Here is a 56,545-nt window from a genome sequence, read left to right as displayed (position 1 = left end):
GACACCGAGCACATCAATTCGCCGACGGTGCGCGCCGGCGTGGTGGGTCGCCTGAAGGGCAACTACTTCACGGTCGATCTCGACGCCGCGCGGCAGGCGTTCGAGCAGATGCCGTGGGTGCGTCACGCGAGCGTGCGGCGCGTGTGGCCGAATGCACTGGCTGTCACGCTCGAGGAGTACAAGCCGCTAGGGACGTGGGGCAGCGATCAGCTGGTGAGCGTGGACGGCGAACTGTTCACCGCGAACCAGGGCGAGCTCGACGGGGAACTGCCCGCGTTCGACGGCCCGGACGGTACGGCGAAGGAAGTCGTCGCGCGGTATCACGACTTTCAGAAGTGGTTCGCGGCGATCAACGCGACGCCCGAGGAAGTGACGCTGTCGCCGCGCTATGCGTGGACGGTGAAGCTGTCGAACGGCACGCAGGTGGAGCTGGGCCGCGAACGCAATCAGGACACGCTTGCCGATCGCAGCAAACGCCTGACCGCGGCATGGGGCGCGGTGACGCAACGTTGGGGAAAGGATATCGAGAATGCGGACTTGCGCTATCCGAACGGTTTCGCGATTCGTGCCGCTGGCATGCGCTTCATCAGCGAACCCGACAAGGGCAAGAAGTAAACGGACATCACACGCACTGAGCACGCTATGAGTAAAGACTATAAGGATCTGCTGGTCGCCCTCGACATCGGGACGTCGAAGGTGGTGGCCATCGTCGCCGAGTTGAAGGGCGAGGGTCACTACGAGGTGATCGGTCTCGGCCAGAGCGAATCGAAGGGGCTCAAGAAGGGCGTGGTGGTGAATATCGAAGCCACCGTGCAGTCGATTCAGCGCGCGCTCGAAGAAGCCGAGCTGATGGCCGACTGCAAGATCACGAACGTGTTCACCGGGATCGCCGGCAGCCATATCCGCAGCTTCAATTCGAGCGGCATGGTCGCGATCAAGGAGAAGGAAGTCACGCAGGCCGACGTCGCGCGCGTGATCGAAACGGCCAAGGCGATCAACATCCCGACCGATCAGCAGGTGCTGCATATCCTCACGCAGGAATTCATCATCGACGGTCAGGAAGATGTGCGCGAGCCGATCGGCATGAGCGGCATCCGCCTCGAAGTGAAGGTGCATATCGTCACCGGCGCGGTCAGCGCGGCGCAGAACATCGTCAAGTGCGTGCGCCGCTGCGGCCTCGAAGTGAACGACCTGATCCTGCAGCCGCTCGCGTCGTCGCTCGCGGTGCTGACGGAAGACGAAAAGGAACTGGGCGTGGTGCTGGTCGACATCGGCGGCGGCACCACGGACATCGCGATCTTCAGCGAAGGCGCGATCCGCCACACCGCCGTGATTCCGATCGCCGGCGATCAGATCACCAGCGACATCGCGATGGCGCTGCGCACGCCGACGCCGGATGCCGAAGACATCAAGGTCGATTACGGCATCGCCAAGCAGGCGCTCGCCGATCCGGACGAGATGATCGAAGTGCCGGGTCTCGGCGAGCGCGGTCCGCGCACGCTGTCGCGCCAGGCGCTGGCGGCCGTGATCGAGCCGCGTGTCGAAGAACTGTTTTCGCTCGTGCAGCAGGTGGTGCGCGAGTCGGGTTACGAAGAACTGCTGAGCTCAGGCGTCGTATTGACGGGCGGCGCGTCGATGATGATCGGCATGGTCGAGCTCGGTGAGGACATTTTCCTGAAGCCGGTGCGCATTGGCGTGCCGGAGTACGCGGGTGGTCTCGCCGACGTCGTGCGCAATCCGCGCTATTCGACGGCGATGGGCCTGCTCGTCGAAGGGCGCTCGCAGCGTATGCGCGGGCGCAAGGTTGCGGTGCAGTCGGGGTCGATGGGACAGGTGTTCTCGCGCATGAAGGACTGGTTCCTCGGCAACTTCTGAGCAAGGGTTTCGAGAAATTCGCGCTGGTGCCGGCGGCCGGTGCGCGACAGGAGGTTGCCCGATCTCCTGCCGGATAACGCCGAGTGGCAGTAACTTTTTATCTTGACGGAGGCAACATGGAATTCCAGATGCTGGAAACCGAAACGAGCGGCACCATCATCAAGGTCGTCGGAGTCGGTGGCGCTGGCGGCAATGCCGTTCAGCACATGATCAACAAAGGCGTGCAAGGCGTCGACTTCATCGTGATGAACACGGACGCGCAGGCTCTGTCGCGCTCGCGCGCCACCGCGGTGATCCAGCTCGGCAACACGGGGCTGGGCGCAGGAGCCAAGCCGGAAATGGGCCGCGCCGCCGCTGAAGAAGCACGCGAGCGCATCGCCGACGCACTGCGCGGCGCGCACATGGTGTTCATCACCGCCGGCATGGGTGGCGGCACGGGCACGGGCGCGGCACCGGTCGTCGCGCAGATCGCGAAGGAAATGGGCATTCTGACCGTCGGCGTGGTCAGCAAGCCGTTCGAATTCGAAGGCGGCAAGCGCATGCGCGTGGCGGAAGCCGGTTCGCAGCAACTGGAGGATCACGTCGACTCGCTGATCGTCGTGCTGAACGACAAGCTGTTCGAGGTGATGGGCGACGACGCCGAGATGGACAAGTGCTTCCAGTGCGCTGACGACGTTCTGAACAACGCGGTCGCGGGCATTGCGGAAATCATCAACGTCGACGGTCTCGTGAACGTCGACTTCGAAGACGTGAAGACCGTGATGGGCGAGCAGGGCAAGGCGATGATGGGCACGGCGACGGTCGCCGGTGTCGATCGCGCGCGTCTCGCGGCCGAGCAGGCCGTCGCGAGCCCGCTGCTGGAAGGCGTCGATCTGTCGGGCGCGCGTGGCGTCCTGGTCAACATCACGTCGAGCCGTTCGCTGCGTCTGTCGGAAACGCGCGAAGTGATGAACACGATCAAGAGCTATGCCGCGGAAGATGCCACGGTGATCTTCGGCGCCGTGTACGACGATGCGATGGGCGACGCGCTGCGCGTGACGGTCGTGGCAACGGGTCTCGGCCGTGCGGCGAAGAAGCAGCAATCGGCACCGATGACGCTGCTGCGCACCGGCACCGACAACCAGCCGGTCGGCGCGATGGCGCACGCAGCGTATGCACCGGCGGCAGGCCATGCCAGCACGGCCGACTACGGCGCGCTCGACACGCCGGCGGTGTGGCGCACGTCGCGCGACACGGCGGCCTCGCACGTGCAGGCGCTGCAGGAAAAGGGCGTCGATACGTACGACATTCCGGCATTCCTGCGCAAGCAGGCGGACTGAGCGCACGGGCAGGCTTCGTTGCCGCGCTGCGAGTCGCATCGCAGGTGCAGCGCTGGCGAACGAATGCACGAGCGTGGCGGGTGAACGGCAAGCAGGTCGCGTATCGTCTGGTTCGCGGCGGGGGCAACTGCCCTCTGCGGATTCGCGAAGCGGACGGAGTGACTGTCGCCGCGCGGTGTGGCTTATAGTTGCAAGGGCCGAACCGATATTCACTGCGACACGATGACGTGCGAGCGATGCTTCGCATCGATGCAAAGGACTGAGCATGATCAAGGAAGGTGAAAAGCTGCCCGACGCGACGCTCTTCGAGTACGTCGAAGACGACCGGGCGGGCTGCACGATCGGACCGAACAGTTTCGACGTGCGCGAGCAGACGGCGGGCAAACGCGTGGTGATCTTCGGATTGCCCGGCGCGTTCACGCCGACCTGTTCGGCCAAACATGTACCGGGCTATGTCGAGCTTGCCGAGCAGTTGCGCGCTGCCGGCATCGACGAAATCTGGTGCGTGTCCGTCAACGACGCGTTCGTGATGGGCGCGTGGGGACGCGATCAGCACACCTCGGGCAAGGTGCGCATGATGGCGGACGGTAGTGCGGCTTTTACACGGGCGCTTGGTCTGGAGCAGGATCTGTCGGCGCGCGGCATGGGGATTCGTTCCCTGCGCTACGCGATGGTGGTCGACGACGGCGTGGTCAAGACGCTGAACGTCGAGGCTGCCGGCAAATTCGAAGTCAGCGATGCAGCGAGTATCCTCGCGACGTTGAGCTAGTTCCTGACGTCGCACCTTCGCCGCGGCCCGCGTGCTTATGCCGCGTGGCGTTAGGGCAACGGTGATTACGACGCTTTTGTGACAGGCCGTTACGCGGGCCGATGACCGGAAACGCCTCCGTTCCGGGGCATCGGCCCGTCACGCTTTCCATCGCTAAGCCCAATGGGTAATGCAGCGAAACAGATTGTCACGTTCCCCGCAAAGACGCTGGTCTGGGGATTGGAGTATAATTGCGGCTATGGAATAAAAAATCCTGATTAGGATTTTCAATCGAATAGAAGACCACCATGTTGAAGCAGCGCACAATCAAATCGATCGTCAAGACGGTCGGCATCGGGTTGCACTCCGGCCGTAAAGTCAATCTGACGCTCCGTCCGGCGGGGCCGGACACTGGCATCGTGTTTTCGCGCGTGGATTTGCCCACGCCGGTGGACATTCCTGCGTCGGCGATGGCGATTGGCGATACGCGTCTGGCTTCCGTGTTGCAGAAAGACGGCGCGCGCGTGTCGACCATCGAGCATCTGATGTCCGCCTGCGCCGGTCTTGGCATCGACAACCTTTACGTCGACGTCACCGCCGAAGAAATCCCGATCATGGACGGGAGCGCGGGTTCGTTCGTGTTCCTGATCCAGTCGGCGGGTATCGAAGAGCAGAACGCGCCGAAGAAATTCATCAAGGTCACGAAGCCGGTCGAAATCCGCGACGGCGACAAGTTCGCGCACCTCGATCCGTATTTCGGCTTCAAGCTCAAGTTCACGATCGACTTCCGTCACCCCGCCGTCGACAAAACCGGTCAGGCGCTGGAAGTGGATTTCGCCAACACGTCGTACGTGCGCGAAATTGCGCGCGCCCGCACGTTCGGCTTCGCGCATGAAGTGGAAATGATGCGTGAGCTCGGCCTCGCGCGCGGCGGCAGCATGGACAACGCGATCGTGCTCGACGAGTACCGCATCCTGAACAACGACGGTTTGCGTTACGACGACGAGTTCGTCAAGCACAAGATGCTCGACGCGATCGGCGACCTGTACGTGGTCGGTCACCCGCTGCTCGCGTCGTACACCGCATACAAGTCGGGCCACGGCCTGAACAACGCGCTGCTGCGTGAGCTGCTCGCGCACGAAGACTCGTACGAACTCGTCACCTTCGAAGACACGCAGAAAGCCCCGCGCGGCTTCGCGTACGAAACGCAGACGGCGTTCGCATAAAGCCAGCGTGACAGGCAGGCAAATGAAAAACGGCCCCTCGGGGCCGTTTTTTTCGTTCAGCGTTCAGCGATTGCGCCGATGCCGCGCGGCCATGCGCGCAAGCGCTTCCTGCAACGGCGACGGCTCGAGCGATTCGCTCAACGCCTGCAGCGCGGCGGCGCCGGCCGGCGTCATGCGCGCCTGCTTGACGGGCGGCGGTTCTTTCAGCGGCTGCGGCCGCACGCGAATTTTCAGCGACTGCACGGGCCAGCCGCGCTGCTGCAAATCGACCAGCAGCCGCGGCTCCAGATGCCGCAGACGCGCCGCAAGCGCGTTGTGCGCGGCGAATAGGGCCAGCACGCCCTCCTTGATGAAGCCGGGCTCGACACTCGTCGCCAGATAATCGGGCAAAAGCTCGCGCAGGTCCTTCTCGAGCGCGGCGATCTGCTCGACGCCCGCGCGCAGCGCCGCGAACGCGTCCGTGCGGCCGAGAACCTCGGCGAGCGGTTGCGGGCGGCGCAGGTCGAACTGCTTCGGCGGCCTTGAAAAGGACGAAAAACGGCTCATGTTTGGCATTGACACGTGAGCTCGCCCCATGCGCGCTCACGCCGCGATTGTACCGCGCGGGCAGCTTGCGATGCCGGTCGGCGCCGCGCCGAAGGTTGCCCGACAGGGCCGGCCAGAGCCGGCGCCGTCACGGCTACGACACGAGCGCAGCCGGAGGCGCGTGCTAAAATGCCCGATTCGAATTCACTCTTGGACTAAGCCGCCGAGGACTTTCCGACCCAGGCGCGGTATGCATGTAGCGCACACCGCGAGCCAGCCGAAGCCGCGACGCAGACACCGATCCGATGACCACCGGTTTTCTACAGAAGATTTTTGGCAGCCGTAATCAGCGGCTTGTCAAGCAATATCAAAAGACCGTCGCGGCGATCAATGCGCTCGAGCCGCAGATCGAGCAATTGACGGATGACCAACTGCGCGCCAAAACGGGTGAATTCCGCCAGCGCGTCGCGAGCGGCGAATCGCTCGACAAGATCCTGCCGGAGGCGTTCGCGGTCTGCCGCGAGGCCAGCAAGCGGGTGCTGAAGATGCGCCACTTCGACGTGCAGCTGATCGGCGGTATGGCGCTGCACTACGGCAAGATCAGCGAAATGCGCACCGGCGAAGGCAAGACGCTCGTCGCGACGCTGCCGGTCTACCTGAACGCGCTGTCGGGCCGCGGCGTCCACGTGGTCACGGTCAACGACTACCTCGCGCAGCGCGACGCCGAATGGATGGCGCGTCTCTATAACTTCCTCGGTCTGTCGGTCGGTATCAACCTGTCGCAGATGGAGCACACGGCGAAGCAGCAAGCGTACGCCGCCGACATCACCTACGGCACCAACAACGAATTCGGCTTCGACTATCTGCGCGACAACATGGTCTACGAGACCGACGCGCGCGTGCAGCGTAGCCTGAACTTCGCGGTCGTCGACGAGGTGGACTCGATCCTGATCGACGAAGCGCGTACGCCGCTGATCATCTCCGGCCAGGCCGAAGATCACACCGAACTCTACGTGCGCATGAACGCGCTGCCGCCGCTGCTCGAGCGCCAGATCGGCGAAGAGAAGGCGGACGGCACCGGCGTCGAGAAGCCGGGCGACTACACGCTGGACGAAAAAGGCCGTCAGGTGTTCCTGACCGAGTCTGGCCACGAAAAGGCGGAGCGGCTGCTCTCCGAGTGGGGCCTGATCGGCGAGGGCGAAAGCCTGTACGCGCCGCAGAACATCACGCTGATGCACCACGTGTACGCGGCGCTGCGCGCGCACACGCTGTTCTTCAAGGATCAGCACTACGTCGTGCAGAACGGCGAAGTGATCATCGTCGACGAATTCACCGGCCGTCTGATGGCCGGCCGCCGCTGGTCGGACGGTCTGCACCAGGCGGTCGAGGCGAAGGAGCACGTGAAGATCCAGAGCGAGAACCAGACGCTCGCGTCGATCACGTTCCAGAACTACTTCCGCATGTACGCGAAGCTGGCCGGCATGACCGGCACGGCCGACACCGAAGCGTACGAATTCAACGAGATCTACGGTCTCGAAACGGTCGTGATCCCGACCAACCGTCCGCCCAAGCGGATCGACAAGCAGGATCAGATCTACAAGACCGCGAAGGAACGCTACGACGCGGTGATCCGCGACATCCGCGAGTGCTACGAACGCGGGCAGCCGGTGCTGGTCGGCACGACGTCGATCGAGAACTCGGAGCTGCTGTCGCATCTGCTGAAGCAGGCCGGCTTGCCGCACGAAGTGCTGAACGCGAAGCAGCACGCGCGCGAAGCGGCGATTGTCGCCGAAGCGGGCCGTCCGCAACGCATCACGATCGCAACCAACATGGCCGGCCGTGGCACGGACATCGTGCTCGGCGGCAACGCGGAGAAGCAGGCGTCGTTCATCGAACAGGACGAAACGCTCTCCGACGACGAAAAGCAACGCCGCATCCAGAAGCTGCACGACGAATGGCAGACGCTGCACGATCAGGTGAAGGCCGCGGGCGGTCTGCACATCATCGGCACCGAGCGTCATGAGTCGCGCCGGATCGACAACCAGCTGCGCGGCCGTGCTGGCCGTCAGGGTGACCCGGGTTCGTCGCGCTTCTATCTGTCGCTGGAAGATCCGCTGCTGCGCATTTTCGCGGGCGACCGCGTGCGCGCGATCATGGACCGTCTGAAGATGCCGGAAGGCGAGGCGATCGAAGCAGGCATCGTCTCGCGTTCGATCGAATCGGCGCAACGCAAGGTCGAGGCGCGCAACTTCGATATTCGTAAGCAATTGCTCGAATACGACGACGTGTCGAACGACCAGCGCAAGGTGATCTACCAGCAGCGCAACGAATTGCTCGAAGCGAACGACATCACCGAGACCATCACCGCGATGCGTCATGGCGTGATTTCTGACATCGTGCATCAGTTCGTGCCGGTGGGCAGCATCGAAGAGCAGTGGGACGTGCCCGAGCTCGAAGAAGTGCTGCGCAACGAATGGCAGCTCGACCTCGCGATCCAGGAAATGATCAACGAGTCGAACTCGATCAGCCCGGACGAGATTCTCGAAGCGGTTGAAGCCGCCGCGGACGAGGGGTACGAGGCGAAGGTCCAGCTGGTCGGCCGCGAATCGTTCAGCGCGTTCGAGCGCTCGATCATGCTGCAGACGCTCGACCGCGCGTGGCGCGAACATCTGGCCGCGCTCGACCATCTGCGTCAGGGCATCCATCTGCGCGGCTATGCGCAGAAGAACCCGAAGCAGGAATACAAGCGCGAGGCGTTCGAACTGTTCGCCGCGATGCTCGACGCGGTGAAGCTCGAAGTTACGCGCATCGTGATGAACGTGCAGATCCAGTCGCCGGAGCAGCTCGAAGCGGCCGCGGAACAGATGGAAGAGCAGGGCGGTCATCTGGAGAACGTCGAGTTCCGTCATGCCGAGTTCGCAGAAGCCGGCGCCGCCGCGCCGGTTGCAGCCGAAGCGGCCACCGCCGCGATGATCGGCGACGCGATGAGCCACGGCCACGGCGCAGCGCCGCAGGCCGCCGTGCATATGCATACCGACAACGTGCCGAAGGTCGGCCGCAACGACCCGTGCCCGTGCGGTAGCGGCAAGAAGTACAAGCAGTGCCACGGCAAGATCGCATAATTGCCGACGCGGCGCGCTTCAGGGCGCGCCGCGTCGTTTTTGAGTGCCGCTTGGCCGTTTTGATTTCGCGGGTGACCCGGCAACACGCCCGGGTCATCAGTTCCGTTTCCCCGATGCCGGCGTCCGCCGGCATTTTCTTCGACAGGTCGCGACCATGGCTGTCAACTTTCCCTCGATCGATCCCGCTCAACTCCACCCCGTCGCCGGCGTCACGCTAGGCTGGGCGGAAGCGCATATCCGCAAGCCGAACCGCAAGGACGTGCTCGTCATTTCCGTCGACGAAGGCGCGACGGTAGGCGGCGTGTTCACGCAGAACCGCTTCTGCGCGGCGCCCGTCACGGTCTGCCGCGAGAACCTGCAGCGCGTGCGCGCGGGCGGCAAGCCGATTCGCGCGCTGGTGATCAACACCGGCAACGCGAACGCGGGCACCGGTGAGCAGGGCCTCGCGGCGACGCGCGAAACCTGCGCGGAACTCGCGCGTCTCGCCGACATTGCGCCCGAGCAGGTGCTGCCGTTCTCGACGGGCGTGATTCTCGAACCGCTGCCGGTCGATCGTCTGAAGGCCGGTTTGCCGGCCGCGCTCGCGAACCGCAAGGAAGCGAACTGGTACGACGCGGCACAGTCGATCATGACGACCGACACGCTGCCGAAGGCGAGCTCGCGCCAAGTCACGATCGACGGCCACACGGTCACACTGACCGGCATCAGCAAGGGTGCCGGCATGATCAAGCCGAACATGGCGACCATGCTCGGCTTCCTCGCGTTCGACGCGGCCGTCGCGCAGCCCGTGCTCGACGATCTCGTGAAGCACGTCGCGGACCGCTCGTTCAACTGCATTACGATCGATGGCGATACGTCGACCAACGATTCGTTCATCCTGATCGCGTCGGGCAAATCGAGCCTGCCCGCGATCACGTCCACCGATTCGCCCGCTTATGCAGCGCTGCGCGACGCGGTGACCGAGGTCGCGCAGAGCCTCGCGCAACTGATCGTGCGTGATGGTGAAGGCGCGACCAAGTTCATGACAGTGCATGTCGAAGGCGGCTCGAGCGTCGGCGAATGCCGCCAGATCGCCTACGCGATCGGCCACTCGCCGCTCGTCAAGACGGCCTTCTATGCATCGGACCCGAACCTCGGCCGCATTCTTGCGGCCATCGGCTATGCCGGCGTGGACGATCTCGACGTCGGCAAGATCGATCTGTATCTAGACGACGTGCTGGTCGCGACTGCCGGCGGCCGCAACCCGGCCTACCGCGAAGAAGACGGCCAGCGCGTGATGAAAAAGAGCGAGATCGGCATTCGCGTCGTGCTCGGCCGCGGCAATGCGCAAGCCACGATCTGGACCTGCGATCTGTCGCACGACTACGTGAGCATCAACGCCGACTACCGCTCGTAATCCGGTTCAAAGCGCGGCCGCTGGCCGCCCACTTACCATGGACAAACTCGAACAGTTTCTGACCCGGGCCGAAGCCGTGCTCGGTCGCCTGGAAGCGATGCTTCCGCCCGCCGCGCCGGACATCGACTGGTCGGCCGCGGTCGCTTTTCGCTGGCGCAAGCGCCAGGGGCGCGGCTACCTGCAGCCGGTGCCCGCCATTTCGTCGATCACGCTCGACGACCTGCAGAACATCGATCGCCAGAAAGGGCTGATCGAACAGAACACGCGCCAGTTCGTGCGCAGCCAGCCGGCCAACAACGTGCTGCTGACGGGCGCGCGGGGCACCGGCAAGTCGTCGCTGATCAAGGCGTGTCTGAACGCGTACGCGAAAGACGGCCTGCGTCTGATCGAAGTGGACAAGGACGATCTGCACGACCTGGGCGACATCGTCGATCTGATCGCGAAGCGCCCGGAGCGCTTCATCGTGTTCTGCGACGACCTGTCGTTCGAAGAAGGCGAGTCGGGCTACAAGGCGCTGAAGGTCGCGCTCGACGGCTCGGTCGCCGCGCAGTCCGACAACGTGCTGATCTACGCGACGTCGAACCGCCGCCATCTGCTGCCCGAGTACATGAGCGACAACGAGACGTACAAGCACATGCCGGACGGCGAGATTCATCCAGGCGAACTGGTCGAAGAGAAGATTTCGCTGTCGGAGCGTTTCGGGCTGTGGGTCAGCTTCTATCCGTTCAAGCAGGACGACTATCTGACGATCATCGCGCACTGGCTGCGTCATTTCGGTTGCGACGACACCGAGATCGAATCGGCGCGCGGCGATGCGCTCGTGTGGGCGCTCGAACGCGGTTCGCGCTCGGGGCGGGTCGCGTGGCAGTTTGCGCGCGACTGGTCCGGCCGTAAGACGCCGGCATGAGCGACGCTAGCAAAAACGCGGGCAGTAGCGCCGGCACCAACGGCGCCGGCCGTCCCGTCACCGAAGTCGCGGTCGGCGTGCTGGTGCAGCCGGATGGCCGCTATCTGCTCGCGCAGCGTCCGGCGGGCAAGCCGTACGAGGGCTACTGGGAGTTTCCGGGGGGCAAGCTGGAAGCGGGCGAATCAGTTGAGGCCGCGCTTGCGCGCGAGTTGCACGAGGAGTTGGGAATCGAGGTCGAGGCGAGCCATCTGTGGCATACGCTCGAACACGACTATCCGCACGCCTATGTGCGCCTCTTCTTCTGCAAGGTGACGCAGTGGTCGGGCGAGCCGCACGGGCGTGAAGGCCAGGCCTTCGTGTGGCAGAGCTTGCCTGCGGATGTCTCGCCATTGCTGCCGGCCACGATTCCGGTGCTGAAGTGGCTCGCGGCCGAGAATAAGTGACGGGTTGAAACCGAGTGACTGAAAAGGCCACGCGATAGCGGGCGCTGCCTCGGCAGCGTCGCGGTTCGCGTGGCTTTTTTACTGGCTCGCTCAGTGCGGGTTGTAGTCGCCGCGCGGCGTTTCCTCTTCGGACGAAGACCCTTCCTGTTCGTTGCCGCCAATCCGGTATTTTTCGGCGGCCCATGCGCCGAGATCGATCTGCTTGCAGCGCTCGGAGCAGAAAGGACGGAAGCGGTTCTCGGGGGTCCAGCGGACATCTTTACCGCAAGTAGGACATTTGACGACGGTAGGCATACGGTCGGACGGTCAATCGCAAACGGAACAAGTAACGAATATAGGGCTATTTCGCGCCGCTTCAAAGGCGCGTTAGGTCAAATCCGGTGTGCGCTGCTCGATCCGGCGGCGATTGTCAGGCGGTTACAGGCTGCAGAGCGTGAGCTGGAACGGCACGTCGACGTCGACCGCGCGCGGCCGCAGATCGCCGTCCTGCACCGTGAAGCGCACCCACAGCATGTACTTGTTGGCGCTCGCTTCGGGAATCACGCGCAATTCGGGCGCGACACGAACCTGCATCAATTGATACGAGCGGCCCGAGAGCATTTGCTGATAGCTCCCTTGCATCGCCATCACCTTCGACGCCTGGCCCGACTCGCGCGCGAGCCGCAGTACGATCGTGGCCGCGTCGCGCAGCGGCAAAAGCGGCGTGACCCACTTGGCGATGTCCTGGCGACGCTGATCGGGATGCAACTGTTGCCACGCGTAATACGAGGGCAGGTCGAATTTGCAGGTGCCACCGGGGATGATCGCGCGGCTGCGAATGCTTGCAAGCCATTCGTTGTCTGCAAGATGCTGGCCGGTTTTGCCTTGCATCTGCGTGAGCCCCGCAAGAGTCTGCTCGATTTCGCCGAGTACCGCTTCGAGCGCGTTCTGCTCGATGCCCGGATTGCCGCGAAACGGCGCGAGGGTTTGCCGCTGGCGTTCGAGCTCTTTCATCAGATCCGACTTCAGATCCGCGCGGCCAGCTACTTCGGAGATTTCGAACAGCGTTGTCAGTGCGACGTGATGTTCCCGCGCGTCTTCCTGAGTCAGAAAGAACGTGAAGCGCTCGAACAGATCTTCGAGCCGCAACAGCGTCCGGATTCGCTCATTGAAGGGGTACTCGTAAAGGATCAAGCGGGCTCGCCTCGGGCGTGGTCGGTGACAGGAATGCAAAACATTCTAATGCCGTGGGACTACCCAGGCAATCACGCACGCTTTCCGCGTGCTTTCGCAACTTTTTTGTCAGTTCCCGGTGTTATGAGCGCTTCGGCTCTCGCACGCGCACAAAGTTCAATTGTGTCGGTGACGACGCGTGCCGAAGATGCGTATCTGCCTTCACAGGGCATCGTGCGCTTGATGCTTGCAGCGAGGCCGACCTGAGGCCTCCGCGCGCTACGACTCGGCCTCACCCTTCGCGAGCGACAGATACGCTTGATGGTGAGCGTCCACCTGCGCTTCGAGCTCCAGGGGCGGCGCGTTGTCATTGACGATCACGTCGTCGGCGGCGGCGAGGCGCGCTTCGCGCGTGGCCTGGCGCGCGATGATCGCGAGCACCTGCTCACGGCTGAAGCCGTTGCGGCTCATCACCCGCGCGACTTGCGTGTCGATGCTGCAATCGACGGTGAGCACGCGATTCACACGGTTCTTCCAGGTCCCGGACTCGACCAGCAACGGCACCACGACGATCACATAGGGTCCTTTCGCTTCGCGCTCTTCGCGCTCGGTTTCCGCGCGAATCAGCGGATGCGTGATGCCTTCGAGACGTTTGCGCGCGGTGTCGTCGCTGAACACGAGCGTGCGCATGCGCGCGCGATCGAGCGAGCCGTCGGCGGCGACAAACTCCGCGCCGAATTCGGCGGCGATGTGCGGCATCGCCAGGCCATGCGGCGCGGTGATGCGATGCGCGATCACGTCGGTATCGACGAGCGGCACGCCGCGCGCGGCGAACAGATTGGCAACCGTCGACTTGCCGCTACCGATGCCGCCGGTGAGTCCCACAACGAACATGCTTCAGCCTCCCAAAGCTAGGTAAAGCGGCGTGCCGGCAAACAGCGTGAGCGCACCGCCCGCCGCAAGAAATGGCCCAAACGGCAGCGGCTCCTCGAAGCGCATACGGCCGCGCCACGTCGCCGCGAGGCCGATCACGGCACCGGCCACCGCGGCGACGAGCACGATTTGCGGCAGCGCTGGCCAGCCGAGCCACGCGCCGAGCGCCGCGAGCAGTTTGAAGTCGCCATAGCCCATGCCTTCGATACCGCGCACGAGCCTGAACGCCCAATGCACGGCCCATAACACCAGATATCCGAAGATAGCCCCGAGCACCGCATCATGCAGGTTCGTGAACATGCCGTTGAAATTGACGATCAGGCCGGCCCACAACAGCGGCAAGGTCAAGGAATCGGGCAGCAGATGCGTGTCGATATCGATCGCGCTCATCGCAAGCAACGTCGCGCACAGGCCGAACGCGGCGAGTGCCATCAGCGTCGGGCCGAACGCCATCAGTGCGCCTGCCGCGAACGCTGCGCTCGCGATTTCGAGCAGCGGATAGCGTGCGCTGATGTGCGTGCCGCATGCGGAACAGCGGCCGCGTAACAGCAGGTAGCTCAGCACCGGCAAGTTTTCCCACGCGCTCAGCACGTGGCCGCAATGCGGGCACGCGCTACGCGGCACCCACAGGTTGTAGCGCTCGGGCAGTCCGTCGCCGGGCTGCGGCGCGTCGGTGGCCTCGCTGATTTCGGCGCGCCACGCACGCTCGAGCATGATCGGCAGCCGATGCACGACCACATTCAGGAAGCTGCCAATCACGAGGCCGAGCACGATCGCGAACGCGATCTGCGCCCCGGCGGGCAGACTCGCGAGCGCGAGGCCGATATCGCCTGCAAAGCGGCCTGGCAGTAAGCCCGCGAGCAGGCTGGAGGAAGTTTGTGGCACGAGCGGTGGAGGAGCCTGTATGGTCATGAATTGGATTCGGCTGCGATGCTACACCACGTTGCCGAGTTGAATAATGGGAAGATACATCGCGATGACGAGGCCGCCGACCAGTGTGCCGAGCACGACGATCACGAGCGGTTCGCACAGGCTCGATAGCGTGCCGATCCTGTCGTCGACCTGGCGATCCGCAAGCGACGCGACATCGAGCAGCATGCTGTCGAGTGCGCCGGATTCCTCGGCGACCGCAACGGGCTGCACGACCTCGGCAGGAAAGCAGCGGGCCGCGCGCATCGCCGCGGCGAGCCTTTCGCCGCGCCGCAGTCTGATGGCGATGCTCGCGGTCGCCCGGTCGAAGAAGGCATTGCCGGTTGCCTGCGTGAGCGAATCGAACGCGTCGGCGAGCGGTGTGCCAGCGGACAGCAGGGTGCCGAGCGCGCGACTCCACCGCGCTGCGCACAGCGTGCGCAGCAGCGGGCCGGCCACTGGCAGGTTGAGCGACAGGCGAGCGAAGCGGATGCGCGCGCTTATCGATCGACGCAGCACGAATGTGATGGCCGAGCTCATTGCGAGCATCAGCACGAACAGCGGCACACTCCAGCGCGCGGCATCCGCCGAGAGCGCCAGCACGAACTGCGTCGGCGCGGGCAGCCTGGCGCCGAAGCCATCGAAGATCTGCTTGAACGTCGGCACGACCCACACCAGCAACGCGGCGGTTATCGCGATCGCGAGCAGCAGGATCGCGACTGGATAGGTGAGAGCTGCGCGCACCTTTGCACGCTGCGCGGCGGCGCGTTCGCGGTCGTCGGCGAGGCGGGCGAGCACGGTGACGAGCGCGCCCGCCGCTTCGCCCACCTCGACGAGTTGGCAATACAGCGCATTGAACTGCGCCGGGTGCCGCTGCAAGGCCGCCGAAAACCGCAGGCCGGCGGTGATGTCGCGCGCGACCGTGCCGACGATGCGCGGCATGCCTTGCCGCTGCCCCGACGTCGGCGTCTGTGCGAGCAGTTCGAGCGCGGGCGCGAGCGGCAAGCCGGCACGCAGGAGACTGGAAAGTTGCCGCGTGAACAGCGTGACATCGGCCGCGCTGGTCTTCGGGCGTGGCGCCCGGCCTTGCGTTGCGAGTTCGACGATAAAGAGGTTGTCGCGTTTGAGCAGCGTGCGCGCGGCGCTCGCGTCGGGCGCAATCAGCGTGCCGCTATGGCGCTTGCCGTCCGCGTCGACGCCGCGCCATCTGAAGCGCAGGTCGGCTGAGACGGGCCGTGTCGGTGACTGCGCGGCGGTTTTCATGCGACCTCCGTGGCGGCGAGCGCTTCGGCGAGACTGGTGGTGCCGTCGCGTACGCGCGCTAGCGCCGCGTCGCGTAATGTCGCGACCTGTTCGGTCTGCGCGAGGCGGGCCAGCTCGTGCGCACCCGCGCTTGCGACGATCAGCTCGCGCATCGCGTCGGAAACGGGCATCACCTGATGGATGCCGACGCGCCCCCGATAGCCGATGCCATGGCAAGCCGCACAGCCGGTCGCCGCATACGGTTGCCAGCCGTCGAGCTCTTGTTCGCCGAAGCCAGCGGCGTGGAGCGCCGTCGCCGAATGCGGCGCGGGTGCGCGGCACGCGACGCATAGTCGCCGCACCAGCCGCTGCGCGGTCACCATCCGCAGCGCGGCTGCAAGGTTGTACGGCTCGACACCGATATCGATGAGCCGCGCGATGGCCGCGGGCGCGTCGTTCGTATGCAGCGTGGACAGCACGAGGTGGCCGGTTTGCGCGGCCTTCACGGCGACGTCGGCGGTTTCGTTGTCGCGGATTTCGCCGACCATGATCACGTCCGGGTCCTGACGCAGGAACGCGCGCAGTGCGACTGCGAACGTCAGCCCGGCTTTTTCGCGCACGCTGACCTGGTTGATACCGGCCAGCTGGATCTCGGCCGGATCTTCCACTGAGCAGAGGTTGCGTGCCTCGCCGTTCAGCAGATTCAGGAAGCAGTACAGCGACAGCGTCTTGCCACTGCCCGTTGGTCCGGTGACGAGCATCAGACCGTGTGGCGCGCGGATCGCGGCGTCCACGGCTTCGCGCTGCCGCGGATCGAGGCCGAGCGAATCGAGCGAAAGATCAGCGGGCAGCGCGTCGAGCCGTCGTAGCACGAGCTTTTCGCCGAACAGCGTCGGCAGTGAATTGACGCGGTAATCCTCGAGTCGCCCGGGCGACGTCGCGAGGCGTAGCCGGCCGTCCTGCGGCACGCGTCGCTCGGCGATGTCCATGCGCGCGAGCACCTTCACCCGCGTGACGAAGGCATCGCGTAGATGCGCGGGCGGCCGCGGGATTTCATGCAGTACGCCGTCGATGCGCAGCCGCACACGCCAGCCGTGCTCGGCCGGCTCGATGTGGATATCGGACGCATTGCGCCGCGTCGCTTCGTGCAACGTGTCGGTCAACAGACGCACGGCCGGGGCGTTGTCCGGATCGTTCAGATTCGTTGCGTTGGATTCGCCGTCGGCAGCGAGTGGGCGCGGCAATGCCGCAGCGGTGGCAAAGGGTGTTTGCATGAGAGACCGGTGATGAACCGCCTGTAGAACATGACGGCTTCATCTTCCGGATGCGGGCGTCCGAATGCCATTCGGCCATTCGGCTAATGGCGCGCGTCGCGAGCCCGTGCAATGCTGACCATGAATTAGCGAGCGACTGTGCGGGCTTCAGCCTGACCTTGCTTTTCCGGCCTTGGTGCGCGACGGCGGTTTGAACAGCTTGACGGTGCGGATTGCCTGATCGTCGCTGCGCATCACTTCGAGCTTGGTGTCGCCGATGCGCACGCAGACGTCGCCGTCGGGAATGTCTTCGAGAATTTCGAGAATGAGGCCGTTGAGCGTTTTGGGGCCATCGGTGGGCAGCGCGAGTTGCAGCCAGCGGTTCAGCTCGCGCAACGGCATGCTGCCGGCGACGATGCATTCGCCCGCTTCGTTCCAGCCGCCGCGCGAACTGGCGCCACGCGGAATCGACGTGGTGAATTCGCCGATCAGCTCCTCGATGATGTCTTCCGGCGTGACGAGGCCTTGCAGTTCGCCGTATTCGTTGACGACGAGCGCGATGCGGTGCCGGCTCTCCTGGAAGTATTGCAACTGCGGGAACACCGGCGTGCCGCTTGGCACGAAATACGGTTCGGCCAGCAGCTCGCGCAAGGTATCGCGTTCGAGCTCCTGGTTGTGCAGCGCTGACAGGGTCTTGCGCACGTGCAGCACACCGAGCACTCGGTCGATGTCGCCCTGGTAGACGATCAGCTTGTTGTGATAGCAGGTCTCCAGTTGATGCAGGATCTGTTCGAACGGTGCATCGAAGTCGAGCGCTTCGATGCGGCGACGTGGGATCATCACGTCATCGACCGAGATGTTTTCGAGGTCGAACAGATTCAGCAGGATGCTGCGGTGTTTGGTCGGCATGAAGCTGCCCGACTCGAGCACGATGGTGCGCAGTTCTTCGGTGGACAGGCGCTGATCGCGCGCGCCCTTCGTATTAATGTGCAGCACGCGCAGGATGCCGGTGGCGAACAGGTTGACGAACCAGATCACCGGTTTCGCGATGCGCATCAATGGCGCGATCAGCAGGCTCGCGGGCAGCGCGATTTTCTCGGGAAAGGTTGCGCCGACGATCTTCGGCGTGATTTCTGCGAACACGATGATTAGGAAGGCGACGATACCGGTCGCGATCGACAGCACGAGGCTATTGCGGCCGAACGTATGCAACGCGAGCGATGTAGTCAGTACCGGAATGATCGTGTTGAACAGGTTGTTGCCGATCAGGATCACGCTCAGCAACTGATCGGTTTTCGCAAGCAGTCCCTGGGTAGTTTTCGCGCCGAGGGTGTTTTTGCTGGCGAGATGTTTGAGCCGATGACGGTTCAGCGCCATCATCGCTGTCTCGGAAATGGAAAAGAAGGCGGAGCAGACAAGCAGCAGAAGGACGGCGCCGATCTGCGCCCATAAGGGAAGTTGTTCCACGCGTCGTGAAAAATAAGGGAAAGGATGGAGAGAATATAGCAGAGGGGGCCACGCGCTCCGCCGTGAACGGCGGCTGTCGCCGCTCGAACGACAACGTCGCGACGTGCGCGCTGGGCCTGTCTAGCCGGAGGAAAAGAATGCAGCGAAAGGCAGCACGACAGCAGCAAAAAGGTGCCGCGCAAAACAAAAAACCGCCGAGCATTGCTGCGGCGGTTTTTGAACCTTGAGCTAACAAGGGGAAATCTGGTCGGGGTGAGAGGATTCGAACCTCCGGCCTCTACGTCCCGAACGTAGCGCTCTACCAGGCTAAGCTACACCCCGATTTGGTACTGCTGACTCGACTCGGACTAATTCGTCGTTTCAGTCTCGTTCAAGACTGTCTTGCCGTCGAGTAAGAACATAATTCTAGCAGGCTCTCTTTGAAAATGGAATGGGGAAATGAAGAAATTGCTGCCGCGGCTGCTTGCGCTTCCTGTTTCGCGCACTCGAGCGTGTGGTCGAGCGCGCCCGATCGCGTGATCGCGTCGAAAATCGTATCGAAACGGTCGGTGCCACCTTGCTCGATGGCTTCGCGCGCGAGCGCCGATTGCTCGGGCGTGCCACGTTCGATCAGATAGATGAGCGGCAGCGTCGGTTTGCCTTCGCGCAGATCGTCGCCGGCGTTCTTGCCCATCGACTCGGCCGTGCCCGTGTAGTCGAGCCAGTCGTCCATGATCTGGAACGCGGTGCCGATGCGGCGGCCATATTCGGCGGCGGCGGCTTCGGTTTTCGCGTCCGCGCCGGCGAGCACCGCGCCGAGTTGGGCGGCCGCCTCGAACAACTTTGCGGTTTTGTAGCGGATCACCTGCATGTAGCGGGCTTCGTCGACGTCGGCATCGTGCATGTTCAACAACTGCAGCACTTCGCCTTCGGAGATGATGTTGGTCGCCTCCGACAGAATTTCCATCACGCGCATCTTGCCCACGCCGACCATCATCTGGAACGAGCGCGAATACAGGAAATCACCGACCAGCACGCTCGCGGCGTTGCCGAACAGCGCGTTGGCGGTCTGGCGGCCGCGCCGCAGGTCGGACTCGTCGACCACGTCGTCATGCAGCAGCGTGGCCGTGTGAATGAATTCGACGACCGCGGCAAGCTCGTGCCGGTGTCCCGTCGTGTCGCCCAGCGCGCCCGCCACCAGCAACAGCAGCGCGGGCCGCAGCCGCTTGCCGCCGGCGCTGATGATGTACTCGGAAATCTGGTTGATCAGCATCACGTCCGACGCAAGACGTTGCCGGATGACGCGATTGACCTGCTGCATGTCTTCGGCGATCGGAGCAAGCAGGCTGGCGACGTTGGGGGAGGTGGTGGCAGTCGACGACATGATGGCTGAATTGGGTAGTGCCGCGAATTATAAGGCGATCGGGGCGCTTCCGGGTCGTCGGCTGCCGTGCGGATGCTTTCCGCATGGCGCGAGGGCCGCTCGCCAAGGGCGTCTGCGGGCCGCCGCGCGTCGCTGGTTATTGTCTGCGAGCGCCTGCGAGAGAGGGCGAACCCGGACGGTAGACCGTTTGGTAAGCAGGTTTTGACCGAGCAGCTAACTCTATGTATAATCGAGAGTTTCCGCGCGCGGTGCGTGGGAAAAATGAATACAGAGTGAGGTTTTCAATGTACGCGGTCATAAAAACCGGTGGCAAGCAGTACAAGGTTGCCGTCGGCGAAAAACTTAAAGTAGAACAGATACCGGCAGACATTGACGCTGAAATCACGCTCGACCAGGTTCTCGCAGTGGGCGAAGGCGAATCGATTAAGTTCGGTACGCCGCTGGTCAGTGGGGCTTCCGTCAAGGCTACCGTCGTGTCGCAAGGGCGTCACGCCAAAGTGACGATCTTCAAGATGCGTCGCCGGAAGCACTACCAGAAGCATGGCGGCCACCGCCAGAACTATACCGAACTGCGCATCGACGCGATCAACGCGTAAGCGCGCCGGTTAAGGAGCAAATCAAATGGCACACAAAAAGGCAGGCGGATCGTCCCGGAACGGCCGCGACTCCGAATCGAAGCGCCTCGGCGTTAAGGTTTACGGCGGCCAGGCTATCAACGCTGGTGGCATCATCGTGCGTCAGCGCGGTACGCGTATGCACGCTGGCGAGAACGTCGGCATGGGCAAGGATCACACCCTGTTCGCGCTGAAGGACGGCCACGTCCAGTTCTCGACGAAGGGCGCGGCGAAGAAGCACACCGTTTCCGTCGTCCCGGCAGCCTGAGTTTAATCAGGCACGGGCTTCAGGACCGGAAAAGGCCCCGCGAAGTTCGCGGGGCTTTTTTTTATTGCGGCGCCTCTTTCGTGTGGCGCCGAAGCCGCGCAGCCGACAGCTCATCACCGGCGACTATGCCGTTCGGTCGATTGATCAACGCGCGGCGCGCGCGGCAAAATAGCAAGCATCCAATCAGTATCAACCCCTGCATCGAATCGGGCAGTACACCACGGGACGGAGTAACGCATGAAGTTCATTGACGAAGCGAGGATTGAAGTCATCGCCGGCGACGGAGGGGATGGCAGCGCGTCGATGCGCCGCGAGAAGTTCGTTCCGTTCGGCGGTCCCGATGGCGGTGATGGCGGCCGGGGCGGCAGCGTGATCGCGGTTGCTGACCGCAACATCAACACGCTGATCGATTACCGCTACGCGAAAAAACATCTGGCGCGCAACGGCGAAAACGGCCGCGGCTCCGATTGCTACGGCAAGGGCGGCGACGACATCACGCTGCGCATGCCGGTTGGTACGACCATCACGGACATGGAAACCGGCGAGCTGATCGCCGATCTGACCGAGCACAACCAGAGCGTGCAAATCGCGCAAGGCGGCGCCGGCGGTCTCGGCAACCTCCATTTCAAGTCCAGCACGAACCGCGCGCCGCGTCAAAAGACCGACGGCAAGCCGGGCGAGCGCCGCATGGTCCGCCTCGAACTGAAAGTGTTGGCCGACGTCGGTCTGCTCGGCATGCCCAATGCAGGCAAGTCGACGTTCATCTCGTCGGTGTCGAACGCGAAGCCAAAAATTGCCGATTACCCGTTCACCACACTCGCGCCGAACCTCGGCGTCGTGCGCGTCGGACCGAGCCGCAGCTTTGTGATTGCGGACATTCCGGGGCTGATCGAAGGCGCGGCGGAAGGCGCCGGCCTCGGCCATCAATTCTTGCGTCACCTGCAACGTACCGGGCTGCTGCTGCATATCGTCGACATCGCACCGTTCGATGAATCGATCGATCCGGTCGCGGAAGCGAAGGCGATCGTCAACGAACTGCGCAAGTACGACGAAGAGCTCTATCAGAAGCCGCGCTGGCTCGTGCTGAACAAGTTGGACATGGTGCCTGAGGACGATCGCGAAGCGCGCGTGGCGGCTTTCCTCGAAGGTTTCGGCTGGGATGGTCCGGTGTTCGAGATCTCGGCTCTGACCGGCCAGGGCTGTGAAAATCTTTGCTATGCGGTGTTCGACTACCTCGCCGAGCACTCGGACGCGCAACGCGCGGCCGAAGCCGAAGACCTCGCCTCCGACGTGCGTTTCCGCGAGGGGACGCAAGTACCGGCCGCGACCCGCGAAGCCGGCACCGATCCGCAGGAATAACAACTCGAGCGCCGGCGCCTGCGGCGGGTGTCGGCATGCATCACGCGTCATCTTGGGAGACAGCGCACAATGCGTTCCGTCATCGCAGATTCACGGCGATTGGTCGTCAAAGTCGGTTCGAGCCTCGTCACAAACGACGGACGCGGCCTCGATCATGCGGCCATCGGCCGCTGGGCCGCGCAAATTGCCGCACTGCGCGCGCAGGGCAAGGAAGTCGTGCTGGTCAGTTCGGGCGCGATCGCCGAGGGCATGCAGCGGCTCGGCTGGAACAAGCGGCCGCGTGAAATCGATGAATTGCAGGCGGCTGCGGCGGTCGGCCAGATGGGCCTCGCGCAAGTGTACGAAAGCCGCTTTGCCGAGCATTCCATCCAGACTGCGCAGATCCTGCTCACTCACGCCGACCTCGCCGACCGCGAGCGCTATCTGAATGCGCGCTCCACGCTGCTCACGCTGCTGCGGCTCGGTGTCGTACCGATCATCAACGAGAACGACACGGTCGTCACCGACGAAATCAAGTTCGGCGACAACGACACGCTCGGCGCGCTGGTCGCCAATCTGATCGAGGGCGACGCGCTGATCATTCTGACGGACCAGCAAGGGCTCTTCACCGCCGATCCGCGCAAGAACCCGAACGCGACGCTCGTCCAGCAAGCCGACGCCGGCGCGCCCGATCTGGAAGCGATGGCGGGCGGCGCGGGCTCGAGCCTCGGCCGCGGCGGCATGCTGACCAAAATTCTTGCCGCGAAGCGCGCAGCCCATAGCGGCGCCAATACGGTGATCGCGAGTGGGCGCGAAGCGGACGTGCTGCTGAGACTGGCGGCCGGCGAGGCGATCGGCACGCAGCTGATCGCGCGCACCGCGCGCATGGCGGCGCGCAAGCAATGGATGGCCGATCACCTGCAGGTGCGCGGCCACGTCGTGATCGATGACGGCGCGGTCGAAAAATTGACCGCCGGTGGCAAGAGCCTGCTGCCGATCGGCATCGTCGGCGTGCAGGGCGCTTTCGCGCGCGGCGAGGTGATCGCGTGTCTGAGCGCGTCGGGCCGTGAAGTCGCACGTGGTTTGACGAACTACAGCAGCGCGGAAACCAAGCTGATCCAGCGTCGTCCGAGCGGCGAAATCGAGTCGGTGCTGGGCTATATGCTGGAGCCCGAGCTGATTCACCGCGATAATCTCGTGCTGATTTGATCTTTTAGGATGCGAGCGCACAAAGCGCCGACAAAAAAGCCGTTCCAGCGCAGGCTGGAACGGCTTTTTGTCGTCATGTGTAGGCAACGGCGCCTGAATCAGGTGTGCCGCACAAACGGCCTCAATGAATCTGCGACGTCTGCGTGCGCTTGTAACGAATGTTCTCGACGATGCGCTGCGCGTTGCCGGTCGGAATCTTGTTCGCGCACATATAGTCCTGATACAGCGCGGCCTGGTACGCGTTCAGCGCACCGTTTTCGATGCGCGAAAACTGGTTCGCGACCGTCGTGTCCCAGCCGTCGTGATCGGCGTTGAGGCCCGCGTACTGACGCCATTCATACGTATCGCAGCGGATGCCCTCGTAATTGACGTTGCGCGCGCCGCCCGGGCTCGTGACGACCACCGTGTAACGCACGACACCGTCGTCGCCGACGCTGACCGATTTCGGGTCGATCGCGAATTGCAGCGGCGTATTGCCGGAGACCTCGAACGGCAGCAGGTTCGTGTCGGTGGGCAGCGGCGGCAACGTGTCGACCTTGTTTTCAACCCAGTTGCTCTTACGATCCAGCAGATAGACGAACTCGCTGTCGTCTTTATTGGTCGGTTTGCCGGCGCTTGAACAGCCTGCCAGCAGGGCGCCGGTGGCGACGCATGCCACGGCGAGTGCAAATGCTTTCAATCTGATTCCCTCGAAAGACGGACGCGGCCCGAAGGCCGCGCCAGAGAGAGGCGGCGTGAGCCGCCGCCTTGGAATGGTTAATCGCGCACCCCTCGTCGGACTGACGGGGCGCCGACCTCGTCGGCTTCGGCCGTTTCCTGCTCATGCTCCGGTGCAATGTTTGCATCCGGTGAGCCGGGGCCGCAATCCGGCACGACCAGCACGCGCGTCGAAGTTTCGACACTGACCGAACTTACGGTAGTGACGGTGGTGACCACCGTGCTTACCGCGGAATCCGGCGGGCTTTGCATCGACGACGCTATCCGAGGATAACGCGACCCATGATGCCCGCCAGGTTTTTCCGCACGCGGCGCAGGCCGGCGCATGAAACGGGACAACTCCGTCAGCGCCAACTGATACACATCCCGCTTGAACTCGATCACACAGTCGAGTGGTACCCAATACTCGTTCCAACGCCACGCATCGAACTCAGGGTGGTCGGTGGCGCGCAGACAGATGTCGCAGTCGCGTCCTACCATCCGGAGCAAAAACCAGATTTGTTTCTGGCCGCGGTAATGACCGCGTACTTCGCGCTTGATGAACTTGTCAGGCACCTCGTAACGCAACCAGTCGCGCGTGCGACCGATCACCTTGACGTGCTCAGGAAGCAGTCCGGTCTCTTCGTGTAACTCCCGATACATCGCTTGCACGGGGGTCTCGCCATATTTGATGCCCCCTTGCGGAAACTGCCAGGAATGTTCACGGAGCCGTTTGCCCCAAAACACCTCGTTGTGCGCGTTCAAGAGGATGATGCCGACGTTCGGGCGAAAGCCTTCACGATCCAGCATACAACCACCTTCGAATCCTTTAAAATTGCTTTGATTATAAACAGATAACGGACCCTACGCACCGAATCGCATGAGATTGCCGCGATTCGCCGCAACAGCCCGTGTTTGCGGTAGCCTGTCGGTTTTCCGTGCCCGATCCCTTGCGAGAGGCTTTGCGCGGCGGTTTCGGCGCCGCACGGGGGCAGGGTGCCGCCAGTCGGGCGAACCTCGCTGGCTTCGCCGCTGATCTGTGTCGATTTTCCCCATGTTTTCACCTTTTCTGGCGGTCCCACCGGAAGCCGCCGCTTTTGGACACCTTGAATGAAAGCTTCCCGTTTCTTTATCGGCACCCTCAAAGAAGCGCCCGCCGACGCCGAAATCATCAGCCACAAGCTCATGGTGCGCGCGGGCATGATCCGCCGCGTCGCGGGCGGTATCTACAACTACCTGCCGGTCGGCCTGCGTTCGATCCGCAAGGTGGAAGCGATCGTGCGCGAGGAAATGAACCGGGCAGGCGCCATCGAGCTGTTGATGCCGGCCGTGCAGCCGGCCGAACTGTGGCAGGAATCGGGCCGCTGGGAGAAGTATGGTCCCGAGCTGTTGCGCTTCAAGGACCGCAAGCAGGCCGATTTCGTGATGGGCCCGACGCACGAGGAAGTCGTGACCGACATCGCGCGCAACCAGATCAAGAGCTATCGCCAGCTGCCGGTCAACTTCTATCAGATCCAGACGAAGTTCCGCGATGAGATCCGTCCGCGTTTCGGCGTGATGCGCGGCCGCGAATTCATCATGAAAGACGCGTACTCGTTCGACAAGGACGCGGAAGGTCTGCGCGAGTCGTATCGCAAGATGTACGACGCTTACGTGCGAATCTTCACGCGCCTCGGCCTCGAGTTCCGCGCGGTCGCGGCGGACAACGGCTCGATCGGCGGCAGCGGCTCGCATGAGTTCCACGTGATCGCCGACACCGGCGAAGACGCGATCGCCTATTGCCCGAGTTCCGATTTCGCCGCGAACGTCGAGGCCGCCGACGCGCTGCCGCTGATCGCGCAACGCGCCGCGCCGGCCGAGGACATGAAAAAGACCGCGACGCCCGGCAAGGCGAAGTGCGAGGCGGTCGCCGAACTGCTGAACATTCCGCTCGAGCGCACGATCAAGTCGGTCATTCTCGCCACCGAAAACGAAGGCGCCGAGCCGACCATCTGGCTGCTGATGCTGCGCGGCGACCACGACCTGAACGAGATCAAGGTCGGCAAGCTGCCCGGCCTCGCCGACTTCCGCATGGCGACCGAAGCCGAGATCATCGAGACGTTCGGCACGCCGCCGGGTTATCTCGGTCCGATCAACACGAAGAAGCCGGTCAAGGTGATCGCCGACAGCACGGTCGCGAACATGAGCGACTTCGTGGTCGGCTCGAACGAGGTCGACTATCACACCACCGGCGTGAACTGGGGCCGCGACCTGCCGGAGCCGGTCGTCGCCGACATCCGCAACGTGAAGAAGGGCGATCCGTCGCCGGACGGCAAGGGCGTGCTCGACATCTGCCGCGGCATCGAAGTGGGCCACGTCTTCCAGCTCGGCACGAAGTACTCCGAAGCGATGAACGCGACCTGTCTCGACGAAACCGGCAAGCCGCGGCCGATGGAAATGGGCTGTTACGGTATCGGCGTCACGCGTATTCTCGGCGCCGCGATCGAACAGAATTTCGACGACAAAGGCATCATCTGGCCGGAGTCGATCGCGCCGTTCGAAGTCGTGCTGTGTCCGATGGGCTACGACCGCAGCGACGCGGTACGTGAGCAGGCCGACAAGCTGTACGCGGAACTCGTCGCGGCCGGCATCGACGTGATCCTCGACGATCGCGGCGAGCGTCCGGGCGTGATGTTCGCCGACTGGGAGCTGATCGGCGTGCCGCATCGGCTGGTGATCGGCGACCGCGGGCTGAAGGACGGCAAGATCGAGTATCAGGGCCGTCGCGACGCCGAAGCGACGCTGCTGCCGGTCGCGGATGCCGCGCAGACCGTGATCGACAAAGTGCGCGCGGCGCTCGCGAACTAAGCGGGGCGGGCAGTGGAGTACACCTTCCTGTCCGCGACGGTGCTGCTGATCCTGATCACCGATCCGCTCGGCAACATCCCGATCTTCATTAGCTGTCTGCGTGGGGTGTCGCCGGAGCGCCGCACGGTGGTGATCCTGCGCGAGGTCGCGATCGCGTTTGCGATCCTGTTGGTGTTCATGGTGCTCGGGCAGAGCTTTCTGCGCATGATGAGCCTGAGTGACCAGTCGCTGCGGATCGGCGGCGGCATCGTGCTGTTTCTGATCGCGCTGCGCATGGTGTTTCCGCATCCGGACGGTCCGTTCGGCGGCGACGCGCGCGGCGGCGAGCCGCTGATCGTGCCGCTCGCGATTCCGGCGCTGGCGGGGCCGTCGGCGTTGGCGACGGTCATGCTGCTGACGTCGCAGGCGCCCGGCAAGACGTACGAATGGATCGGCGCGCTGACCGTCACGATGATCGTCTGCGCGATCGTGCTGATGCTCGCCGAGCGCATTCAGGCGTGGCTCGGTGAACGGGTGATGGCGGCGTTCGAGCGGCTGATGGGGCTGGTGCTCGTCGCGATTTCAGTCGAGATGATGCTCGGCGGGATCCGCTCTTTCGTGCACAAGCTGTAAAGCGGGAGCCGGTGCGCGAGCCGCCACCGTCGCAGCCATAAAAAAAGCAGCCGGGCAGGCTGCTTTTTTTTCGCCGGTACGCGGATGCGCCGCTCACGCCCCCTCGGTCAACGCCCGAATGGTCGGCAGATTGCGCCAGTAGCCCTTCGCATCCATCCCGCAGCCGAACACGTACCGGTCCGGCACTTCGAAGCCGCAGTAATCGGGGCGCAGCGGCTTCGCCTTCGGAATGATCTTCTCGCACAGCACCGCGGACAGGAAGCGCTTCGCGCCCATCGCGAGAATGCGGTCGCGGATCGCGGCCATCGTCTCGCCTTCGTCGAGGATGTCGTCGAGCACGAGCACCACGCGATCCTTGACCGACTCGGCCGGCGCGACGCGCCATTGCATCTCGTTGCTGCCCTTCGTCGTATTGCGGTAGCGCGTCAGATGGATGTAGTCGAACTCGAGCGGGAAATCGAGGTGCGGCAGCAGCATGCCGGTGAACACCGCGGCGCCGCCCATCACCGACAGCACGAGCGGGAAGTCCTCGCTAATCTCGTCGCGGATGGCGGCCGCCATGCGGGCGATTGACGCAGTGACGTCCGAGGCCGAAACGATCTCTTCGGAATGTTGAAAAATCTGCAGGGCTTCTTCGCGGTTCATGACGTCTGACGGCCGATAACTGTATACATAGTGTGAGTGGCAACATCCCGAGGGACGTTCCCGCGAGGGACGACGCGATGCGCTACAGAATAAACCCGCACGATGCCGAAGTCAGCCACGCCGCGCATCGGCGCGAGCGCGCGCCGGTCCCATCAAGCTTAGCGCATGCCGGGCATCATGCCCTTCATGCCGCGCATCATCTTCTGCAGGTTGCCGCCCTTGAGCTTCTTCATCATCGTGCGCATCTGTTCGTACTGGTTCAGCATGCGGTTGACTTCCTGCACCTGCACGCCCGCGCCCGCGGCGATGCGGCGCTTGCGGGTCGCCTTGATCAGTTCGGGTTTGGCGCGCTCGGCCGGCGTCATCGAGTTGATGATGCCTTCCATGCGGCGCATCTGCTTTTCGGCCTGGCTCATATCGGCGCCGGCGGCGGCCTGCTGGAACTGCGCGGGCAGCTTATCCATCAGCGACGACAAGCCGCCCATGCCCTTCATTTGCGAGAGCTGCGCGCGGAAATCGTTGAGGTCGAAGTCGCCGCCTTTCTTGACCTTGTCGGCGAGCTTCTGCGCGGCTTGCACGTCGACGCCGCGCTGCGCTTCCTCGACGAGCGCGAGAATATCGCCCATGCCGAGAATCCGGCTCGCCATGCGGTCGGGGTGGAATACTTCGAGGCCGTCGAGCTTTTCGGCGACACCCACGAACTTGACCGGCTTGCCCGTCACGTGACGCACCGACAGCGCCGCGCCGCCGCGCGAATCACCGTCGAGCTTGGTGAGCACGACGCCGGTGAGCGGCAGCGCGTCGCTGAACGCCTTCGCGGTGTTGACCGCGTCCTGACCGAGCATCGCGTCGACGACGAACAGCGTTTCCGCCGGCTTCAGCTCGGCGTGCAGCGCGGCGATTTCCTGCATCATCGCTTCGTCGATACCGAGACGGCCGGCCGTGTCGACGAGCAGCACGTCGTGATAGTGGCGCTTGGCCCAGTCGACCGCGGCGCGCGCGATGTCGACCGGCTTCTGGTTCGGCTCCGACGGGAAGAAGTCCGCGCCGACCTGCTCGGTCACCGTTTTCAGCTGCGCGATAGCGGCGGGACGATAGACGTCGCACGAAACCGTCAGCACCTTCTTCTTGTACTTCTCGCGCAGCAGCTTCGCGAGCTTGCCGACCGTGGTCGTTTTACCGGCACCCTGCAGACCCGCCATCAGGATGATCGCAGGCGGCGTGACGGCGAGATTGAGTTCGGAGGCCTTGCCCTCGTAATCGCCGCCGATCACCGCGGTCAGCTCGCGCTGCACCACGCCGACGAGCGCCTGACCCGGCGACAGGCTGGCGATCACTTCCTCGCCGAGCGCCTTCTCCTTGACCTTCGCGATGAACTCGCGCACGACGGGCAGCGCCACGTCGGCCTCGAGCAGTGCGAGACGCACCTCGCGCAGCATTTCCTGGGTGTTCGCCTCGGTGAGCCGGGCTTCGCCGCGCAGCGTCTTGACGACGCGCGCCATCCGTTGAGTCAGATTGTCGAGCATGGGGAGCGATGAACGGTGGGGCCCGCGCAGCGCGCGAAGCAGAAGGCGTCGCGGGGAAGGGCCCTAGTGTAAACTTCGAATATGGATATTGTACTGTATGCCCTCACCGCGCTTCTCTACGGCGGTCTTGCCGTGGCCGGCTGGCGCTCGCACCGGCACGCGGCCGTGCGTCCGCTGCTCGAGAGCGTGCCGCCGCTGCCCGATCAAGCCGTCCACGCGGGCGCTCTGGTGGCCTCCGGCATGAGCGCGCCCGGGCGCGCGCTGTTATTCGTCGCGCTGCTCGCTCACGGCGTCCTGCTGCATACCACGATCTTCCCGCAGAACGCGATGGTGTTCGGCTTCGCGTTCGCGCTGTCGGCGATGTTCTGGCTCGGCGCCGGCATTTACTGGATCGAAAGCTTCTTCTTCCCGCTCGACGGACTTCGCCTGCTGGTGTTGCCGCTCGCGTGCGTCGCATCGCTGCTGCCGCTTGCGTTCGGCGGCGCGCGCGTGCTGCCGTATGCGGCCGCGCCGATGTTCAAGCTGCACTTCCTGATCGCGAACATCGCATACGGTCTGTTCGCGATCGCCGCGCTGCACGCGGTGCTGATGCTGGCGGTCGAGCGGCGTTTGCATTCGATGCGCGGCGCTCTCGCGCAGCGACACGCGGCGTCGGGCAACGGCTGGTGGTCGAGCTGGCTCGACACGCTGCCGCCGCTGCTCACACTCGAGAAGCTGCTGTTCCGTCTGATCGGCGCCGGCTTCGTGCTGCTTACGCTGACGCTGCTGTCGGGCATCCTGTTCAGCGAGCAACTGCTCGACCGCGCGTTGCGGCTCGATCACAAAACTGTGTTCGCGATTCTTTCGTGGGTGATGTTCGGCGCGCTGCTGACGGCGCGCAAGGTGTCCGGCTGGCGCGGCCGTGCGGCATTGCGCTGGGTGCTGGCGTCGTTCGTCGCGCTGTTGCTCGCGTACGTCGGCAGCCGTTTCGTTTTAGAGGTGCTGTTGCACCGGCCTGTAGTGTGAGCGTCCCCATGCGACAAATCTTTTTGCTGATTCTGCTGTTCATCGTCGGACAGTGGCTCGTGAAGGCACTGCGCCGCCACGACACGCAACGCACCGGCGCGCGCGGCGCCAACGGTGCCGGCGCCGCGAATGGCGGCGCGCGTTCTTCGAATGGACAACAGCCGCAGCTTGCCGAACCGATGATTCGCTGCGTCGAGTGCGGGGTGCATGCACCGAAGAGCGATTCGGTCAGCGTCGCGGGGCAGGCGTTCTGCTGCGCCGCGCACGCGCAGCGCCACGGCGCGCGTCCGAGCGGCCGCGACGCCCGATGAGCGACGTCTTCACCGTCGATGTCGACGGCTGGGTTCCCGCCGCACGCAAGCTCCCCTCGCCGAACTTCGAAGCGCGGCCGCAAGGCGCGGTGCCGACGCTGATCGTCGTTCACAACATCAGCCTGCCGCCGAACGAGTTCGGCGGCACCGCGATTGCCGAGCTGTTCCAGAACACGCTCGACTGCGACGCTCACCCGTACTACGACTCGCATCTGCGCGGCGTGCGTGTGTCCGCGCATTTCGTGATTCATCGCGACGGCGCGCTCGAGCAGTTCGTGTCGTGCAATGAGCGCGCGTGGCACGCGGGACCGTCGAATTTTTTCGGCCGCGAGCGCTGCAATGATTTCTCGATCGGCATCGAGCTCGAAGGCAGCGACACCACCGCCTTCGAAGCGGCGCAATACCGCACGCTCGCCGCGCTGGTGAGCGCACTGAAGGCGCGCTATCCGATCGACGCGCTTGCTGGTCACTCCGACATCGCACCCGGCCGCAAGACCGATCCCGGCCCACATTTCGAGTGGCCGCGGCTGCAGCGCGACACGTTGCTCGACGGTCGGTATTTCCCCTATCTCAAGTTTTCCGAAACGCGGTAATCCCCCTTCGCACGATCTTGCGTGATCCGCAGAGAACGAGGCGCAGCCTGCTTCTCCGGGGAGCTTATGCGCGTCGCGCGACGCAAAAGTCAAGACTTCGAGCGCAAATAAAACGGTTTGACCTGTCTCGAATCTCCACTATACTTGGTGCCGACAACTGAGTTTCGCACTATATCTTGTGTTGTGCTGTGAATAACCATGTGCATAACCGAGTGAATAAGAGTGGATAAGTCTGCGGCGCCCCGCTCCCCGAGCACGGCGCCGCAAGCATTCCAGACAGCGAAAAAAATTCCTGGGGCGCAGCCGTTGGGGGATCTCCGGCCGCATCCAGAAGCATTCAGGAAAGGACCAGCCAGTGATCGCGACCGACCCGATGAAGACCGTCATCAAATCGAACCAGGCTTCCTCGCAGTTGCATCCCGCCACCCGGCGTAGCCGGCCTTCCTGCACCTCATCGCTCGCGCACGCGACGGCGCGGCGTTCGATTTAATCCGCGGCACCCGCCGCCATTTCCAAGACCAGGAGCTTTGCACATGCAAACCACCGACAACGTGACGACCCGGTACGAGGGCTCACCGACTGGCCAGGCTTTCGGCCAGACTCAAGGCGCACAGTCGCTCGCGCCGCAAGCGAGCTACGCCGACTACAAGGTGATCCGCCGCAACGGCACCGTGGTGTCGTTCGAGCCGTCGAAAATCGCGATCGCCGTGACGAAGGCGTTCCTCGCCGTCAACGGTGGTCAGGGCGCGGCGTCGGCACGGGTGCGCGAACTGGTCGAGCAACTCACGCAGAACGTGGTGCGCGCGCTGCTGCGCAGCCGTCCGAACGGCGGCACGTTCCATATCGAAGACATTCAGGATCAGGTCGAACTCGCGCTGATGCGCGGCGGTGAGCACAACGTCGCGCGTGCTTACGTGCTGTATCGCGAGAAGCGCAACCAGGCGCGCGCGCATGACGACCATGCAGATGCCGCGAGCACGCCGGGCCTGAACGTGACCGACAACGGCATCACGCGTCCGCTGGACATGGCCGCGCTGCGCGGCATCATCGAGTCCGCATGCGCAAACCTCGGCGACGCGGTGAGCGCCGAGCCGATCGTCGCGGAAACGGTGAAGAACCTGTACGACGGCGTGCCGATGAGCCAGGTGTACGACTCGGCCATCCTCGCTGCCCGCACGATGATCGAAAAGGACCCGGCTTACAGCCAGGTCACCGCGCGCATCCTGCTGCACACGATCCGCCGCGAGATCCTCGAAGAGGAAGTCACGCAAGCCGAAATGGGCGAGCGCTACGCCGAGTACTTCCCGCAGTTCATCAAGCGCGGCGTGCAAGCGGAGCTGCTCGACGACAAGCTGCTGCAGTTCGACCTGAAGCGTCTAGGCGCCGCGCTCGACGCGAACCGTGACCTGCAGTTCGGCTACCTCGGTCTGCAGACACTCTACGACCGCTACTTCCTGCATCACGACAACGTGCGCATCGAAATGCCGCAGGCATTCTTTATGCGTGTTGCGATGGGTCTGTCGCTGAACGAGATCGACCGCGAAGCGCGCGCTATCGAGTTCTACAACGTGCTGTCGAGCTTCGACTTCATGAGCTCGACGCCGACGCTGTTCAATTCGGGCACGCGCCGCTCGCAGCTGTCGTCGTGCTACCTGACCACGGTCGACGACGACCTCGACGGCATCTACGAAGCGCTCAAGGAAAACGCGCTGCTGTCGAAGTTCGCCGGCGGCCTCGGCAACGACTGGACGCGTGTGCGCGCGCTCGGCTCGCACATCAAGGGCACCAACGGCAAGTCGCAAGGCGTGGTGCCGTTCCTGAAGGTCGTCAACGACACGGCAGTCGCGGTGAACCAGGGCGGCAAGCGCAAGGGCGCGGTGTGCGCGTACCTCGAATCGTGGCACCTCGACATCGAGGAGTTCCTCGAGCTGCGCAAGAACACCGGCGACGACCGTCGTCGCACGCACGACATGAACACCGCGAACTGGATTCCCGACCTGTTCATGAAGCGCGTGATGGAAGGCGGCGACTGGACGCTGTTCTCGCCGTCCACCTGCCCGGATCTGCACGACAAGTTCGGCGCCGAATTCGAAGCGGCTTACACGGCTTACGAAGACAAGGTCGCGCGCGGCGAGATCAAGCTGTTCAAGAAGCTTCCGGCGGCGCAACTGTGGCGCAAGATGCTCGGCATGCTGTTCGAAACCGGCCATCCGTGGATCACCTTCAAGGACCCGTGCAACGTGCGCTCGCCGCAGCAGCACGTCGGCGTCGTCCACTCGTCGAACCTGTGCACGGAAATCACGCTGAACACCAGCGACGCCGAAATCGCCGTCTGTAACCTCGGCTCGGTGAACCTCGTCGCGCACCTGAAGGAGCAGGCCGACGGCACGGTGGCGCTCGACCACGACAAGCTCAAGCGCACGGTCAGCGTCGCGATGCGCATGCTCGACAACGTGATCGACATCAACTACTACGCGGTCGCCAAGGCGCGTAACTCGAACCTGAAGCACCGTCCGGTCGGCCTCGGCATCATGGGCTTCCAGGACTGCCTGCACGTGCTGCGCACGCCGTACGCGTCGCCCGAAGCGGTCGAGTTCGCCGATCGCTCGATGGAAGCGGTCTGCTACTACGCGTACTACGCTTCGACCGAGCTCGCCGAAGAGCGCGGCCGCTACTCGAGCTACCGCGGCTCGCTGTGGGATCGCGGCATCCTCCCGCAGGATTCGGTGGCGCTGCTCGAGCAAGCGCGCGGCGGTTATGTCGAGGTCGATTCGAGCGAGTCGATGGACTGGCCGGCGCTGCGCTCGCGCATCGCGACCTACGGCATGCGCAACTCGAACTGCGTGGCGATCGCGCCGACCGCGACGATCTCGAACATCATCGGCGTGTCGGCGTGCATCGAGCCGACCTATCAGAACCTGTACGTGAAGTCGAACCTGTCGGGCGAGTTCACGGTGGTCAACGACTACCTGGTGCGCGACCTGAAGGCGCGCGGTCTGTGGGACGAAGTGATGGTCGCCGACCTGAAGTACTTCGACGGCACGCTGTCGCGCATCGACCGCATCCCGGCCGACCTGCGCGCGATCTACGCGACCGCGTTCGAAGTCGATCCGGTGTGGCTCGTCGAGTCGGCCTCGCGTCGTCAGAAGTGGATCGACCAGGCGCAGTCGCTGAACATTTACATGGCGGGCGCATCGGGCAAGAAGCTCGACGAGATCTACAAGCTCGCATGGCTGCGCGGTCTGAAGACCACCTACTACCTGCGCACGATGGCGGCGACGCACGTCGAGAAGTCGACGGTCGCGCACGGCGCGCTGAACGCGGTGAGCTCGGGTCATGACGGCTCGGGTGGCGCAGGCGGCGCGGCAGGCGGCTTCGGCGTGGGCGGCGCGACGGGTGGTGTGGCGGGTGGCGTGAGCGGCGGCTTCCAGGCAGCGGCAGCGACTGCCGCGGTCGCAGTCGAAGCGGCACCCGAAGCGGATGGTCCGGTCTGCATGATGCGTCCGGGCGATCCCGGCTTCGACGAGTGCGAGGCTTGCCAGTAACTACAGGCAAGCAGCGGGAGCGATGCTTGCTAACTGCACACGAGGGTCGTAGGTGATGACCCGCAGGCGGCGAGCGACGCGCCCCGTTGATGAAGTAGAAGCAGGTCGATGAGCGTTGAGCAGTATCGAAGTCTCACCGCTCGTCGATGCAGCGAAGCAACACAGCAGTTGGCAACACCAGACGATCGCTCGACATGGCATCGCACCTCAACCGCCAACGCTGACGCAACACGCTCGACGCGGCTCACCGCCGACTCTCGCGATGAGCGATTCGCGCGGCATCGACCGGTCCATCGATCAGTCGGCGGATGCCGCGAACACGCTGCGCAATACATATAGATAGAGCAACGAAACGTCGTGTCGAAACGTTGCTCTTCGAGCTCGCGAAGGACCTCGGCAACACATGTTCAACACGCGATCATCACGCGTCACTCGATGCGTGACTGCATGAGTCACACGCAGCATGTCGAACAAAGTGTTGTATGAACGTAGCAACGCGAATCGAAAACAGGAATTTTCGCGAGTGAGCTCTTTTATCGCTCGTGAAAAGATGGTACAAACCGTTCTAAATTGATGGTGACATTTATGCTCAACTGGGATGACGAGATCACTGCCGTAACTCCCTCGAGCGCGACGCAACCGAACGTGTTGCGCAACGCTGCGGGGTCGGTTGTGGGTTCGCAAATCGGAACGCGTTCCGCTCCTCATGCTCCCTCCGCTCAAGAAGTCTTCGCGAACGACATCGCTGTCGCTCCCGTCGCTCATGCTGCCAACGCGGCGGCCGCTTCCGAAGCGCGCGTCAATGTCGCCGACAAGCGCATCATCAACGGCCAGACTGACGTCAATCAGCTGGTGCCGTTCAAGTACAAGTGGGCCTGGGAAAAGTATCTGGCGGGTTGCGCCAACCACTGGATGCCGCAGGAAGTGAACATGTCGCGCGACATCGCCCTGTGGAAAGACCCGAACGGGCTGACCGAAGACGAGCGCCGCATCGTCAAGCGCAACCTGGGCTTCTTCGTGACGGCCGACTCGCTCGCCGCCAACAACATCGTGCTGGGCACCTACCGCCACATCACGGCGCCCGAATGCCGCCAGTTCCTGCTGCGCCAGGCGTTCGAAGAGGCGATCCACACCCACGCTTACCAGTACATCGTCGAGTCGCTCGGTCTCGACGAGGGCGAAATCTTCAACGCGTATCACGAGGTCCCGTCGATCCGCGCGAAAGACGAATTCCTGATTCCGTACATCCACGTGCTGACCGACCCGGCCTTCAAGACCGGTACGCTCGAAGCAGACCAGACGCTGCTGCGCTCGCTGATCGTGTTCGCCTGTGTGATGGAAGGCCTGTTCTTCTACGTCGGCTTTACGCAAATCCTGGCGCTCGGCCGCCAGAACAAGATGACCGGCGCGGCGGAGCAGTACCAGTACATCCTGCGCGACGAGTCGATGCACTGCAACTTCGGCATCGACCTGATCAACCAGATCAAACTCGAAAACCCGCACCTGTGGACGGCTGAGTTCCGCGCCGAAATTCGCGCGATCTTCCAGCAGGCGGTCGAGCTCGAATACCGCTACGCCGAAGACACGATGCCGCGCGGCGTGCTCGGCCTCAACGCGTCGATGTTCAAGAGCTATCTGCGCTTCATCTGCAATCGCCGTTGCCAGCAGATCGGTCTCGATCCGCTGTACCCGAACGAGGAAAACCCGTTCCCGTGGATGAGCGAGATGATCGACCTGAAGAAAGAACGCAATTTCTTCGAGACGCGAGTGATCGAATATCAGACTGGCGGTGCGCTTTCCTGGGAGTGAGCCGGGATTCGCGTCGCGGATGGTTTCATTGATGGGGATGCCGCCGCCTGTGGCCGCGGCGCCCCGGGTTAGGAGCAGAACGGCCTGATGCAAAGCGTGTCCGGTGCCTTGACGGCCCACAAACATGACAGGCACTTTGCGGACCCTTCAGTGGGATGGGCAAACTTCCCCCCGGAAAAAGCCGCTGGCGTCGTTGCCGGCGGCCCGATCAAGCAATTGCCGGCGTCGCCTCGCGACGCCGACCAGATTTGGCGCGCGGTGCCTCGGGGCACGGCGCGCCTTACCGCATTCATTAGCGTAAGCGCGTTGCACCTGCGTACGCCGATGAATAGCCCGCTTCGTAGCGCGCGCCCTGAGAAGCGTCCGCGGGAAGCGGGTTTTGACGAAGGGTGTAGTTTGAACTGACCTCATCTGAAAACCTGAAGGAGAAAATGATGGCAACTGCAAAGAAAGCCGCGGCCAAGAAGACCGCAGCAAAGAAGACCGCAGCCAAGAAGGCTGCTCCGGCTAAGAAGGCTGCTCCGGCCAAGAAGGTCGCCGCGAAGAAGGTCGCAGTGAAGAAGGTCGCAGTGAAGAAGGTCGCAGCGAAGAAGGTCGCAGCGAAGAAGGTCGCAGCGAAGAAGGCAGCACCGGCGAAGAAAGCCGCAGTGAAGAAGGTCGCGGCGAAGAAGGTCGCAGCCAAGAAGGTCGCGGCGAAGAAGGCAGCACCGGCGAAGAAAGCCGCGGTGAAGAAGGTCGCAGCAAAGAAGGTCGCAGCGAAGAAGGCGGCACCGGCGAAGAAGGCCGCAGCGAAGAAGGCAGCACCGGCGAAGAAGGCCGCGGCGAAGAAGACCGCTGCCAAGAAGGCCGCGCCTGCGAAAAAGGCTGCAGCCAAGAAAGCTGCACCTGCCAAGAAGGCTGCCGCGAAGAAGGCCGCTGCGCCTGCGAAGAAGGCTGCACCTGCGAAGAAGGCTGTCGCCAAGAAGGCCGCGCCTGCTCCCGCTGCTGCGCCTGCTGTCTCGAGCGCACCGGCGGCGACGGTGAAGACCGCGCTGAACCCGGCAGCGGCATGGCCGTTCCCGACGGGCAGCCGTCCGTAAGCGGTAGCTGTAGCAGTACGTCGACACATCGCACGATGTGTCGGATGACCGGGTCGTGCTCGAGCTGTTGCGAGCGCCACCCGGTCAATGTCCCGTTACCGGTGTGCCGGTGGCGGGTTTTTTTTTGCCGTCACCCGAAAGAAAAACACGCATGGACCCGTGAGGGCTCATGCGTGTGATGTCGTCGTCGCGACGCTGAACTACGCGCGGCCGCGCGGGAGGGGGGAACTGCGCTTAGTGCGTGACGCGCGTGACGCCGCCGCTGGACAGCAGCCTCACGCGATCGCCGGCGCGGAAGATTTCGCCGGTGGCAGTTTGGGTGATGGCGCGCATGTCGCCGTTGTCGAGCCGCACGGTGATTTCAATGCCGTCGCGCATCGCCACACGGTTTTCGATCGCATTGCCCGCGACCGCACCGCCGATGCCGCCGACGATACCCGTCGCGACCTGGCCACGTCCGCCGCCGAACGCAGTGCCGGCGAGCGCGCCGAGCGCAGCGCCGCCGAGTGCGCCGATGCCGATCGGCTGACCTTCGTTCGTGCTGATGCGCACCGCGCGTACGCTCTCCACCGTGGCCATGCGAACCGTCTGTTCGCGCTGCGCCTGCGAAGCGGTGAAAACGTCGGGAGAGCTGCTGTTGACCGCACATCCCGACATGGCCAGCGAACCGGCGATCACGGTGGCGACGATCAGGCGACTCGAGGTTCTCATTCCCAAACTCCCATAGCACGCGATATCAGTGCAGGTCGTATCCGAAGGCCTGCTTGAACCGCTCGTTGATTTCCGCCCGGCTGGGCGCGTAGTTTTGCGGGCCTTGATGCTCGATCTTCAGTGCGCCCATCAGGCTGGCGAGACGGCCGGTGGTGGCCCAACCGAGGCCCTTCTCGATACCGTAGAGCAAGCCGCCGCGAAACGCGTCGCCGCAACCGGTGGGATCGAGTACCCGCCTCGCCGTGACCGCCGGGATCTCTTCGATACCGCCGCCGTGATGGATCTGAGCACCCTTCTCGCCGAGCGTGACGATCAGCGCATCGACCTTGCTGGCGATCTGCTCGATTGACCAGCCGGTCTTGTTGCTCACCAGCGCGGCTTCGTAATCGTTGACCGCTACATAGGTAGCAAGTTCAATGACGCGCCGCAGCGTCTCGCCGTCGAACAGCGGTAAGCCCTGGCCCGGATCGAAGATGAACGGCACGCCTGCGGCGGCCAGTTGCTCAGAGTGTTGAACCATGCCGTCATAGCCGTCCGGCGCAACGATGCCGAGCGTCAGGCCCTTCACCTCGTCGGCGCGGTTCTGATGCGACTGCATCATCGCGCCCGGATGGAACGCGGTGATCTGGTTGTTCTCGAGGTCGGTCGTGATCATCGCCTGCGCCGAGTAGGTGTCGGGCACGACGAGCACGTTTTCCGTCGACAGGCCGAGCTCTGCGAGCCGGTCCAGATAGAGCTGCGCGTCGACGGCGCCGATCGCGCCCATGATGCGCGCGTCGCCGCCGAGCAGATTCAGCGCATACGCAATGTTGCCCGCGCAGCCGCCGAACTCGCGACGCATGGTCGGCACGAGAAAGCTTACATTCAGGATGTGGACCTGCTCCGGCAGGATGTGCTCCCGAAAGCGGCCTTCGAAGGTCATGATGTTGTCGTACGCGAGCGAGCCGCAGATGAGCGTAGCCAAGGCGAGCGTTCCTGTATGAAAACGGTGGGATGGGAAGACAGACGCGCCGCGTCGGCGGCGCCGCGCGAGGCGCGGCGTCGTCGTTTGCGCGCGAGAGGGCTTACTTCAGCGCGGCGAGCGCTGCGTCGTAGTTCGGCTCGTTCTTGATCTCGCCGACCAGCTCGGCGTGCACGACCTTGTCGTTCTCGTCGAGCACGACGACCGCGCGAGCGGTCAGGCCGGTCAGCGGACCGCTCGTCACGTCGACGCCGTACGCCTGCGCGAACTCGTGGCCGCGGAACGTCGACGCGGTCACCACGTTCTCGATGCCCTCGGTCGTGCAGAAGCGCGACGCCGCGAACGGCAGGTCGCCCGACATCACGATCACGGCCGTGTTGCTGAGCTTCGCGGCGGCTTCGTTGAATTTGCGCGTCGACGTCGCGCAGGTCGGCGTGTCGAGACTCGGGACGATGTTGAGCACCTTGCGCTTGCCGGCGAAGTCGGCGAGCGTCAGCGGCTTCAGGTCGCGGCCGACCAGCGAGAACGGGGCGGCCTGCTGGCCGACCGACGGGAACGTGCCGCTTACTTCGATCGGGTTGCCACCCAGCGTGACTTGACTCATGTGTTGTGCTCCGAAAAGGGCGTCAGTGACGACAATGATGCGCCCGCTCGGGAGCGGGCGCGCGAGGGTGCGTTACGGATAAAAAATCTGTACGCGAAAATTGGAGGCGATCGCGGTGCCGGTGTCGAGGTGCACGATCATCGTCTGCGTCGCGTGCGCGGGCAGGCCGGCCGCGATCACGGTGCCGGGTGGCACGTAATCCTGCGGCCATAGCACGCGCCGCACGGCGACGTTGTTCTGATCGTCGAGCAGCGTGAGTTCGATCGCGGGATAGGCGAGAGCGATGTTCAGGCGGTTGTGCAGCGGCATCTTCAGCTCGAGCTTGTGCGGGCCGTCGATCTGCCGCAGATCGGAGGGCTCGACCAGCAAGCCTTCGATGTCGTGCGGCGGCGTCAGCTGGCAGCCGAGATGCGCGCAGGCCTGCGCATACAGGATCTGCGAGCGCGGCACGTTGACCATGATGGTCTCGCGTTGCCACCACGCGAGTTGCGCGAGCAGCGCAATGACGAGCAGCGCGGCGAGCACCACGCCGGCGACGATCCAGCCGACGCGCCCGGCGTCCACCGGGCGGGTTTCGCGCATGACCGGGAACGGATCGTCGCCAGCGCTGATCGGCGGATTGACCGAGAACGGCTCGCCGCTCGATGGGGTGGGCGCCGGACCTCCCGGCGGGCGCGGGCCGCCGGGGCCGCCGGCGCCGGAAGCGCCTGCGGCCGCGCCCGCGCCGAAGCCGGGCGCGCCGAAGCCGGCCGCGCCGAAGCCGGCCGCACCTAAGCCGTCCGCACCGAAATGCGGTTCGTTGTCGCGCATGTCATGCAGGCCTGCTGGCTCGCGCCGCGCGGGTTCGTCGAGCGTGGACGGTTCGGGGCGTTCGACCTTGCGCCAGACGCGCGGCGCTTCGTCTTCGACTCGCGGTGGGGCCGCAGGCGCGGAGGGCGGGGCGACAGGCGGTTCATCGACCGTGTCGTCGGCGGGATAGGCGAACGGTTCGAGCGGCGCGTCGGCCAGCGTCGGCTCATCGTCCGCGGGTAGCGGCGCCGAGAAAGCGCCAGCGCGCAGTTCAGGTTCGGCGGCCTGGCGCGGCGTGCCCGACTTGACGGTTGCGTGCCCGGTGCCGCCAAGCGGCAGCGGCGCGAGCGGCACGCTGCTCGCGTGGTCGCGCAAACGGGAGTCGAGCGTGCTGCGTGAAATGCTGGTGGAGTCCTGTTCCGGAGCCGGTGCTCCCGGGGCCCATGCGTCACCACTAAAGTCCGGGCCTGGCTGCCGCACTCCCGACAGCGCTTCGATCGCCGCCGCGGCGGCAACCGGTTTGGCCGTGGAAAAATCGCCGCCTTCCGAGACGTCGAACAGACTGCTCGACGCGTCGAAGACTTCCTGACAATGCCCGCACCGCACGAGGCCGCGGCGCTGAGCAAGCTGCGCCGGTTGCAGACGGAAAACAGTTTCGCAGAAGGGGCAACGCGTCGCCAGGTGCATATCGAGCCGTTGAGCCAGAGGCCGTTAGGTTGACAATACGCCTTATTCTAATTGCTTTCGCGGCGCGTTCCGGCGAGGCACACCCAACCTTCATGTTCGCGCCACACGCTGATATCGATCCAGCGGGCGTAGACCTGCGCGACTTCGTCGGCCTGGCGCGCGAGGATGCCCGACAGCGCGATGCGACCGCCCGGCTTCACTTTCGACGACAGCATCGACGCCATCAGCTTCAGCGGATTCGACAGAATGTTAGCGACCACCACGTCGAATTCGCCGGCCGGGCAGGCATCTGGCAGGCCATAGGTGACTTCGGCGTGATTGCGCTCGCTATTGTGACGCGCCGATTCGACCGCCTGCGGATCGATGTCGATGCCGATCACCGGATCGGCGCCGCACTTTTTCGCGAGAATCGCGAGAATGCCCGAGCCGCAGCCGTAGTCGAGCACGGACTGGCCGGGCTTGATCGACTGCTCGATCCACTCCATGCACAGACGCGTGGTGGGGTGGCTGCCGGTGCCGAACGCGAGGCCCGGATCGAGTTCGAGCACGAGCGCGTCGGGGTCCGGCGCATCGTGCCACGACGGCACGACCCAGATGCGCTCGCCGATCTGAATCGGATCGAACTGCGACTGCGTGAGCCGCACCCAGTCTTGCTCCTCGACCTCGCGCACGGTACAGGCCGGCGCGGAATCGAGTCCGATTTCGTTGGCCGCGGCGGTCAGCAGCACGGCCGGATCGTGCTCCGGCGCGAGCAGCGCGATCACGCGCGAATGCTGCCACGCCGTGCGATCCGGCGTGAGACCGGGCTCGCCGAACAGCGGCTGCTCGTCGGGCGTGTCGGCGTCGGCGTCTTCGACCGACACGGACAGCGCGCCCAGCTCGAGCAGTGCGTCGGACAACTCCTCCGCGTGCTCGCGCGCCAGTTCGGCGACCAGTTCCCGATAACTCATGACTTACGCTTCTTCCGCGACCTGCTGACGCGCGGCCAGCCGGTTTTCGAGGTAGTGGATGCTAGTGCCGCCTTCGACGAACTTCGCGTCGAGCATCAGCTCGCGGTGCAGCGGGATGTTGGTCTGAATGCCTTCGACCACCATTTCCGACAACGCGATGCGCATCCGGCTGATCGCCTGTTCGCGCGTGGCGCCGTAAGCGATCAGCTTGCCGATCATCGAATCATAGTTCGGCGGCACGAAATAACCATTGTAGGCGTGCGAATCGACGCGGATGCCGGGACCGCCCGGCATATGCCACGACGTCAGGCGTCCCGGCGACGGCGTGAACTTGAACGGATCTTCGGCGTTGATCCGGCATTCGATCGCATGGCCGCGGAACTGGATGTCGCGCTGACGGAACGCGAGCTTCTCGCCGGCCGCGATGCGGATCTGTTCCTGCACGATGTCGACACCTGTGATCAGTTCGGTCACCGGATGCTCGACCTGCACGCGCGTATTCATCTCGATGAAGTAGAACTCGCCGTTTTCGTACAGGAACTCGAAGGTGCCCGCGCCGAGATAGCCCATTTTCTTGCACGCATCCGCGCAACGATCGCCGATGCGGTCGATCAGACGGCGCGCGATGCCCGGCGCCGGCGCTTCCTCGATCACTTTCTGGTGACGGCGTTGCATCGAGCAGTCGCGCTCGCCGAGCCACACGGCGTTCTTGAACGAGTCGGCCAGCACCTGGATTTCGATATGCCGCGGGTTCTCGAGGAATTTCTCCATGTAGACCTGCGGGTTGCCGAACGCGCGGCCGGCTTCCTCGCGGGTCATGTTGACCGCGTTGACGAGCGCCGCTTCCGTGTGGACCACGCGCATGCCGCGGCCGCCGCCGCCGCCCGCCGCCTTGATGATGACCGGGTAGCCGATCTGGCGGGCAATTTTCACGATCTCCTTCGGATCGTCCGGCAGTGCGCCTTCCGAACCGGGCACGCAAGGCACGCCGGTCTTGATCATGGTCTGTTTGGCGGTGACCTTGTCGCCCATCATGCGGATCGTTTCCGGACGCGGGCCGATGAAGGTGAAGCCGGACTGCTCGACGCGCTCGGCGAAGTCGGCGTTCTCCGACAGGAAGCCGTAGCCGGGGTGGATCGCTTCCGCGTCGGTCACTTCGGCCGCGCTGATCAGCGCGGGCATGTTCAGATAGCTCAGATTCGACGGGGCCGGGCCGATGCAGACCGCCTCGTCGGCGAGCTTCACGTACTTGGCTTCCTTGTCGGCTTCCGAGTAGACGACGACCGTCTTGACGCCGAGCTCGCGGCAGGCGCGCTGGATACGAAGCGCGATCTCGCCGCGATTGGCAATGAGGATTTTTTCAAACATAGCGGGTTTTCGACTCATCAATGGGCGCCGGGTCGGTCAAGACGCCGGCTGCCGCAGAGGACCGGTCGCGCGCCTCGGGATGAGCGGCGCGCGGGCGGCGAATGGTGCGTGCCGCGTTAGCCGACCACGAACAGCGGTTGGCCGTACTCGACCGCCTGGCCGTTTTCGACGAGGATTTCCTTGACCACGCCCGACTTGTCCGCCTCGATCTCGTTGAGCAGCTTCATCGCTTCGATGATGCAGATGGTCTGGCCTTCCTTGACCGTGTCGCCGACCTGCACGAACGGATCGGCACCCGGCGACGGCGCGCGGTAGAACGTGCCGACCATCGGCGAGGTGACGACGTGACCCTGCGGCGCGGCGGCTGCCGGCGTAGCGGGAGCGTTCGCGGCGGCCGGCGCTTCGACTGCTGCCGGCGCGGCTTGCGGGAATTGCGGTGCAGCGTACGAGGCGGACGGTTGGACGTAAACCGGCGGCGCATTCTTGACGATGCGGACCTTGCCTTCGCCCTCGGTCACTTCGAGTTCGGAAATACCGGACTCCGAGACGAGGTCGATCAGAGTTTTGAGTTTACGTAGATCCATCAGGGTGCCCCTTTCAATGCGTAGTGTGCCGGCGCGTGCAAACGTGCAGTAGCCGGCTCAAATTGGACGTGTTTGGATTCAGCCGCGCGACGTGCCGGCGGCGAGCCGGTCGAGCGCGAATTCGAGCGCGTACAGATACCCCTTCCAGCCGAGGCCGCAAATTACGCCCTCTGCCTGGTCGGAGAAATACGAGTGATGCCTGAACGGTTCCCGGCGATGCACGTTCGACAGATGAATCTCGACGAACGGGATGCCAACCCCCGCTAGTGCGTCCCGAATGGCCACGCTGGTGTGCGTGTACGCGGCGGGATTGATCAGGATGAAATCGGTTTGCTCGGTGCGGGCCGCCTGAATGCGGTCGACCAGCGCGCCTTCGTGATTGCTCTGGAACGACGCAAGCTCGACGCCCGCATCGGCTGCACGGTCCGCTAGCGCCTGATCGATCTGCGGCAGGGTCACGCGACCGTAGACCTCAGGTTCCCGGGTACCGAGAAGGTTGAGGTTGGGTCCGTGCAGTACCAGCAGGCGCGTCATGGTCGCTTCTTTTTCCGTGGAATTGCGCGCACTTTAGCGCTGATTAGAGAAACTTGTCTAGTTTCGTGCGCGTACGCGGCGACGGCCGGGGCGGGCCGCCGCACAGCCGTGAGCCGAACTTCACTCAAATTCGGGGATTATCCGTGCATTTTCGCTCGTTCTGCACGCAAGCGGGTGCCAAAAGCGCGGCGTCAGAAATCGGGGAAATTTACAGCGTGTCGAGCGTCTGGCGCAGGGCCGTGGGGTCGATCTGGCCCAATTTTGTCGAGCGGATGTTGCCTTTTGCGTCGATCACGACGGTAAACGGCAAACCGCCCGCATTGTTGCCGAACGCACGCGCGAGGTCGGCGCCGCCGAAGCCGGTCACGTAGATCGGGTACGCGACCTTGACCTTCTGCAGGAAGGTCTGGATGTTCTTTTCCGAGTCGACGCCGAGACCGACGAACTGGATGCCTTTCTTCGCGTATTCGCGCTGGATCTGCGACAGCTCAGGCATTTCCTGGACGCACGGGCCACACCACGACGCCCAGAAGTTGACGACGATCGGGTGGCCCTTGAGCATGCTCAGCGACTGCGGCTTGCCGTCGACATTCGTGACCGGCGCGCTCCACAGCTGCTGGACGGGGCTCGCATGGGTGTCAGGCTGTGATCCGCCCTGCGCCGCGTACGCGACGTCGGTACCGCGATTGAGCCAGTGATTGGCCAGCACGCCGCCGCCCGCGGCGACCAGCGCGACGGCCGCGCCCGCCAGCATACGTCTTGTGTTCATCGTGCTCCGTTCTGTCTGGTCAATTGGTGAAGGACGGCACCTGGTCGCCGTCGAGCAGCGCCTGCACCGCCGGCAAATTCGCCCGCGCCGTGCGGCCGCGCGCGTCGGCGCGCACCGCGCCGCGCAGGTCGTCGGTTTCATACAGCGCGACGTGGATGCCGACCGGCTCGGCGTTGCGATCGTCTGCCGGGCGCCACAGAAAGCTCAGCGTCTCCACATAGCCGCGTCCCGCGAAATGGCGCGTTTCCGACACGTCGTACTGGATGTTCGCGTTCAGCATATAGATCGCGACTTCCTTCGGGTTGTCGCAAAACACCTGCAGATGGACGTCCGAATGCTCGCCGGCCGTGCCGCCGAGCACCGCGCCCGTCAGATACGGATTGAACGGCGCGAGCCGCTCCATCCATTCGACCGCGATCACACGCAGCCGCCGCAAAAGCGCCGGCTGGCTGTCGCCCTGGAACAGCGACTGATATTCGCGGATTTCTTCTTCGATCTGGTCGTTGTCCGGCAGCCATTCGCCGGCGACACGGGTCTCGCCGACGACCTGCCGGGCCGCCTTGCGCTTCGCGCTGGCGTAGTCCAGACCGTCTTCGGCAATCAGGCGCGCAGCCGCGATCGCGATTTCCTCGCGCACGCGTTGCGGATCGAAATGTGATTTGCGGACCATCCCTGCATCATACTAGATCGGGCCTGGCGACGCGGTCGGGTGACGCGCTCGGGCGGCCCGGACGGGGCGGCGCCGGGCGTGGCCCGCAGGGGCGGCGCGCGCCGTGTCGGTTACAATAGGCGTCCTTTGCAGACGGTCGTTCGGCCGTCCTGCGGCCTCCCATCCCTCGCAAAAAACGCCCCCACGGCACGACAGGCTTATGCATATCCACATCCTCGGCATCTGCGGCACCTTCATGGGCGGACTCGCGGTGCTCGCGCGCAATGCGGGCCACACGGTGACCGGCTGCGACACCGGCGTCTATCCGCCGATGAGCACGCAGCTCGAGGCGCAAGGCATCCGCCTGATCGAGGGTTACGACGCGGAACAGCTGAACGGCCTGAACGCTGATCTATTCGTGATCGGCAACGTGGTCACGCGCGGCAACCCGCTGATGGAAGCGATTCTGGACCGCGGCCTGCCGTACGTGTCCGGTCCGCAGTGGCTCGGCGAGCACGTGCTGAACGGCAAATGGGTGCTGGCCGTGGCCGGCACGCACGGCAAGACCACCACGAGCTCGATGCTGACCTGGCTGCTCGAAGACGCAGGCCTGAATCCGGGCTTTCTGATCGGCGGTGTGCCGCTGAATTTCGGCGTGTCGGCGCGGCTCACCGATTCGAGCTTCTTCGTGATCGAAGCCGACGAATACGACACCGCATTCTTCGATAAACGCTCGAAGTTCGTCCATTACCGCCCGAAAACGGCGGTGCTGAACAATCTCGAATTCGATCACGCCGACATCTTCCCCGATCTCGCCGCGATCGAAACGCAGTTCCATCATCTGATCCGCACGGTGCCGCGCTTGGGCCGGGTCGTCACGAACGGCCGCGAGGACGCGCTCGAGCGCGTGCTGACGCGCGGCTGCTGGAGCGAGGTCGAGCGCTTTGGCGTACAGGGTGGCTGGGAGATCCAGCCGGCGGAGCAGGGCGTGCCCGTTGACGAACGCTTTGCCGTCTATCACAACGGCGAGCGCGTCGGCGTGGTCGACTGGCAGGTGCAGGGCGAACATAACCGCATGAACGCGCTCGCCGCTATTGCCGCCGCCCGCCACGTCGGCGTGCCGCCCGCGCAGGCCGCGAAATCGCTGTCGAGCTTCCGCAACGTGAAGCGCCGCATGGAAGTGCGGGGCAGCGTCGACGGCGTGACCGTATACGACGACTTCGCGCATCACCCCACCGCGATCGAGACGACGGTGGCCGGGCTGCGTGCGCGCGTCGGCCGCGACAACACGCGAATTCTCGCGGTGCTCGAACCGCGCTCGAACACGATGAAGCTCGGCGTGATGAAAGCGCAACTGCCGGCAAGCCTCGCCGACGCAGACCTCGTGTTCGGCTACGGTGCGCCGAGCGGGCGCGACGCGCTCGGCTGGAACCTCGGCGAAGCGCTCGCGCCGCTCGACGGCAAGGCCCAGGCGTTCGACAACCTCGACGCGCTCGTGAAAGCGGTGGTCCACGCGGCGCGCCCCGGCGACCAGATTCTGGTGATGAGCAATGGCGGCTTCGGCGGCGTGCATCAGAAGCTGCTCGACGGTCTTTCGACGCGAGGCGCGTCGTGATTCTCTATCTGCACGGTTTCCGTTCGTCGCCGAATTCGTTCAAGGCGCGTCTGCTCGCGGCGCGTCTCGCCGAACTGGGCCGCGCCGACGAGTGGTGCTGCCCGATGCTGCCGGTGTCGCCGTTCGAAACCGTGGTGCTCGCCGAATCGCTGGTCGCCGACGCACGCGCGAAGGGCGATGCACGACAGGTGACCGTGATCGGCAGTTCGCTGGGCGGCTACTTCGCCACGCACCTGGCCGAGAAGCACGGCTGGCCGGCCGTGCTGCTGAACCCGGCGGTCGTGCCGCAGCGCGACCTGAGCGCGTATCTCGGCGAGCAGCCGTTGTGGCATGGCGGCGGCAGCATCGTCGTCGAGCCGCATCATCTGGATGAATTGCGCGCGCTCGGCGTCGCGTCGATCACGCGGCCCGAACGCTATTATTTGATGGCAGCCACCGGCGACGAAGTGCTCGACTACCGCGAAATGCTCGCGCACTATCCGGGCGCGCGCACCACGCTGATCGAGGGCAGTGACCATGCGATCAGCGAGTTCGCGCAGTACCTCGACGACGTGCTGGCCTTCTGTGACGGCGAAGACGTCGAGCCGCCGGCGCCGCGCGCGGCGGCCTGACGGCGCGCCAGGGCGGCGGCACCGATCCTTGCAAGGACATCAGCCGTAAAGACACACCGACCGCAACCGCTGGTCGCAAGATTCAACCCGCTGGCACGCGCAGTGCGCGCCGCGGATTCACTATCACGAACAGGTTGCCGTGCCGCGCATGCAGTGATCGATCGCCACAGGGCGTCGGGCGCGCCGGCAGATGCAAGTCAGAACGAGAGTATTGAGTGAACGTTTTCTTCGAGGAATCGGGCAGTTTCAAGGCCGGCAGCGTGCTGTCGCGTCAGGGTGACGCGTTTCAGGTCGAGTTGCCGGGCGGGCGGCGTGCGAAGGTGCGCGCGAAGGATGTGCTGATCGAGTTCGAGAAACCCACTGCGGCCGAACTGATGCAGCAGGCCGACACGTTGGCGCAGGAGATCGATCTGGACTTCCTGTGGGAATGCGCGCCGGACGATGAATTCCCGTTCGCGACGCTGGGCGCCGAGTACTTCGGCGCGAGCTTCGGCGCGGTCGAGCGCGCGGCGCTGGTGCTGCGCATGCACGGCTCGCCGGTGTACTTCCGGCGCAAGGGCCGCGGCATGTACCAGCGCGCGCCGCAAGAGCAGCTGAAGATGGCGCTCGCGGGTCTCGAGCGCAAGCGCCGGCAGGCGCTCGTGCAGGCGCAGTACGAAGAAGAGCTGAAGGCAGGCCGTCTACCGGAAGCGTTCGCGGGCGGCAAGGGCCTCGCGCTCCTGACGAAGCCCGACAAGAACACGATCGAGTACAAGGCGCTCGAAAACGCCGCGGCCGCGCGCGGCATCTCGCAGGCGCGGCTGATGCTCGAATGCGGCGCGATCGCGTCGCCGCGCGCGCTGCACGAAGCGAAATTCCTGTCCGAGTACTTCCCCCATGGCACCGGCTTCCCGTCCGTTGCGGCCGCGAACGTGCCCGACGATCTGCCGCAGGCCGACGTCGAAGCGTTCTCGATCGACGACATCACCACGACGGAAATCGACGACGCATTCTCGGTCGAGCATCTGGCCGACGGCCGTGTGCGGATCGGCGTGCACATCGCCGCGCCGGCGCTCGGCATCCAGCGCGGCGACGACGTCGATGCGATCGCGCGTGCGCGTTTGTCGACGGTCTACATGCCCGGCGACAAGATCACGATGCTGCCCGACAGCATCGTCGACACCTTCACGCTCGGCGAGGGCGACTATCGGCCAGCGCTATCGCTGTACGTGATCGTCAATCGCGAGACGCAGGAGATCGTCGCGAGCGAAACGCGCGCCGAGCGCGTGTTCGTCAAGAGCAACCTGCGCCACAACACCCTCGACGAAGTCGTCACCGAGGAGGCGCTCGCCGAGGGCACCGGCGAGTATCCGCACAAGGACGATATCGCCGTGCTGTGGCCGTTCGCGCAGGCGCTGTTCGAAAAGCGCCAGACCGCGCGCGCCGGCTACGGCCTGCGTCGCGAAGTGCAGCGCAATACCGATTTCAATTTCTACGTCGACGGCGAGCACATCACGATCACGCCGCGCCGGCGCGGCTCGCCGCTCGACACGATCGTCGCCGAGCTGGCGATTCTCGCGAACTCGTCGTGGGGCGCGTTCCTGCACGATCACGGCGTGCCGGGCATCTATCGCACGCAGCGCGCGTTCGGCGCGCCAAGCGGCCCGAAGCGCACGCGCATGCAGACCAACGCGGCGCCGCACGAAGGGCTCGGCGTCTCGCAATACGCGTGGAGCACGTCGCCGCTGCGCCGCTACGTCGACCTCGTGAACCAGTGGCAGCTGATCGCGTGCGTGCAGCATGGCGTGACTGCCAAGCTCGCCGCGCCGTTCAAGCCGAAGGACGCCGATCTGTTCGCGGTCGTGCAGGGCTTCGACGACACCTACACCGCATATGCCGACTACCAGCGCCGCATGGAGTACTTCTGGTGTCTGCGCTGGCTCACGCAGGAAAACCGCAAGCAGGTAGTCGCATCGGTTGTGAAGGGCGATCTCGTGCGTCTAGAGGAAATTCCGCTGCTGCTGCACGTGCCGGGTCTCGGCGTGCATGCGCGCGGCACGCGTTTGCAGCTGGAAGTGATGTCGATCGACGAACTGACGATCGAAGCGTCGGTGCGTCTGTTGCACGTGCTCGATGCGCCGACCGTGACGAGCGGCTCCGAAGCAGAAGAAGGCGAGGACGAGGGCGACGAAGAGTTGCTCGACGCAGCGGACGACAGCGCCGAAAGCGAAGCGGAGGCGCAAGCGGAAGCCGACGGCGGTAATCCGAACGACAACCCCGGCGCCGACGAATCCGCGGCAAGCGGCAACGGCAGCGGCAACGACGCATCGAACACCGCCGACAACGACCAACACATCACGGAGCCGGGACGATGAACGGCAACCCAACGCGCGATCGCTACGCGGTCATCGGCAACCCGGTCGGGCATAGCAAGTCGCCGTTCATCCACGGCCGCTTCGCCGCGCAAACCGGCGAGCCGATCGAGTACGGTCATCTGCTCGCGCCGGTCGACGCGTTCGTGCCGCACGTGCGCGCGTTCATCGAAGCGGGCGGGCGCGGCCTGAACGTGACGGTGCCGTTCAAGCTCGACGCGCATGCGTTCGCGAACACGCTGTCGCCGCGCGCGGCGGCGGCCGGCGCGGTGAACACGCTGAGGGTCGACGCCGACGGCATCTACGGCGACAACACGGATGGCTTCGGCCTCGTGCGCGACATCGAGGTGAATCTCGGGGTGTCGCTGAAAGGCGCGCGCATCCTGCTGCTCGGCGCGGGCGGGGCCGCGCGCGGTGTCGTGCTGCCGATGCTCGACCGCGCGCCGCATACGCTGACGATCGTCAACCGCACGGCGCAGAAGGCCGAGGCGCTGGTCGATCAGTTCGCGCAGGCAGCCGGCGACGCGCGCTGCCGGCTGAGCGGCGGCAGCGCCCGCGCGATCGAAGCGGGCCAGTACGACGTGATCGTCAACGCGACCGCGGGCAGCCTCGATGCGTCGCTGCCCGAGTGCGACGACCGCGCGTTCGGCAACGGCACGCTCGCTTACGACATGATGTACAGCGCGCATCCAACTGTCTTCATGCAGCACGCGGCGAAGCTCGGCGCGCGCGGCGCCGACGGTCTCGGCATGCTGGTCGAGCAGGCGGCCGAATCGTTCTATGTGTGGCGCGGTGTGCGCCCCGACGGCGCGCCGGTGCTCGCCGAATTGCGGGCGCTGCTGACGGCGCCGTCGCCCGCATAACGTCAGCGCGCGGACAGCACGCACCATGACAGCGACGCGGCGCGCCAGCGGTTCGCGCGGCCAGGCCGGCCCGCTGCGCTGGCTCGCCTGGCTGATCGCGGTCGTGGCCATCGCCTGGCTCGCGACGCAGGCGTACTACTTCGCGCAGATCGCGATCTGGAACGTCGTCAATCCGCGCTCGACCGCGTTCATGCGCTCGGACGCGTGGCGTCTGTCGCAGGACCGGCCGGATCTGTCGGTGCAGCGCACGTGGGTGCCGTACGAGCAGATTTCCCGCAACCTGAAGCGCGCGATTATCGCGTCCGAGGACGCGAACTTCGTTACCAACAAGGGCTACGAAACCGACGCGATGTTGCAGGCATGGGAGCGCAACAAGGCGCAAGGCCGGATCGTGCGCGGCGGCTCGACGATCTCGCAGCAACTCGCGCGCAATCTGTTCCTGTCGCGCGAGAAAAGCTATATCCGCAAGGGCCAGGAGCTGATCATCACGTGGATGCTCGAAACGCTGATGGACAAGCAGCGCATCTTCGAGATCTATCTGAACTCGGTCGAATGGGGCAACGGCGTGTACGGCGCCGAGGCGGCCGCGCAGTACTACTTCAAGACCTCGGCGAGCAAACTCACGGCCGCGCAGTCCGCGCGGCTCGCGGTGATGCTGCCGCGCCCCAAATATTTCGATGAACACAGGAATTCGGCGTATCTCGCCCAACGCGCGCGAGTCATCGCGCGGCGGATGGGCGCGGCCGAATTGCCGGATTGAAAAGCGCCGTCGATCTGCCTGGTTTTCCGTCTTCGAAGCCCGCCTTGCGCGGGTTTTTTTGCGTCTTTTCGCCGAGGCACGGCGTCCCGCTAAACAGTTGATCGCCTACTAAAATCTCAGTATCTGGACTCAACATTCACATATTGGTGATTATCAAAAGTCGCCCTACAATCCAAGCCAACATGCATCGCAAGTAGGCGCTCCAGCGCGCCGAAACAGCGAACCGCGACAGAAAAACCGGAGACGAGGCCAACATGTCTGGCAGCCAACCACAGCAGCCGCGCGAGCGCGGCGCCGCACGCATTCCCGCCCTGTGCTCCGGCCCCGCGCGCTAAGCGCAGAAACCATCGGAAAGCGAATCGCCATGAACAAAGCGATGCCTACTCACGGGGCTAGCCCGGCCGAGGCGGCGCCGGGGTCGAACGGCGGGCCGGACAGTGCCGCGAATCCCGCGCCGCGCGAGGCTTCAGCCGTCACCGCCAATGTCGCCGCCAGTGCGTCCGCTACCGCGAGGGCGTCGCGCCCGGTGCAGCGCGCGGCAACCGTCGACGGACTCGGGCTGCCGGTCACATTGCTGGAAATCACGCCGCAGCAGGCCGGCACACAGACACTGTTGCGCGGCCTCGCGATTCTCGAGGCGGCGGCGGCCGGCGTGCGCGATCTGCGCAGCTTCGGCGCCGCGCTCGGCACCACCCGCAGCACCACGCATCGACTCGTCAGCAGCCTCGTGCAGGCGCGCTATCTGCGTCAGGTGCAGGGCGGCTATCTGCTCGGGCCGAAGCTGATCGAGCTCGGCACGATCGCGCTCGAACAGATGCCGCTGACGGCCGTCGCGCGTCCGCACCTGCAGTCGCTGGCCGAGCAGACGCTCGACACGATCCACCTCGGCGTGCGCGATGGCGACGACGTGCTGTACATCGACAAGATCCCTGGCACGCGCGGCCTCGAAATGCGCTCGCGCGTCGGCCATCGGATGCCGCTCGCGTCGACCGGCATCGGCAAGGCGATGATGCTCGACCTCACGCCGGACGCATGGCAGTCGCTGTTCGACGCGTCGCGCCGCGCGCTCGCGGGGGTCAGCTTCAAGCCCGACAACCGCCCCGACGCGCCGACCTTCCTGCAGCGCATGACGAACTACGCGGCCGGCGGCTACACGTTCGATCTCGAAGAGAACGAAGCGTCGATCCGTTGCGTCGCGGCGCCGGTGCGCGATGCGTCGGGCGCGATCGTCGCGGCGTTGTCGGTGGCGAGCACGATTCCGTATATGCCGCACGAACGGATGGACGAACTGATTCCGGTCGTGCAGCGCGAGGCGCGCGCGATTTCGGAAGAACTTGGTTGGCGCGCACCGCAACCGGCCACGCGCAGGATCAAGCGATGAAACAAGCGGGCACCGCCACGCTGGCGAACCACCAGGCGCCCGCCGCGCCCACCTCGGGCGGGGAGCCGGACGCGACCGATGGCACAGATACCGCCGCCGTCGATTTCACGCATGCCGCGCTGATCGCGCTCGACTGGGGCACGACGTCGCTGCGCGCCTATCTGTTCGACGCGCACGGTCGCGTGCTGGCGACGCGCGCATCGACGGCCGGCATCATGAATCTGCCGCGCAGCGCGGCCGAGAGCGGCTTCGACGCGGCGTTCGACGACGCCTGCGGCGCGTGGCTCGAGCACGCGCGCGGCGTGCCGGTGATCGCCGCGGGGATGGTGGGCAGCGCGCAAGGCTGGCTCGAAGCGCCGTATGTCGAGACGCCCGCCAACGCCGATGCGCTGGTGGCCGGCATCGTCCGCGTGCCGACCGCGCGCGGCGCGACGCTGCACATCGTGCCGGGCGTGCTGCAACGCGGCGAGTTGCCGAACGTGATGCGCGGTGAGGAGACACAGATTTTCGGCGCGCTCAGCGCGGACGCGAACGGCGCGCAAGACGCGAGCGCCGTCGACAGCAACGCCCGCTCACTGATCGGCCTGCCCGGCACGCACGCGAAATGGGCGGTCGTGCAGGCGGAGCGCATCGAGCGTTTTCATACCTTCATGACCGGCGAGGTATTCGCCGCGCTGCGCGAGCACACCATTCTCGGCCGCACGATGGTCACGCCCGATCGGCCGGATACCGAAGCATTTTTGCGCGGCGTGAACATCGCGCGCGAGAAAGGTCAGGCGGGTGTGCTCGCGACCGTGTTCAGCACGCGCACGCTCGGCCTGACCGGCGCGCTGTCGAGCGAGGCACAGCCCGACTATCTGTCGGGCCTGCTGATCGGACACGAACTCGCCGGCCTCGAAGCGGTACTCGCGCAGCAAGGCAGCTCGCTCGCGCAGCAGAGTCTGCGGCTGATCGGCAACGACGCGCTGTGCGAGCGCTACCGCCTCGCGCTCGCGCAATTCGGCTGTCTGCGCGCGGAGCCGGTCAGGCACGCGACCGAACGCGGGCTGTGGCGCGTTGCCGTAGCAGCGGGGCTCGTGCAGCCGTCCGCGCAGGCGGCGCGCGCGGGCTGACCGGCGGCAGAGCCCTTTACGACGCTCACGAAACAAGGAACCGACATGCAACCACATATCAATCTGCCCGGACCGTACATGCCGCACGCGGGTCTGATCGCCGCGTTCGAAGTCTGTCCGCTGATCGCGATCATGCGCGGCGTCACGCCCGCCGACGCGGCCGATCACGGTCAAGCGCTGTACGAAGCGGGTTTCCGCATCGTCGAAGTACCGCTCAATTCGCCGCAGCCTTTCGACAGCATCTCCGCGATCCGCAAGGTGCTGCCGGCCGACGCGATCGTCGGCGCGGGCACCGTGCTGCATCCGCTCTACGTCGACGAAGTGAAGTCGGCGGGCGGCGAGCTCGTCGTGATGCCGCACAGCGACCCCGAAGTCGTGATTGCCGCGAAGGCGCGCGGCCTTGCCTGCGCGCCCGGCGTCGCGACGCCGACCGAAGCGTTCATCGCGCTGAAGAACGGCGCCGACGTGCTGAAGATGTTCCCCGCCGAGCAGCTCGGCTGCCAGGTCGTCAAGGCATGGCGCGCGGTGATCGCCGCGCAGGTGCCGCTCGTGCCGGTCGGCGGTATCAACCCGGACAACATGGGGCCGTTCCTGAGCGCCGGCGCCAACGGTTTCGGCCTCGGCTCGGCGCTGTACAAGCCGGGCCAGAGCGCGGCGGTGACCGCGTCGCATGCGAAGGCGTTCATCAACGGTCTGCGGATCGCCCGCGCAGGAGCGAAGAAATGAACCGGCTCGCCGGCAAGGCCGCTCTCGTGACCGGCGCCGGGCGCGGCATCGGCGCGGCGATCGCGCTCGCGTTCGCGCGCGAGGGCGCGGCGGTCGTGCTGGCGGAACTCGATCTCGACACGGCGCAGCGCACGGCCGCGCGGATCGAGGCGGAAGTCGGCGCCGGCGCGCGCGTGCTCGCGGTGCAGACCGACGTGACCCAACCCGCGTCGCTGCGGCATGCGGTGAGCGAAGGCGAGCGCGCGTTTGGTGCGCTCGACATCCTCGTCAACAACGCGGGCATCAACGTGTTTTGCGATCCGCTGACGATGACCGACGCCGACTGGCGGCGCTGCTTCGCGGTCGATCTCGACGGCGTGTGGAATGGCTGTCGCGCGGTACTGCCGGGGATGGTCGAACGCGGCGCGGGCAGCATCGTGAACATCGCGTCGACCCACGCGTTCAAGATCATTCCGGGCTGCTTTCCGTACCCGGTCGCGAAGCATGGCGTGATCGGCCTCACGCGCGCGCTCGGCATCGAGTACGCGCCGTGCAACGTGCGCG

At 64.7% G+C, this 56,545-nt stretch carries 54 protein-coding genes and 1 tRNA gene (2 of these 55 running past the window's edge); 31 read left to right on the top strand and 24 right to left on the bottom strand.

The features are described from left to right. The 5 genes from AB3X95_RS08860 to lpxC form a co-directional block, all read left to right on the top strand. Positions 1-615, top strand: partial view of a cell division protein FtsQ/DivIB gene (locus tag AB3X95_RS08860; protein ID WP_176365561.1) — the 3' portion only. Its footprint begins 138 nt before the window's first position; only the last 615 of its 753 coding nucleotides appear in the window; the start codon falls outside the window, past its left edge; its stop codon occupies positions 613-615. Positions 616-642: 27 nt separating this feature from the next. Beyond that, entirely contained in the window at positions 643-1,875 is a 1,233-nt protein-coding gene (gene ftsA, locus AB3X95_RS08855) for a cell division protein FtsA (RefSeq protein WP_008921172.1), read from the top strand. Between the two features lie 116 nt (positions 1,876-1,991). Then, positions 1,992-3,194, top strand: a complete 1,203-nt coding sequence (gene ftsZ, locus AB3X95_RS08850; RefSeq protein WP_013090606.1) for a cell division protein FtsZ — start codon at positions 1,992-1,994, stop codon at positions 3,192-3,194. Between the two features lie 265 nt (positions 3,195-3,459). Beyond that, the gene (locus tag AB3X95_RS08845; protein ID WP_368621085.1) at positions 3,460-3,963 is read left to right on the top strand and encodes a peroxiredoxin; all 504 of its coding nucleotides are present in this window, start codon (positions 3,460-3,462) and stop codon (positions 3,961-3,963) included. Between the two features lie 287 nt (positions 3,964-4,250). Beyond that, a complete protein-coding gene (gene lpxC, locus AB3X95_RS08840) occupies positions 4,251-5,168 on the top strand; it encodes a UDP-3-O-acyl-N-acetylglucosamine deacetylase (protein ID WP_368621084.1) in 918 nt (305 codons plus the stop codon). A gap of 63 nt (positions 5,169-5,231) precedes the next feature. Here lpxC and AB3X95_RS08835 read toward each other — a convergent pair whose 3' ends face one another. After that, complete coding sequence (locus tag AB3X95_RS08835) at positions 5,232-5,714, bottom strand: DciA family protein (RefSeq protein ID WP_176104989.1); 483 nt, start codon at positions 5,712-5,714, stop codon at positions 5,232-5,234. Positions 5,715-5,998: 284 nt separating this feature from the next. On the opposite strand from AB3X95_RS08835, the gene secA reads away from it, so the two are divergent. The 4 genes from secA to AB3X95_RS08815 all read left to right on the top strand — a co-directional run bounded on the left by secA (position 5,999) and on the right by AB3X95_RS08815 (position 11,561). Then, on the top strand, positions 5,999-8,815 hold the full coding sequence (gene secA / locus AB3X95_RS08830; RefSeq protein ID WP_176121915.1) for a preprotein translocase subunit SecA: 2,817 nt from the start codon (positions 5,999-6,001) through the stop codon (positions 8,813-8,815). Positions 8,816-8,969: 154 nt separating this feature from the next. Beyond that, on the top strand, positions 8,970-10,211 hold the full coding sequence (argJ, locus tag AB3X95_RS08825; protein WP_368621083.1) for a bifunctional glutamate N-acetyltransferase/amino-acid acetyltransferase ArgJ: 1,242 nt from the start codon (positions 8,970-8,972) through the stop codon (positions 10,209-10,211). Between the two features lie 37 nt (positions 10,212-10,248). Then, entirely contained in the window at positions 10,249-11,118 is an 870-nt protein-coding gene (locus AB3X95_RS08820; RefSeq protein WP_176365564.1) for an ATP-binding protein, read from the top strand. Next, positions 11,115-11,561 (top strand): NUDIX domain-containing protein, encoded by a 447-nt coding sequence (locus AB3X95_RS08815; RefSeq protein ID WP_184226499.1) that lies wholly within the window; start codon positions 11,115-11,117, stop codon positions 11,559-11,561. Before AB3X95_RS08820 ends, AB3X95_RS08815 begins: the two co-directional genes overlap by 4 nt. A 90-nt stretch (positions 11,562-11,651) precedes the next feature. On the opposite strand, the gene yacG is transcribed toward AB3X95_RS08815, so the two are convergent. The 9 genes from yacG to AB3X95_RS08770 form a co-directional block, all read right to left on the bottom strand. Further along, entirely contained in the window at positions 11,652-11,855 is a 204-nt protein-coding gene (gene yacG, locus AB3X95_RS08810) for a DNA gyrase inhibitor YacG (RefSeq protein WP_184226498.1), read from the bottom strand. Between the two features lie 123 nt (positions 11,856-11,978). Further along, on the bottom strand, positions 11,979-12,734 hold the full coding sequence (gene zapD, locus AB3X95_RS08805; protein WP_008921182.1) for a cell division protein ZapD: 756 nt from the start codon (positions 12,732-12,734) through the stop codon (positions 11,979-11,981). A gap of 258 nt (positions 12,735-12,992) precedes the next feature. Further along, complete coding sequence (coaE, locus tag AB3X95_RS08800; RefSeq protein ID WP_184226497.1) at positions 12,993-13,607, bottom strand: dephospho-CoA kinase; 615 nt, start codon at positions 13,605-13,607, stop codon at positions 12,993-12,995. Between the two features lie 3 nt (positions 13,608-13,610). Next, positions 13,611-14,552, bottom strand: coding sequence for an A24 family peptidase (locus tag AB3X95_RS08795; protein ID WP_368621107.1), 942 nt, complete (start codon positions 14,550-14,552; stop codon positions 13,611-13,613). Positions 14,553-14,579: 27 nt separating this feature from the next. After that, complete coding sequence (locus AB3X95_RS08790; protein ID WP_368621082.1) at positions 14,580-15,818, bottom strand: type II secretion system F family protein; 1,239 nt, start codon at positions 15,816-15,818, stop codon at positions 14,580-14,582. Next, positions 15,815-17,071: a GspE/PulE family protein gene (locus AB3X95_RS08785; RefSeq protein WP_176121906.1), complete on the bottom strand. Its 1,257-nt coding sequence runs from the start codon at positions 17,069-17,071 to the stop codon at positions 15,815-15,817. The genes AB3X95_RS08790 and AB3X95_RS08785 overlap by 4 nt, the downstream gene beginning before the upstream one ends. Before the next feature lie 147 nt (positions 17,072-17,218). Continuing rightward, positions 17,219-18,517, bottom strand: a complete 1,299-nt coding sequence (locus AB3X95_RS08780; RefSeq protein ID WP_176121904.1) for an HlyC/CorC family transporter — start codon at positions 18,515-18,517, stop codon at positions 17,219-17,221. Between the two features lie 244 nt (positions 18,518-18,761). Next, a tRNA-Pro gene (locus AB3X95_RS08775) sits at positions 18,762-18,838 on the bottom strand. Positions 18,839-18,887: 49 nt separating this feature from the next. Beyond that, the gene (locus AB3X95_RS08770) at positions 18,888-19,880 is read right to left on the bottom strand and encodes a polyprenyl synthetase family protein (RefSeq protein ID WP_026229109.1); all 993 of its coding nucleotides are present in this window, start codon (positions 19,878-19,880) and stop codon (positions 18,888-18,890) included. A gap of 284 nt (positions 19,881-20,164) precedes the next feature. On the opposite strand from AB3X95_RS08770, the gene rplU reads away from it, so the two are divergent. The 4 genes from rplU (at position 20,165) to proB (ending at position 23,309) form a co-directional block, all read left to right on the top strand. Next, entirely contained in the window at positions 20,165-20,476 is a 312-nt protein-coding gene (rplU, locus tag AB3X95_RS08765) for a 50S ribosomal protein L21 (protein WP_007180329.1), read from the top strand. Positions 20,477-20,501: 25 nt separating this feature from the next. Next, positions 20,502-20,762 (top strand): 50S ribosomal protein L27, encoded by a 261-nt coding sequence (gene rpmA, locus AB3X95_RS08760; RefSeq protein WP_008923994.1) that lies wholly within the window; start codon positions 20,502-20,504, stop codon positions 20,760-20,762. Positions 20,763-20,999: 237 nt separating this feature from the next. After that, a complete protein-coding gene (gene cgtA, locus AB3X95_RS08755; RefSeq protein ID WP_176104998.1) occupies positions 21,000-22,121 on the top strand; it encodes an Obg family GTPase CgtA in 1,122 nt (373 codons plus the stop codon). 69 nt (positions 22,122-22,190) lie between these two features. After that, on the top strand, positions 22,191-23,309 hold the full coding sequence (gene proB / locus AB3X95_RS08750) for a glutamate 5-kinase (protein WP_368613047.1): 1,119 nt from the start codon (positions 22,191-22,193) through the stop codon (positions 23,307-23,309). Between the two features lie 121 nt (positions 23,310-23,430). Here the strand turns inward: proB and AB3X95_RS08745 are convergent, their stop codons facing one another. Then, positions 23,431-23,988, bottom strand: coding sequence for a CNP1-like family protein (locus AB3X95_RS08745; RefSeq protein ID WP_176105000.1), 558 nt, complete (start codon positions 23,986-23,988; stop codon positions 23,431-23,433). A gap of 77 nt (positions 23,989-24,065) precedes the next feature. Next, positions 24,066-24,815, bottom strand: a complete 750-nt coding sequence (locus tag AB3X95_RS08740) for an RNA pyrophosphohydrolase (protein WP_176121900.1) — start codon at positions 24,813-24,815, stop codon at positions 24,066-24,068. A gap of 300 nt (positions 24,816-25,115) precedes the next feature. Here AB3X95_RS08740 and AB3X95_RS08735 point away from each other — a divergent pair, with 300 nt between their 5' ends. Together AB3X95_RS08735 and AB3X95_RS08730 are read left to right on the top strand one after the other, a co-directional pair. Then, positions 25,116-26,852: a proline--tRNA ligase gene (locus AB3X95_RS08735; protein WP_176105002.1), complete on the top strand. Its 1,737-nt coding sequence runs from the start codon at positions 25,116-25,118 to the stop codon at positions 26,850-26,852. Between the two features lie 12 nt (positions 26,853-26,864). Further along, a complete protein-coding gene (locus AB3X95_RS08730) occupies positions 26,865-27,464 on the top strand; it encodes a MarC family protein (protein WP_176121897.1) in 600 nt (199 codons plus the stop codon). Between the two features lie 93 nt (positions 27,465-27,557). On the opposite strand, the gene AB3X95_RS08725 is transcribed toward AB3X95_RS08730, so the two are convergent. Both AB3X95_RS08725 and ffh read right to left on the bottom strand, forming a co-directional pair. Further along, positions 27,558-28,109 carry a hypoxanthine-guanine phosphoribosyltransferase gene (locus AB3X95_RS08725; protein ID WP_368621081.1) on the bottom strand — a complete coding sequence of 184 codons (552 nt, stop codon included), beginning with the start codon at positions 28,107-28,109 and terminating at the stop codon, positions 27,558-27,560. Between the two features lie 158 nt (positions 28,110-28,267). Next, positions 28,268-29,635 (bottom strand): signal recognition particle protein, encoded by a 1,368-nt coding sequence (gene ffh, locus AB3X95_RS08720; protein ID WP_176105005.1) that lies wholly within the window; start codon positions 29,633-29,635, stop codon positions 28,268-28,270. 81 nt (positions 29,636-29,716) lie between these two features. Between ffh and AB3X95_RS08715 the strand changes: the two genes are divergently transcribed. The 7 genes from AB3X95_RS08715 (at position 29,717) to AB3X95_RS08685 (ending at position 37,977) form a co-directional block, all read left to right on the top strand. Beyond that, positions 29,717-30,640, top strand: coding sequence for an inner membrane protein YpjD (locus AB3X95_RS08715; protein WP_176121895.1), 924 nt, complete (start codon positions 29,717-29,719; stop codon positions 30,638-30,640). Between the two features lie 8 nt (positions 30,641-30,648). Next, the gene (locus AB3X95_RS08710; protein ID WP_176105007.1) at positions 30,649-30,951 is read left to right on the top strand and encodes a PP0621 family protein; all 303 of its coding nucleotides are present in this window, start codon (positions 30,649-30,651) and stop codon (positions 30,949-30,951) included. Then, positions 30,948-31,544 (top strand): 1,6-anhydro-N-acetylmuramyl-L-alanine amidase AmpD, encoded by a 597-nt coding sequence (gene ampD / locus AB3X95_RS08705; RefSeq protein ID WP_176121892.1) that lies wholly within the window; start codon positions 30,948-30,950, stop codon positions 31,542-31,544. The genes AB3X95_RS08710 and ampD overlap by 4 nt, the downstream gene beginning before the upstream one ends. A gap of 533 nt (positions 31,545-32,077) precedes the next feature. After that, positions 32,078-35,089, top strand: a complete 3,012-nt coding sequence (locus AB3X95_RS08700; protein ID WP_368621080.1) for a ribonucleoside-diphosphate reductase subunit alpha — start codon at positions 32,078-32,080, stop codon at positions 35,087-35,089. A 585-nt stretch (positions 35,090-35,674) separates the two neighbouring features. Beyond that, complete coding sequence (locus AB3X95_RS08695) at positions 35,675-36,898, top strand: ribonucleotide-diphosphate reductase subunit beta (RefSeq protein ID WP_176105010.1); 1,224 nt, start codon at positions 35,675-35,677, stop codon at positions 36,896-36,898. Positions 36,899-36,985: 87 nt separating this feature from the next. Beyond that, positions 36,986-37,303, top strand: a complete 318-nt coding sequence (locus AB3X95_RS08690) for a hypothetical protein (protein ID WP_368621079.1) — start codon at positions 36,986-36,988, stop codon at positions 37,301-37,303. Positions 37,304-37,332: 29 nt separating this feature from the next. Beyond that, the gene (locus tag AB3X95_RS08685; protein WP_368621106.1) at positions 37,333-37,977 is read left to right on the top strand and encodes a histone H1-like DNA-binding protein; all 645 of its coding nucleotides are present in this window, start codon (positions 37,333-37,335) and stop codon (positions 37,975-37,977) included. Positions 37,978-38,211: 234 nt separating this feature from the next. Here the strand turns inward: AB3X95_RS08685 and AB3X95_RS08680 are convergent, their stop codons facing one another. The 10 genes from AB3X95_RS08680 to AB3X95_RS08635 form a co-directional block, all read right to left on the bottom strand. Continuing rightward, complete coding sequence (locus AB3X95_RS08680; protein ID WP_176105013.1) at positions 38,212-38,688, bottom strand: glycine zipper 2TM domain-containing protein; 477 nt, start codon at positions 38,686-38,688, stop codon at positions 38,212-38,214. Positions 38,689-38,713: 25 nt separating this feature from the next. Next, positions 38,714-39,652, bottom strand: a complete 939-nt coding sequence (locus AB3X95_RS08675; RefSeq protein ID WP_176121886.1) for a carbohydrate kinase family protein — start codon at positions 39,650-39,652, stop codon at positions 38,714-38,716. A 100-nt stretch (positions 39,653-39,752) separates the two neighbouring features. Then, entirely contained in the window at positions 39,753-40,253 is a 501-nt protein-coding gene (gene tpx, locus AB3X95_RS08670) for a thiol peroxidase (RefSeq protein ID WP_368621078.1), read from the bottom strand. A 72-nt stretch (positions 40,254-40,325) separates the two neighbouring features. Then, positions 40,326-41,729 (bottom strand): zinc-ribbon and DUF3426 domain-containing protein, encoded by a 1,404-nt coding sequence (locus AB3X95_RS08665; RefSeq protein WP_368621077.1) that lies wholly within the window; start codon positions 41,727-41,729, stop codon positions 40,326-40,328. A 47-nt stretch (positions 41,730-41,776) separates the two neighbouring features. After that, positions 41,777-42,679 (bottom strand): 50S ribosomal protein L11 methyltransferase, encoded by a 903-nt coding sequence (prmA, locus tag AB3X95_RS08660; protein WP_368621076.1) that lies wholly within the window; start codon positions 42,677-42,679, stop codon positions 41,777-41,779. 3 nt (positions 42,680-42,682) lie between these two features. Continuing rightward, positions 42,683-44,047: an acetyl-CoA carboxylase biotin carboxylase subunit gene (gene accC, locus AB3X95_RS08655; RefSeq protein ID WP_013090569.1), complete on the bottom strand. Its 1,365-nt coding sequence runs from the start codon at positions 44,045-44,047 to the stop codon at positions 42,683-42,685. A 116-nt stretch (positions 44,048-44,163) separates the two neighbouring features. Further along, positions 44,164-44,631 carry an acetyl-CoA carboxylase biotin carboxyl carrier protein gene (accB, locus tag AB3X95_RS08650; protein WP_176121879.1) on the bottom strand — a complete coding sequence of 156 codons (468 nt, stop codon included), beginning with the start codon at positions 44,629-44,631 and terminating at the stop codon, positions 44,164-44,166. 78 nt (positions 44,632-44,709) lie between these two features. Beyond that, positions 44,710-45,165 (bottom strand): type II 3-dehydroquinate dehydratase, encoded by a 456-nt coding sequence (gene aroQ / locus AB3X95_RS08645; protein WP_176365578.1) that lies wholly within the window; start codon positions 45,163-45,165, stop codon positions 44,710-44,712. 208 nt (positions 45,166-45,373) lie between these two features. Next, the gene (locus AB3X95_RS08640) at positions 45,374-45,934 is read right to left on the bottom strand and encodes a TlpA disulfide reductase family protein (protein ID WP_176105020.1); all 561 of its coding nucleotides are present in this window, start codon (positions 45,932-45,934) and stop codon (positions 45,374-45,376) included. A 19-nt stretch (positions 45,935-45,953) separates the two neighbouring features. Beyond that, positions 45,954-46,604 (bottom strand): UDP-N-acetylmuramate--alanine ligase, encoded by a 651-nt coding sequence (locus AB3X95_RS08635; RefSeq protein WP_176105021.1) that lies wholly within the window; start codon positions 46,602-46,604, stop codon positions 45,954-45,956. A gap of 199 nt (positions 46,605-46,803) precedes the next feature. Here AB3X95_RS08635 and mpl point away from each other — a divergent pair, with 199 nt between their 5' ends. The 9 genes from mpl to AB3X95_RS08590 all read left to right on the top strand — a co-directional run. Then, positions 46,804-48,198 (top strand): UDP-N-acetylmuramate:L-alanyl-gamma-D-glutamyl-meso-diaminopimelate ligase, encoded by a 1,395-nt coding sequence (mpl, locus tag AB3X95_RS08630; protein ID WP_368621075.1) that lies wholly within the window; start codon positions 46,804-46,806, stop codon positions 48,196-48,198. After that, a complete protein-coding gene (locus AB3X95_RS08625) occupies positions 48,195-48,809 on the top strand; it encodes a YqiA/YcfP family alpha/beta fold hydrolase (protein WP_176105024.1) in 615 nt (204 codons plus the stop codon). The genes mpl and AB3X95_RS08625 overlap by 4 nt, the downstream gene beginning before the upstream one ends. Before the next feature lie 215 nt (positions 48,810-49,024). Then, the gene (locus AB3X95_RS08620) at positions 49,025-51,163 is read left to right on the top strand and encodes a ribonuclease catalytic domain-containing protein (RefSeq protein WP_368621074.1); all 2,139 of its coding nucleotides are present in this window, start codon (positions 49,025-49,027) and stop codon (positions 51,161-51,163) included. Then, positions 51,160-52,023 (top strand): shikimate dehydrogenase, encoded by an 864-nt coding sequence (gene aroE, locus AB3X95_RS08615; RefSeq protein WP_176105028.1) that lies wholly within the window; start codon positions 51,160-51,162, stop codon positions 52,021-52,023. Before AB3X95_RS08620 ends, aroE begins: the two co-directional genes overlap by 4 nt. Before the next feature lie 25 nt (positions 52,024-52,048). Next, positions 52,049-52,783: a monofunctional biosynthetic peptidoglycan transglycosylase gene (gene mtgA, locus AB3X95_RS08610; protein WP_368621073.1), complete on the top strand. Its 735-nt coding sequence runs from the start codon at positions 52,049-52,051 to the stop codon at positions 52,781-52,783. A gap of 364 nt (positions 52,784-53,147) precedes the next feature. After that, positions 53,148-54,164, top strand: a complete 1,017-nt coding sequence (locus tag AB3X95_RS08605) for an IclR family transcriptional regulator (RefSeq protein WP_368621072.1) — start codon at positions 53,148-53,150, stop codon at positions 54,162-54,164. Then, positions 54,161-55,276, top strand: a complete 1,116-nt coding sequence (locus tag AB3X95_RS08600) for a 2-dehydro-3-deoxygalactonokinase (protein ID WP_176121865.1) — start codon at positions 54,161-54,163, stop codon at positions 55,274-55,276. Before AB3X95_RS08605 ends, AB3X95_RS08600 begins: the two co-directional genes overlap by 4 nt. A 45-nt stretch (positions 55,277-55,321) precedes the next feature. Further along, on the top strand, positions 55,322-56,002 hold the full coding sequence (locus AB3X95_RS08595; protein WP_176105033.1) for a 2-dehydro-3-deoxy-6-phosphogalactonate aldolase: 681 nt from the start codon (positions 55,322-55,324) through the stop codon (positions 56,000-56,002). After that, positions 55,999-56,545: the 5' portion of an SDR family oxidoreductase gene (locus AB3X95_RS08590; protein ID WP_176121864.1), read on the top strand. Its footprint extends 236 nt past the window's final position; 547 of the gene's 783 nt are visible here — the first part of the coding sequence; it begins with the start codon at positions 55,999-56,001; the stop codon falls past the right edge of the window. The genes AB3X95_RS08595 and AB3X95_RS08590 overlap by 4 nt, the downstream gene beginning before the upstream one ends.

Source organism: Paraburkholderia sp. BR13444 (assembly GCF_040948755.1).
GTDB lineage: Bacteria > Pseudomonadota > Gammaproteobacteria > Burkholderiales > Burkholderiaceae > Paraburkholderia > Paraburkholderia youngii.
The sequence above is the reverse complement of the archived record's forward strand: the minus strand, read 5'-3'. Positions and strand labels throughout refer to the sequence as shown.

What these genes read in the sequence shown, in the direction of transcription:
- ftsA (WP_008921172.1), top strand. Translation starts at nt 643, where the DNA reads ATGAGTAAAGACTATAAGGATCTGCTGGTCGCCCTCGACATCGGGACG.
- ftsZ (WP_013090606.1), top strand. Translation starts at nt 1,992, where the DNA reads ATGGAATTCCAGATGCTGGAAACCGAAACGAGCGGCACCATCATCAAG.
- AB3X95_RS08845 (WP_368621085.1), top strand. Translation starts at nt 3,460, where the DNA reads ATGATCAAGGAAGGTGAAAAGCTGCCCGACGCGACGCTCTTCGAGTAC.
- lpxC (WP_368621084.1), top strand. Translation starts at nt 4,251, where the DNA reads ATGTTGAAGCAGCGCACAATCAAATCGATCGTCAAGACGGTCGGCATC.
- AB3X95_RS08835 (WP_176104989.1), bottom strand. Translation starts at nt 5,714, where the DNA reads ATGAGCCGTTTTTCGTCCTTTTCAAGGCCGCCGAAGCAGTTCGACCTG.
- secA (WP_176121915.1), top strand. Translation starts at nt 5,999, where the DNA reads ATGACCACCGGTTTTCTACAGAAGATTTTTGGCAGCCGTAATCAGCGG.
- argJ (WP_368621083.1), top strand. Translation starts at nt 8,970, where the DNA reads ATGGCTGTCAACTTTCCCTCGATCGATCCCGCTCAACTCCACCCCGTC.
- AB3X95_RS08820 (WP_176365564.1), top strand. Translation starts at nt 10,249, where the DNA reads ATGGACAAACTCGAACAGTTTCTGACCCGGGCCGAAGCCGTGCTCGGT.
- AB3X95_RS08815 (WP_184226499.1), top strand. Translation starts at nt 11,115, where the DNA reads ATGAGCGACGCTAGCAAAAACGCGGGCAGTAGCGCCGGCACCAACGGC.
- yacG (WP_184226498.1), bottom strand. Translation starts at nt 11,855, where the DNA reads ATGCCTACCGTCGTCAAATGTCCTACTTGCGGTAAAGATGTCCGCTGG.
- coaE (WP_184226497.1), bottom strand. Translation starts at nt 13,607, where the DNA reads ATGTTCGTTGTGGGACTCACCGGCGGCATCGGTAGCGGCAAGTCGACG.
- AB3X95_RS08790 (WP_368621082.1), bottom strand. Translation starts at nt 15,818, where the DNA reads ATGAAAACCGCCGCGCAGTCACCGACACGGCCCGTCTCAGCCGACCTG.
- AB3X95_RS08785 (WP_176121906.1), bottom strand. Translation starts at nt 17,071, where the DNA reads ATGCAAACACCCTTTGCCACCGCTGCGGCATTGCCGCGCCCACTCGCT.
- AB3X95_RS08770 (WP_026229109.1), bottom strand. Translation starts at nt 19,880, where the DNA reads ATGTCGTCGACTGCCACCACCTCCCCCAACGTCGCCAGCCTGCTTGCT.
- rplU (WP_007180329.1), top strand. Translation starts at nt 20,165, where the DNA reads ATGTACGCGGTCATAAAAACCGGTGGCAAGCAGTACAAGGTTGCCGTC.
- rpmA (WP_008923994.1), top strand. Translation starts at nt 20,502, where the DNA reads ATGGCACACAAAAAGGCAGGCGGATCGTCCCGGAACGGCCGCGACTCC.
- cgtA (WP_176104998.1), top strand. Translation starts at nt 21,000, where the DNA reads ATGAAGTTCATTGACGAAGCGAGGATTGAAGTCATCGCCGGCGACGGA.
- proB (WP_368613047.1), top strand. Translation starts at nt 22,191, where the DNA reads ATGCGTTCCGTCATCGCAGATTCACGGCGATTGGTCGTCAAAGTCGGT.
- AB3X95_RS08740 (WP_176121900.1), bottom strand. Translation starts at nt 24,815, where the DNA reads ATGCTGGATCGTGAAGGCTTTCGCCCGAACGTCGGCATCATCCTCTTG.
- AB3X95_RS08735 (WP_176105002.1), top strand. Translation starts at nt 25,116, where the DNA reads ATGAAAGCTTCCCGTTTCTTTATCGGCACCCTCAAAGAAGCGCCCGCC.
- AB3X95_RS08725 (WP_368621081.1), bottom strand. Translation starts at nt 28,109, where the DNA reads ATGAACCGCGAAGAAGCCCTGCAGATTTTTCAACATTCCGAAGAGATC.
- ffh (WP_176105005.1), bottom strand. Translation starts at nt 29,635, where the DNA reads ATGCTCGACAATCTGACTCAACGGATGGCGCGCGTCGTCAAGACGCTG.
- AB3X95_RS08715 (WP_176121895.1), top strand. Translation starts at nt 29,717, where the DNA reads ATGGATATTGTACTGTATGCCCTCACCGCGCTTCTCTACGGCGGTCTT.
- AB3X95_RS08710 (WP_176105007.1), top strand. Translation starts at nt 30,649, where the DNA reads ATGCGACAAATCTTTTTGCTGATTCTGCTGTTCATCGTCGGACAGTGG.
- ampD (WP_176121892.1), top strand. Translation starts at nt 30,948, where the DNA reads ATGAGCGACGTCTTCACCGTCGATGTCGACGGCTGGGTTCCCGCCGCA.
- AB3X95_RS08700 (WP_368621080.1), top strand. Translation starts at nt 32,078, where the DNA reads ATGCAAACCACCGACAACGTGACGACCCGGTACGAGGGCTCACCGACT.
- AB3X95_RS08695 (WP_176105010.1), top strand. Translation starts at nt 35,675, where the DNA reads ATGCTCAACTGGGATGACGAGATCACTGCCGTAACTCCCTCGAGCGCG.
- AB3X95_RS08690 (WP_368621079.1), top strand. Translation starts at nt 36,986, where the DNA reads ATGCAAAGCGTGTCCGGTGCCTTGACGGCCCACAAACATGACAGGCAC.
- AB3X95_RS08685 (WP_368621106.1), top strand. Translation starts at nt 37,333, where the DNA reads ATGGCAACTGCAAAGAAAGCCGCGGCCAAGAAGACCGCAGCAAAGAAG.
- AB3X95_RS08680 (WP_176105013.1), bottom strand. Translation starts at nt 38,688, where the DNA reads ATGAGAACCTCGAGTCGCCTGATCGTCGCCACCGTGATCGCCGGTTCG.
- tpx (WP_368621078.1), bottom strand. Translation starts at nt 40,253, where the DNA reads ATGAGTCAAGTCACGCTGGGTGGCAACCCGATCGAAGTAAGCGGCACG.
- AB3X95_RS08665 (WP_368621077.1), bottom strand. Translation starts at nt 41,729, where the DNA reads ATGCACCTGGCGACGCGTTGCCCCTTCTGCGAAACTGTTTTCCGTCTG.
- prmA (WP_368621076.1), bottom strand. Translation starts at nt 42,679, where the DNA reads ATGAGTTATCGGGAACTGGTCGCCGAACTGGCGCGCGAGCACGCGGAG.
- accC (WP_013090569.1), bottom strand. Translation starts at nt 44,047, where the DNA reads ATGTTTGAAAAAATCCTCATTGCCAATCGCGGCGAGATCGCGCTTCGT.
- accB (WP_176121879.1), bottom strand. Translation starts at nt 44,631, where the DNA reads ATGGATCTACGTAAACTCAAAACTCTGATCGACCTCGTCTCGGAGTCC.
- aroQ (WP_176365578.1), bottom strand. Translation starts at nt 45,165, where the DNA reads ATGACGCGCCTGCTGGTACTGCACGGACCCAACCTCAACCTTCTCGGT.
- AB3X95_RS08640 (WP_176105020.1), bottom strand. Translation starts at nt 45,934, where the DNA reads ATGAACACAAGACGTATGCTGGCGGGCGCGGCCGTCGCGCTGGTCGCC.
- AB3X95_RS08635 (WP_176105021.1), bottom strand. Translation starts at nt 46,604, where the DNA reads ATGGTCCGCAAATCACATTTCGATCCGCAACGCGTGCGCGAGGAAATC.
- mpl (WP_368621075.1), top strand. Translation starts at nt 46,804, where the DNA reads ATGCATATCCACATCCTCGGCATCTGCGGCACCTTCATGGGCGGACTC.
- aroE (WP_176105028.1), top strand. Translation starts at nt 51,160, where the DNA reads ATGAACGGCAACCCAACGCGCGATCGCTACGCGGTCATCGGCAACCCG.
- mtgA (WP_368621073.1), top strand. Translation starts at nt 52,049, where the DNA reads ATGACAGCGACGCGGCGCGCCAGCGGTTCGCGCGGCCAGGCCGGCCCG.
- AB3X95_RS08605 (WP_368621072.1), top strand. Translation starts at nt 53,148, where the DNA reads ATGAACAAAGCGATGCCTACTCACGGGGCTAGCCCGGCCGAGGCGGCG.
- AB3X95_RS08600 (WP_176121865.1), top strand. Translation starts at nt 54,161, where the DNA reads ATGAAACAAGCGGGCACCGCCACGCTGGCGAACCACCAGGCGCCCGCC.
- AB3X95_RS08595 (WP_176105033.1), top strand. Translation starts at nt 55,322, where the DNA reads ATGCAACCACATATCAATCTGCCCGGACCGTACATGCCGCACGCGGGT.